Genomic DNA, 51,074 nt, shown 5'->3' with positions numbered 1-51,074 from the left:
ATAACACAGAAGATTTCTGTAAAATCAAACATGGTGGTTAGAGTCTTTGGTTTGTGTAGTAACTTTCTAAATGGCTCTAACCATCTTTTTTTCAAGCGGTTTTCTTATCCGTAATTCGGGTTAAATAGCCAAGTGTCGTCTGACTCCAGTCACAACACGAGTTTGCCATGCCGAATTACAAGCAGCGGTATAAAAAGCATATAATTTTAGGGATTTTTATTCTTGTGTACTCAAGTCAAGAGGCGTAGTTTCAGTCAGGCACGGCTATGCTGTTCCTTAAATTCACATTTATGCTCACAACCGAAACGGTCAATATGAGTATAAAATACCCCATAACGTCCGACATAATATTCTAAAGACTGGTCATATAAAGTCCAGTAAATCGACCATTCGCCCAAGTCCAGCTGACGAATCCGGGTTTGGGCTTTGGCAGGCAATTTTCTTAACACACCTTCTTGAACCACGATGGCCTGACTTAAGTTGCGTTCGGTCAGATGGCGTTCAAAAAATATCTGGCAGACATCATCAAACAGCTGTTGTTCATATTCTTCCACCTCATCTACCCGCGCTTGTGCTGTGGATAAGGGCTGTGCCGAGGTCGCATCGGGTTTGATTAAATCGGCGAGCTGCTTAATTCTAAATTGCTGTAAATGTTGATTGATCTGAATTTTTAAAAATATTTTCCAAAGGACAATCAGTCCAATGCAAACACATAGCCCCAAGAGTATTTTCACCATAGCGTCACTCTCATGAATAAATAATTATTATTTTTATATTATATAAACAATTTGAATAAAAATTATACGATTTTTAAAATTTTATGTTATAAAAAAGAATGCCAAGGAATTTTACTCATGTTCCCTATTTATTCATCTGCTCAATATACGCTTGTCACTTGCCTCGCTTGGGATCTTCAGGTCAACCAGGCCAGTTCACGACGTGTGGAGTTTTTACATGAGGTGCCTTGGAAACTGTACCCTGATGATGATTTAGAATAAATCACTAACCAAAAAATACCCCAAGGTCGCCTCAATAGCGGCCTTTTTTATTGCCTGAAAACAAGGAAAAAGCTGATGAATCATCCGATCAATAAAAATGGATTCCCCACACCACTGTCCAAACCGGTTGTAGCCCCTTTTAGCCCAAACTCACGCTTTGCTACAGCCGGTCAATTTATTACTGTTGTGCTGATTTGGTCACTCACTCCGCTTTCAGCCGTCTGGACAGTGCATGAAATTCATTGGGCGTGGGGTTTATTTATCCGATTTAGCTTGGCCATACCGATTGCACTAGCCTGTCAGGCCTACTTCAAGGTCAAAGTACCGATGCACCCGCAAGCTTTGCTCAGCTATGCCGCGGGTGCTCTCGGCCTGTTTGCCTCCATGGCCTTCTGCTATATAGGTGCATCCAGAGTACCTTCAACGGTGATTTCAATCATTTATGGTAGTGCTCCCTTTGTCTCGGGTTTAGTGGCCATTTATATTTTTCGCAGTGAAAAGTTTAGTGCCTATCAATGGCTGGGCTTGCTATTGGGTATGTTGGGCTTATATTTCGCACTGGGCTTAAACGAGCAAAACCTGTTATTAGATAGATTTGGCATTGGTTTGGAAATCGTGGCCATGCTTTTGTATGTACTTTCTGCATTTGCTGTGCGTGCGGTTGCTGCAAATATCCATCCGGTCAGTCAGATGACCGGTGCTACGATTGTGTCATGGCTGGGTTATTGTAGCTTGCTGCCCTTTTTCTCCTCCGACATGCCAGATGAGCTGCCGTCGTTAGATACCGCTATCGCAATTGTCTATAGCGCAGTATTTTCATCTGTACTGGCAATGATTTTTTATTATCAGCTGCTGAACAAAGTCAAGCCCACTACACTGATGATGATGAACATCATTTGCCCCGTACTGGCCACGCTGTGGAGCACATGGCTTAATCATGAACTGCTCAGCTCACATTTCATCCTGGGGCTGCTGTTACTGTGTATGGGTTTAGCCTGCTATGCGTTGCGCGTACCGGGCAAATAGCCGATAAAATAAAATAGAAAAATCCCGGGCTGGATGCCAACCCGGGATTTTCTTGGTTCTGGATACAGATAAAAATCTGTTATTCAATATGAATGATTTTGCCGTGTTCATCATGATGAACCACGCTGACCTTTTGCTGGCGTCCCTGTTCGATTTCTTCCACAGCCAAACCAAAATGCTGTCCATAATCGGCAATATTTTTGGCAGAGCTTGTCTTTACTGTTTTTGCAGGAACAAAATTTGCCCATAGCAGCAAGCCCACAGCACAGGCCAATAATGCACTCACGCCATGTTCAATGCCCAAACCAAAGGCAGAAAAAAGCTGATGCAACACATGCTGTTTTTGTAGGCTCACAATCCCCAGCACAATCAACAACGGTCGCCATAACAACAGCCATACCGCCCACATCATGGCGGTAGAGGTATGTGATGCATAACGTTTATGCCATGGCAAGCAATGATGTAAATCAATAATTAAAGGATTATTTTTCATGGATGACTTCTTCATTATTGAGTTTGGAATTACGCATCCCGCGGTCTGGACTGACCCAGCGTGCGCGCTGGCCATTGCCGCGTAACAATACTTTAGGAAATGCCACGATACTGGCCGTCAGAGTGATCAGCCAGAATACAAAGGGATACCAGATCATCCAGAAGTAATTTTTGCCTAGCGAAGGTTCATAACGGCTGTCCATCCATTTGCTGATCGCAAACTGCAGCAGGCAGGTCACGCCCAAGAGCATGCCGGTGCCATAGGGTAAAAATGGTGAACTAATGCCCGATATACCCAATGGAACCACAAAATGGATTAACCAGAGGACGGCCATAAACAGCATCAAATAAGACCATACCAAAGTCAGCACCAGCTCACACAGCAGCGGCCATAAAAAATTCAGTTTCGGTTGAAACAGCACATCTATATTTTTAATCAGCACCTGTGCCCCGCCCATGGCCCAGCGTAGCCGCTGTTTCCACAAACCCTTGAATGTTTCCGGCATTAAAATCCAGACCAGGGCATTCGGTTCGAAGTGAATATTCCAGCCTGCCCGTTGCAGCTTCCAGGTAATGTCGATATCTTCGGTCAGCATGTCAGGTGACCAGTAGCCGACCTCATGTACCGCACTTTTACGAAAGGCAGTAATCACACCAGAAACGGTAAACAGCCGACCAAAGCTGCGTTGTGCCCGTTTAATCATGCCAACAATGGAGGAAAATTCTCCCACCTGAATACGTCCAATCAAAGTCGAACGGGTACGAATTCGCGGATTACCGGTGACCGCAGCCACGGTTTCATCCTGCAGAAAATGCCGTAACATCCAGGTCGCTGCATGCGGATCAAGCAAGGCATCACCATCAATGCCCAGAAGATATTCAGCATCGGTGAGCAAGCTTCCCGCCTGCAGTGCCATGGCTTTGCCCTGATTCTGTGCCAAATGCACTACACGCAATTTTTCATACCGGTCTGCCAGACGGTTTAACACGGCTGCGGTGTTATCGGAACTGCCATCATTGATCGCAATGACCTCAAAATTTGGATAATCCAGCGCAAGTGCATGACCCAATGTTTCTTCGGCATTATCACCTTCGTTAAAACAAGGTACCAGTACAGCCACCTTAGGATAATCAGGTAATGCCTCAGGCTGCTGATACGGCGGATCCTGTCGTTCTTTCCAGTAGAAAATCAGTGCACCGATCATCCATAAATACGACATAAATAATGGATAATAAAAAACAAAGTGCAATGCAGAATGCCAAAAATGCTGCAGCGTTGACATATGGAATTCCTTTAAGGAATAAGTTTGCTGGATTTCATATCAAAGGCTTTGCGTAACACGCCTGTATCTGGATAGTCCTGAATCGGATCATCCGGATAATACGCTTCATGCATCACCCCTTGGGTATATAAAGACTCAATGGTTCTGGCTATTTCATCGGAAGGAACACGTTGATTGGTTCGCCAGTTCACTGACTGCAATTCAAACACCGTTTTCTTTATGCCATTGGGATATTGCTTCACGCGATTAACAATGTCCCGATAAAAAGCATCGCTATCTGCGGCCTGCTCCATATAGGGCATTGCCATGATTGCAGTGAAGTCATAACGGTTGATCGACTGTTCCAGAGACTGTGAATACCAGTTTTCAGCATAAGGCCGCAGGGCAACCTGAGCATATAAATTGCGTGCAGTCAGCAAGAATGGATGATACTGACGGACTTCTTGCGCCAGTTGCATGGCAAAGTCATCAATGTATCTGGTTTTAAAGCCGGTCCATTTTTCCAGCTCGGCATCGTTATTACGGATTTTGGCCAGATCGGTCGGTAAGCCTATCGCAGCATAGGCTTTTAAAGCATCAGGGCTGGCATCTTCATAGTCCGATAAAGTGGTGTCATCGTGGAATAAAATGCCGTTAAATGGCACTGATTTGGCCAGATCCTGATAAATACCGGCAATGGTTTTACGCGCATCGGCAGAAAAAGGGCTTAAACGATGATAGCCCATATTCAGATGGTTGGAATCATCAGCTTGCTGGGTCACTACCACATCTTTGGACACCGGGTTATCTTTTGGTAATTCCCAGGCCAGTAATGGCATCCAGGCATAGACCCGGCTGACTTGGGTACGGGTTTGAATTTGCCAGGCAGCACGGTTAAACAGGTCGGCACGCATGGGCAAATAATGGTTCGGGAAATACACCATATCCGCAGAACCATTGGCATCCGGATCAGAAAAGGCTTGTAAATACACGGTATTGACTTTCATCGCCACAATCCGGTCAAGCAAGTGATCCAGATTACGTTCCTGCTGAATAGGATCTTTGTCGTAAATGTAATCCAGATCGATATGCATGATTTTTTGCGGACGGTTATTGTCGCCTAAATGTTGCTGGCGATTTTGAATTTCCTGAGCCAAATCTGCCGTGGTCATATTGCCTTCAATCAGAATACGGTTGAGCTGCCCTAATGAATCTTTAGCCGAATCTGCACCATCGTCCAGACTAATGGCTACAGGCATACCTAACTGTTTGGCAATTTTTACGGTTTGCATATTATAGTGACCATAGGGCCAAACCATCACACGAGGTGATTTCAAACCATGTGCAGTCAATAACTGGTTATTCTGCTTTAAGTCACCTGTAATCCGTTGCTGATAATGACGTTCGGTTTCATAACTGGCAGATTTAGGATCGTATAACCGTGTCACTGCCGCCGGTTCCATATTGCCCTGCGGATTGCCCAAGATGCCGCGATGCAGGTTATAGCTATGACTGGCAATTTCGACCAGACCACTGTCCTGCATCTCTTTCAATTCAGCCCAGGATAACATTTGACTACGCTGAATTTTCTCACCTGAAAAGTCAACGCTTTGACCTGCTTTAGGCTCTAGCCATGAACCCACGACCGCCAGCACCACGGGAATTTTATTGGCTTTGGTCACCGGATAGGCACTTTTATAAAATGATGCATAGCCATCATCCACCGTTAATAAAACCGGTTTGCTCGGCAAGCGATATTTCCCTTCGTGCGCTTTAATCAGCTGATCGACATTAATAAAATGAAAACCGTTATTTTTAAGCCAGCTGATATGTTGCTGAAACTGCTGGGTCGTTACCGAATAGTCAGGAATCAGGGCCGATTGTCTATCGGTAATTTCATGGTAGCCAATCACCGTAAGGGTGGGATTGCTGGATGGTAGTGTTTTACTCCAGGCTAAATGAGGCATCTGACATAAAACGGCGGAAAGAGAAGCAGAAAGCAAGGTGGACAGCAAGCGAGTCTTCATTGAATGGTGCTCAAAAAACATTTTATGCTCTGAACACGTAGCATCATTGATCAATAGAAAACTACCCTTTTCACGATTTACGACGTTCAGAACTCTGAATCTGTCTTTTTATCCAATCAAGCTGAAATGAAGCTTAAAAAATAATAATTTTTTGAAAATTAAACGTTTAAAAATAGAGGAACTGTGATTAAGATCATCATACTTTAACTGGCATGCCTGCTTTTTATTTTAGTCAAAAGAGCTAAAAAAAAAGCTTAAATATCCACAAAATTTAAACTAAGTTCCAGAGGGCTGATATTGATCCCGTCCGGCATCCTTGGCTGCATAAAGCTGGATATCGGCAGCTTTCATCAGTTCATGAATATCGCTATAGGGATGATTTCGATCCATCCATGCCACACCCATACTTAAAGTCACATACTGTTTTTGATCAGGCCGGTTTAAATGTTCAAATTGAGCATCTCTGACTGCATTTAAAACCTGCTGCAACACATTCAAGACCACTTGACTCGGAATATTATGCAAAATAATGGCAAACTCTTCCCCACCGTAGCGGGCAACATAAGCAGATTCAGGCAAGGCCTGCTGGATCAGCTTGACCAAATCTTGCAAAATTACATCCCCCTTCAAATGCCCATAGTAATCATTATAGTTTTTAAAATAATCTACATCTAACATGGCAAATGCCAGACTATAATGGGTATGATTTTGTGTCAGGGTAAATAATCGCTGAATTTCAGCATTTAAAGCCCGCCGGTTAAAAGCCCCGGTTAATGCATCTATTTGAATTTGTCGCTCTAGCTTCTGGTTCAGTTGATGTAACTGTGAAGTGCGCTCCTGTACTTTATGATCCAGAGAACTATTCAGCTCAAGTAAGCTATTATTCAATTGCTCAATATGCGAGGTATGCTGTGCATAGTTTTTTGACTGCTGAAACATAATCAGCAAGGCATAGAAACTGGTTGAAATAAATGAAAGATTAAATGAATCGAGTAAATTTAAGGTCAACAAGAAATCATGAAAAAAGGTCACACATAATAAAATTATCGCCCATACATTGACGCTAGAATATTGCTCTTTTGATTTCAGGGTCAGATAAAAACCATAGCCAAAATTTACAATGACAATCGGGCTAATGACTGAACTATAAAAGGCAAACCGCTGAAAGATTTCAGGCACAGTAAACAAGGTCACCATCATACCCATGATCAGTATGCACATCGCCACACTGTAAACAATCGGATGCAGATAACGCCGACTGAGTAAAAACATATAACTGATAAAAAAAGTGACTGCCAGATAAGTAAACAGATATTCTAAACGCTCTCCCCATAACCAGCTGATATTGGTAAAGGTGGTATAGGCATAAGGGGCTGAAAATAAATTATGCAAGGCCAGAAACAGAATAAAAACACCAAACACAAAAACCCGGATACTGCTGCGATTAATCACTCCTTGGAATACTGAAAACATTAAGGTAAACATTCCAATACCCAAGACTGCTCCACACACCAGGCCAATACTCATCATCATCTGCTGGAACTGGCGACCAATGGTTGTACCTATGCCTATCCGCATCGGATTTTCAAGACCACCATGCTGAGGATCAAAATTGGATGCCTGAATGGTGATGGTGAAATACTCTTTTTCCACCACAAAAAAGGCAATTTTAGGTGCATTTTCCGTTTGATGATGGCTTGGGTCTTTTCCAACTTCTCCTAAACGCAGTATAAAATCACCATTCAAGAACATTTTATAAGCCCCATATTGATTGGGAATAAAAATGGCTATACGGCGCCCTACAAATTGCTTAGGTATTTTAAAATGGCCAATAAATGTGCCATAAGTCTGGTTAGTTCCAGTGATTTCTTTAAAAGAGACTGGCAAAGTTACGCTAGTCGATTTTAAAACTGAACTGGGTTGGGTGATGAATTGCTCAGGATAATACTGCCATGTCCCCTTAAGAGGCGTAGAGCTATCTTCAGTAAACTGAACATCATTCAAGAATTTTTGATGTAAATAATAAGATTCGGGTGCGGCTTCATAAAGTGCCCAGACCTGCTTCTGCCCCAGACCTATGCATAGACATATTGCTAGAAAAAGTTTTAAAAAATGAATTAATTTCTGAATTTTATACAAAAAGCGAATCATCCTTAAATACGCTTAGCTATTTCTTAATGTAGTGGTAAAAAAATAAAATTCAAACTATTTTTCACCTATCTGCAAGATTCATCCTTGTCTCTTGCAGAATATTTTTTAACCGATAATCAAGGCGCACTTAATCACGTGTTTTTACGTCAAATAGTTCAATTTCAAAAATAAGGTTTGAATTGGCAGGAATAATTTTACCCATTTTACGTTCACCATAAGCCAGGTGTGCCGGCACCATTAATTTACGTTTACCACCGACTTTCATGCCCATAATGCCCTGATCCCAGCCTTTAATCACACGACCGGTACCAATCACGGTTTCAAAGTAGTTGCCACGGTCAATGGATGAATCGAATTTGGTTCCATCTTCCAGCCAGCCGGTGTAATGGGTCGTAATCAGCGCACCTTTCACCGCTTCTTTACCTTCACCTACTTTTAAATCGATAATTTCTAATTCATTTATCATGATCATTTACCTAAACTGAGCAGCAATTTTTCAATGCCTAGTATAACCGGATTTGGCTGCATGCTTTAGAATTTAAGAGGTATCCGTTCTTAGCTGTATTTAAAAGCTGAGCTCATGGATATTTGAATCATTCAATAAATAAGCCGTCAATTTTTTATGATTTTCATCTTTAAAAATCACCCCTGCCCGGACAAATCCAGCCCGGTCAGAATATTGGCAGGAACTCAGATGACCATAATCATGGTTCGAAGGCCGGCCGATTTGCTACGATATTCTCGCTCTGCACCAATAATTACCCCAATACCGAGGGCAATCAGCAAACAATAGAGATCCGGATACATATATTTTCCCTTTATTCATTTTTATTGTTTTCAGGTATAGGCAATTTTGTGATCAGGATGCAAGCTTAAGCCTGCAACCTGTATCTATTTATTGTAATTGTTCCCACTCCACCACGACTTGAGCGTGATCCCCAATCAAGGTCCATTCACCATCCATAACATTTAGCTGTAACTGCATAGTACGCTCGCATAATTGTGGCAAGGCATCAGTAGTCGCAGTAGAGAGTTTCCACACTTCGACATTGCTTAAGGTTTTTAATTTGCTGTTGCGTTTGTACCATTCATCTACAGCTGAGCCATAAGTAACCACAGCCACCTGCTTACAACGCGCACTGGCCTTTTTCACCTTATCTTCATCCGGACAGCCCACTTCAATCCATTTAATCAGTTGGCCGGTCAGATCTTTTTGCCATAACGCCGGCTCATTAGTTTCAAACAAATCTTTGGTAAACTCCAGAGCATCATCAGCAAAACGCGCATAAGCCAAAATACGCACCATCAAACGTTCAATGGTTTCTGAAGGATGCAAAGCCATAGTGAGTTGATAATCACCATATTGATGGTCATCCATATTGGCAATATTCAAATCTGCCTTATAAATTGTTGCTTTTAGCGCCATAAAAGAGTCCTCAAATTTGGCGCCTAGCATATAAGATTTGGGCGTATTTTGCTGAAATGTTTTTTAATCCTGATCTGGATTAATCTGGCACTGAAACAGTTGCTGTTCAAATAACTGCCAGTCATGCGGATGCTGCACAATAATTTCAATACGGTTATCCACGCCTTCTTCTACAGACTGATAGTTAAACTGCTCGGGATTAAAATTGAAGGTTTTCCAGCCCTGGTTGGTATTAAAAATCCCTTTAATCCGCAGCCACTGTTGCTGTTCACACAGTAAATCCAGCAAGGCATAAAAGTCGAATTGCCAGCGCTTGGGCAATTTCCATCCCGCTACACTATAGCCTTGTGCAGTTTCAACATAGTGATAAGGCAACTGTTTAATTTCTGGTAGAGGCTGTCCAGCTGAAAATGTTTTTTGGATTTTCAATAAAGGCTGAATTTTACGTCTGGTTCCCACATAAGGCAGGTCAATTTGTTGCAGAGGAATTTTATCTTGCCCACTCATCAGCCAGGTTTGCTGATAAGCCTGATATTCACGCTTTAATGCCTGCAAAGCCTGATCATCTGCAAAACTCATAGTATCCGCATGGGACACCACAATGATTTGTGCTGCTTTTAACTGATCGGCATATAAATTCTGCTTGCTCCAATCACTATCATGCAAACGGGAACCATCGACTACAGTCACCAAGGCACGCATGGCAATACTCGGCTGCCAGTGCGGTTCGGTCAGCTGTTCCAGCAATTGTGCAGGATGTCCTAGCCCTGTGGGTTCGATAAACAACCGGTCCGGTTTGCTTTCTGACAATAATCGCGACAAGGCAATCTGCATCGGTAACTGGCTGCTACAGCAAAGACAACCGCCCAATAGCTCTTTCACTTCATAGCCTTGGGTTTGCGGTAACAACTGCTGATCGACCCCAATTTGCCCAAACTCGTTCATCAACACCGCCCAGACCTCATTTTCTGGCTTCTGACTGAGCAAATGTTGAAGCAAGGTGGTTTTTCCAGCCCCTAAAAAACCAGAAATAATATGAGTCGGTACAGCTTGAGTAGGAGAAATCAGTTTCAAAATCAACTCGCTTTCAGATAGATATAATCAGTTCATCAGTGAGCACAACTCACCCACCCATACGGATCATGATGATGCTCACTTTCATTTTTTCCGTACTGTATAGTAAAGCATCCAATTTATTTTGAATCCGTCATCATTCAATTTTTATTTTTTGACGTTTTTAAAATCTCACTGCAAATCATTCACTCCATGCTGTTGCATGCAAAGCAAGATTAAGTCAAAAAGCGGAATGAGGTAAACTCTTGCGCTTTTTATGTTTAGCAAATATTTATATATGATAGAAAAAAATGATCATTAAGCCCGAAAACCATATAGTAGACAATTTAAATAAATATTTATTTTCAATATCTTATATAATAATATGTATTTCCGCTGTTTTGTTTTCATTCAACATATCTACTATGGCATAGCTTGTTTAGACCCTCAAATTCACCGTTAATACGCTTAAATGTGAATTGATTGAATGGGCATTCGCTATGAGCAACAAAACAAATTACACCACTGAAGTGGCAATCTTGGGCGCAGGCCCTGTGGGTTTGACTATTGCGAACTATTTAAGTAAACAAGGCATTCAGGTCACTGTAATCGAACAACTGGACAGTTTGATTGATTACCCGCGTGCGATTGGTATTGATGATGAAGCATTGCGTACTATTCAGTCACTTGGCTTAGTGAATCAAGTTTTACCGCATACCACACCAAATCATGCCATGCGTTTCTTGACGCCTAAAGGTCGCTGTTTTGCTGACATTCAGCCACTCACCCGCGAATTCGGTTTCTCACGCCGTAATGCTTTTATTCAGCCTCAGGTCGATAATGTCTTGCTGCAAGGCTTAAAGCAATATGAAAACACTCAAGTACTGTTTTCACGTCAACTGGGCGAATTTAGCCAAGATGCCAACGGCGTAACGCTTAAAATTCAAGATAAAAACCAGAAAGAAGAAATTGTTCAGGCAAAATATTTAATTGCATGTGATGGCGGTAACTCAATTGTACGTCGTACTTTAAATATTGGTTTTGATGGTAAAACCGCACCAAACCAATGGATTGTAATTGACATTGAAAATGATCCTTTGGCAACACCGCATATTTATCTATGCTGCGACCCGGTACGTCCGTATGTATCTGCTGCCCTGCCTCATGGTATTCGCCGTTTCGAATTCATGGTGATGCCAGGTGAAACTCAAGAAGAGTTAAGCAAACCGGAAAATATTGCCAAATTGCTGTCTAAAGTATTGCCTAATGCTGAAAATATCGAAGTAATCCGTCAGCGTGTTTATACACATAATGCGCGTATTGCCGATAAATTCCGTGTTGACCGCATCCTACTTGCCGGTGATGCTGCACACATTATGCCAGTATGGCAAGGTCAGGGTTATAACAGCGGTATGCGCGATGCCTTTAACCTGGCCTGGAAAGTGGCATTGGTTGTTCAGGGCAAGGCGACTCCAGACCTGCTGGATTCTTACCAGATTGAACGTAAAGACCATGCTAAAGCTATGATCGATCTTTCAGTGATGGCCGGTCATGTACTTGCGCCACCGAAAAAATGGCAAGGTTTCGTGCGTGACGGTATTGCCTATGCATTGAATTACATCAAGCCAATTAAACAGTATTTGCTTGAAATGCGTTTTAAACCGATGCCGAAATATCATGACGGTGCTTTGCTGGCAGACGGCAAGAAAGAGTCTCCGGTCGGCAAGATGTTTATTCAACCGCAAGTGAAACTTGAGTCGGGTGAACAAGTTTTACTGGATGAAGTGATTGGCAACGACTTTGCGATCATTGCTTGGGGAGTCGATCCTCAATGGGGCATCTCGGATACCACCATGCAAGTCTGGAAAAAATTAGGCGTCAAATTTATTCAGGTCATTCCTGAAGTTCAGTTTGGCAATGAAAACCGCAAGAACATTGATGGCGTGATTACCATTGGCGATATCGGAACCGATATTCGCAGCTGGTTTGGTAAAACTTCAGAATCGGTGGTAATTCTACGTCCTGACCGTTTTGTGGCGGCCTTGGCGATTCCACAAACTCTGGATCACGTGAGCCAACAGCTGTTTAAAAAGCTGCATGTAAAATAATACAGATATAAAAACACATTGACTGAATCATATTCAGAGGCCTGACCACGCGAAAGCGTGGTCTTTTTTTATTTTTCACTCATATAAATCTTTAAATTTAAGGTCAATTATTAGACTTCTTCCATACATCATTTTAGAAACTAAAAATTGTTCGTAAAACCAAAATTAAAAAATAGATTTTAGTCAATATCAGATTCATGAGTGTGGCATGGATGCCCAACGTTTCCCATCCCTTACGCTACATTTTAAAGCAGTGCTTAAAACTGGCTCAGGATGTCGTGTATGGGAAATAAAAGGTTTTTCCTGCGGACTCACAATATATTTTGAGATCCTCATTTTGACCTTTCAAAAGTAGAGAGATTGCCTACGAGAAGGTAAAAAATTAAATCAATCAAATGAGGCAGTGCTGATTTAAAAAAATCGAATATTGAACATTTTTTGATTTATGCAAGAGATCTATTCAAGAGAGCTTCAAAATAAATCTATTCCTTTAACTCTTCAAAATCAGCTCAATCACTTTAATATCTTTAGCAATTTCAATTAAAAATTAACAGTAAAAATATTAAGCATTAATCTTCTGCAACCATGGCACACCTTTCATTGAATCACGCTGTGCCAGAAGCTGAATAAACGGCTTGAACTCATCCAGATAAGGCAATATTTTGAGAGAGATAGCAAAAATTACCCAATAACCCAGAAATAAATCTGCTGCTGAAATTTTATCACCCAGCAAATACGGATTTGCTTCTTGCATACCCTTTTTTAGCAATGCCAATACACTCTCTTCATGACCAAAGGTCAGGCTTCGTTTTCTTTGCTCAATTTGCTCGTCCGATACGCCTAGACCTTTTAAATCCATAAACTCAGTCAAAGGACCATGCGCAAAGAACATCCATTTCAGATATGCACCTCGCTTGGGGTCATCCAGGGCAGGCGCCAAACCTTTTTCCATATATTTATCTGCCAGATAAGTAAATATGGCCGCAACTTCAGAAATCACTACGCCCTGATCAACCAGACAGGGGACTTTTCCCATGGGATTAATAGTTAAATATTCAGCCTGATGCATATTTTCATATGGGCACGTTTATCTCTTCAATCTGGTCTTCTATACCCAGCTCTTTTTAATAAAAGCATCACGGTCATGCCACGCGACTGAGCATTGTTATACAGCTTCATCATTTTAATTCGACCTCTGTTGTTATTCTAATTTTTAAGTATAAAGCGCTTTGATTATTTGATGGTGATTATGTGATACATGCACTCTCCTTAACGATGCTTTTTATCGCCTTTAAAAGCATCGTGTGATATCAAACAATTATTTTAAAAGAAACCCATATAAAACTGTTCTTTCAAGATTTTTAAAATAAGTTCAATCAGCTCATTTTTTTGCCCTTTACGATAACTGGCATACAGGTTAATCATCGGTAAGGGCTCAATAGTATTTTTCACGATAATTTTATCGCCCAATAGCGGGATCACATAAGCCGGTACCAAACTCCAGCCGACCCCCATGCCGACTAAATTGACATTTAATAGAATATTGGTCGAGTGCTGGACGATGTTGACATCCAGTTTAGCCTGCTTAAAGAAATCGGTAATAATCTTGTGCAACTGCGGTGAAGCATCTTCATCACTAATAACAAAGTCCTGATGATTAAAACTTTTGATACTAATATGACGTTGCTCGGCAATAGGTGAATCCTTGGGCACGATTAAAGCCAGAGGCTCACTAAAAATCTGTACATGCTCCAGTTCATCCGATTCATCGACATAGCGGGTAAAGGCAATGTCAATATCACCTTTTTTTAAGGCTTTAAGTTGGTGGACATCGGTCAGGCTATGAAAGTTAATTTTGATGTCAGGGAAATGGGCCCGTATATTCGGCATGATATAGGGAAAAATTTTCATTTCTGCCACAGGGACAAAGCCAATATTCAACTGGTCTTTGCTCAAGTTGGCAATTTTCCGTGCAGCATCAATCGCTTTTTCTGCATGCTCCAAACTCAGCAGCGCTTCTTTCAGAAAGACTTTTCCTGCTTCAGTCAACTCAACTTTACGGTTGGATCGAACCAATAACTGAACACCCACCTCATGTTCCAGATCTTTAATCTGCTGGCTCAAAGATGGTTGCACCGTACACATGCGTTGTGCCGCCTTGGTAAAATTCAGTTCTTGTGCAACTGCAACAAAATAGCGTAAATGACGTAATTCCACGTGCCGGACCTCTCTTTATTTAGGTTGCTTCAGTGATGCCGAAACTGTGTATTTATAAACAAATAAAGTCAGCACAGTAATTACAGCACAGAATAAATAACTCAGTTGATAACCATAATAGGCAATCATCAATCCCAAAATGACTGAGCCGATTGCCATGCCCAAATCAAACAGGGTAAAGAATGTGGAAATTGCATGCCCCATACGCTGTTTTGGCACAGACTGAATAGCAATGGTTTGAAAACATGGAAACAGGGAGCCATAACCAATGCCAATAAATATAGCAGATAACCAGAGCAGCCATTGATTGGAGATAAAACTGACCACGACCAGGCCTATGGCAAAGAAAATAAAGGAAGGATAAATGACTGCACTGGCACCTTTACGGTCATAAATTTTGCCTACCCACGGCCGCACTACAATCATGGAAATGGCGAAGACAATAAAAAACAGGCTGGTATACGCGAGTAGAGCTTTAGATTCACTATAAGCGGTAATGAAACTCATAATGCTGGAATAGGCAAATGCAGTCAGCAAGGCAACAAAGCCAATCGGTATAGCACGTGTTTCAATAATATCATGCCAACCCAAACATTTTTTTTCTTGAGTCTCAGCCGTGAAGGCAACCTTATCCTGCTGTTGTACCGGAATGATTAAACAAAAAATAAAACCCAGACTGATCACAGCAGTTAATAGCGCAAATAGCATCTTAAAATCAGTAAACTGCAACACGGTCAAGGCAATTAAAGGCCCAAATACCACGGCAAGATTGGTCGACATGACAAAATAGCCCATGCCCTCGCCCTTACGCCGATCTGGAATAAAATCATTTGCTATGGGCACGGTGACCGTGGTTAATATGCTAAACCAGATGCCATGAATAAAACGGATCAACAATAAAGCCCACATACTGTCGGCAAATAAATAGCTAAAAGCAAACAGTACAAACAGCAATTCCGAGCCGCGGAAGGCTATTTTTTTGCCTAATTTTTCCACAATCAGTCCGGAAAATGGACGAACCGCAATTGAAGAAACCAGAAATAGGGTCAGTGCCAAACCTGCTTCCTTCACCGTCCCGCCTAGATCCTTCATGATATAAATCGGCAAGACAGTTAATAAGGCATAATAATAGGTAAATAAAAACAGGTTATTGCATAGACATAATATAAACGAGCGATTCCATAGACGCTCAGTGTTTGTTGCAGACATAATGACCAACTTAGCGGTAGCCTGGTGCTACTTTTGAACCAGAACAGGTTGCATCACCAAACGTACAAGATTGTGTATGTAAGTTTCATCTGGCATGCAATTAAAGAAAATAATCTGATAATGAATCGGCCCATACAGCGTATCCAGCATCAGTTCAAATGGATAATCGGCAATAATTTCATTACGCTCTATGGCAAGTTGAATCAACTTGCGTGTTTGCTCACGACGCGGTAATAAATACAGCCTGAAAAACTCACCGGCTGCTTCACGATGCTCGGCCATCACCACCAATAAAGCTCGCCCTAACGGATGATTTAGCGCGAGTGACAATTTTAACAGCTGCTGGTTCAGATTAACTTCCAGGCTCTGCTCGAAATCCAGATCAAAGACCGAAGCGGTGTGCTCTTTAAAGGCATCAAAGACCAGATCAGATTTATGCTTCCACCAGCGATAAATGGTCGACTTTCCTACCCCTGCCCGTGCAGCAATATCTTCAACAGTTAAATGACTGTAATCCTCATCTTCCAATGCAGCAGTCACTGCCTGCAAAATACATTGCTTACGACGCGAAGTTTTTTCTAGTTCAGTCATTCATCACCAAAAACGAAACGATACGTATCGTTTTATATTAGGCTAATTTTTGCCTGCTGTATAGTTCCAATCTTCCCGTTAAAATCAAAAAAGACCGCTTTAAAGCAGTCTTTTTAACATCAGCATTCAGTCTGTTTTAATACAGCATTAGCATTGCGAGGTTTTTTTATAAATACTGCATGAAGGATGATGGCTTTCTTGCAAGCGTGCCACTTTACGATGTTCAGCAGCCTCAAAACGGCAACGTTTCCAGTCATTGTCCAGCTTCAATGGCGGAATCTGTTTCGGTTGACCATTTTCATCTACAGCTACCATAGTGAAGTAACAACTATTGGTATGACGTACGGTACGTTTTTGAATGTTCTGCGCTTCTACGCGAATCCCGATTTCCATTGAGGTACGACCGACATGGTTGACACTGGCAAGAAAAGTAACGAGTTCACCCACATGAATCGGTTCTTTGAAATTTACTTTATCCACAGACAAAGTCACCACATAACTGCCTGAATAACGGCTAGCACATGCGTATGCGACCTGATCCAGTAATTTTAAAATTGTTCCGCCATGAACATTTCCTGAAAAGTTCGCCATATCAGGAGTCATTAAAACTGTCATGGTTAATTCAGACTGGTCATCTAATGCTGGAGCAATTTGATCTAATGGGGACATCGCGTTCTCTAGACTCTTTTACAGACAATAGTATAAGGAATGATTATATCGTTTTTCTATGAAATAAAATGTCGAAATTGCCAATAAACCCATCATTATTATTTATAGTGATTTTGGTATCATTCAAAAAAATATATATCAATTTTACCAACTCACTGAGATATAAACATTTTTCTTATAGCATGATTTTAATAGAATATTTGTTCTAAAAATTAAATTACAAAAAGATGACTATATATTTTAAAACATATCGTGTGATTATTACTTGAATACCTATGAATCAAACAAAATTTAAATCTATTTGGGCACAGGGCTAGTGTTTAACGTGTCATATCAGACCAGTTAAATCTCAGCTTAAACTAATATCAAGGTGTTACATTGCGCAGCATTTCTTTGGAAATATTGCCATAGCTCAATACATTTTGCTGGTCGAGCTGGGTCTCAACACTATAGGTACCATCAGTATTTTCTGAAATCACGGTAAATACCAGATTTTCCATACTCGCCATTTTAACTTTTTGACCTATGGCAAATTTTTCTATGTTCATACTACTGTTATGCATTTAACCATCCTTACAGAAATATGCTTTTATGACTTTAATAAACTCCAGTGTAGAGAATTTTTATTTACTGGTAAACTTAAATCATTGAACAAACACATATTATATAAAAATTGTATAATACAAAAGCTTTCATCACTTAGTTGATTTTATTGAATAATATCAATTGATTAGTTTATCTTTACAGTTAAATTCCATTCATCTTGATTGATTATCCCTCAAAACCTAAATAACGACAGACTAAAACCTAACAGCATTGCAATAATGAATCTGAGACTCTTAGGGATTCGGTTTCATCATTGCAATTGATTGAAGGACTTAATCCTGTGCGCTTAATTGCTGAATGCTATGACCAAATGGATAATGCTTCTGTTTCAATAAAGTGGTAATTTCATTTAACTGACTTTCTGTTGCATCTATTCCGGCTTGCATGGTCATTGCACGACCTTTTACATCAAATATATGCCCTTTTTCCCTTAAATCTGGCTGAATCACAATATCTGCATGCTTTAACTCTTCTTCAGCTAAACGGCTTTGCATGATATTAATATTTTGATTGAACATTCCCCAAACATTACTGGTTTCGGTATGCATTGGTTGCGCCAGAATATCCACAGCAATCACAATATCCGCCCCCAAATCACGTGCCACGCTTACAGGTACCGGGCTCACCAGACCGCCATCCACATATTCATCCGCACCAATTTTGGTCGGAATAAACATGCTGGGAATAGACACGGAAGCGCGTACCGCCTGTCCGGTATTACCATAATTAAAGACGACTTTTTTGCCTTGTTTTAATTCCGTTGCGACCACATACATCGGGATTTTTAATGCTTCTAAGGGCGTATTGTTGACTTGTTGATTGACATAATTTTCAACTTTTTGACCATCAAAAAAGCCTTTCATGTCCAGCTTTACATCACGCACATCATTGGCTTTCATACTTAAAGCAATATCACGCAGCTCTTCTGCTGTTTTACCACTGGCATAAATGGAACCCACAATACTGCCCGCACTGGTACCTACAATCAAATCCGGGTGTATCCCTTGCTGCTCTAGTACCTGAATGACCCCGATATGAGCATAGCCACGAGCGCCACCACTGCCCAGTACCAAGGCAACAATAGGACGGTTTTCCTGCTGTTTGAGTTTTTTAAAATTAATACGCTCTGCCCGAACTTGAGCATCTGCAGCAGGTGGCTCTGATAGTCCTGTCGAACCAACAGTAAGCTTAGGTTGGGCAACCGTTTGACAGGCTCCCAACCCCAATACTGCCAAAACAATAAAACTAAATTTGATATTGCTCATGAACCACCTAAAGATAAATAAAGCTGTTCGCAAAAAGGCGTATATTTTAAGAACGATCTATGTGTAACACTGTATTCTTTCGTAAAGTTATCCTTAAAAGCTCTCAGTTTTTAAAAGATCAGGGCTCATATATTTGCCACCTTCCTCTTAATATTATCTCATCTTTTGACCTTTTTTATAGCAGACGTTTACCCATAAAATCAGGGCTGATGATTCTCATACGAATGAGATCTTTTAGGTATTAACTGGAGATGAAAAATAATTTTTCAAATAAAAAAGAGGCGAACCAGTCGCCTCTTTTTTAAATTTCCACTTTTGAATTAGAAATTATATTTAGCCATTAAGCCTACACGGTTATCTTTATATGACTCGCCAGCAAATGTTTCACGCTTACCATTGATATATTCCACACCTAAATCAATTGGTGCAGCTGGTGAATAGATAATGTTCATCCAAGCTTGTTGCACTTTTTCATTTGCACCATCATTCAATCGTGCGTAATCATTACCATCATCCGCGAATACAGTGCCATAGGCTAAAGTCGAACGTAATTTTGGTGAAATCTTATAAGTTGCGCCGACTTGAACTGCATTAAACTCATTCTGCTCAATACTGTTATTTGCCGGATCTACAACATAAGCTGAATTGCTGCCATATAAATAGTTGCTGTTACCGACAACATGGGAAACATCGGCAGAAACTTTTAATGGTTCAGCAACTTGATAATTGACCCCTGCAGCTACACCCCAGCCAGTTTTGTCATCATCTGCTGTGGTTGATTTATAATTTTCAACCAAAGCGCGTGCAGATACAGAACCTTTACCATCTGCAAAACCTTGTACCAATTTAGCCGTTAAGTTAGGTACGCTATATTTAATGCCTGTTCCTGTACTATCTCCTTCTTCTGCAGACAAGAATAATTGGGTAGCAGGAGCCAGTTTAAGACCATAACGTACTTGTGGAACACGTGCTGTACCGCCACCTACGTTGGTATTCAAGTCGATCATTTCTGGTGCATGACTTGACAAGAAATTAGAAGTCGTTTGACCAAATAACCAGTCATTATAAGTCAAATAAGCATGACGAAGACGTAAGTTTTCTGACTTACTATTGTCATTACTTGCAAAGTCAACTTCAACTTTACCGCCAACTTTTGCATCGCCCACTGGCGCTGAGAAATCCAGCCCTAAACGACTCATTTTTCCGGTAGCACGTAATTTATCTTGTGTAGTGCCCGTACTAGTATGAGTATTATTGAAGTCGTTATCTGCACCCTCAATAATGTAGTTGGCATCACCACGAACAAAACCGTATAGGTTTACACTGGCGCCCGCTTTAGTTTTAAAGCCGGTTAATGCTGATTCAGACTTCGCTGCAGGTGCTGCTGCAAGTTGAACAGGCTGTGCCTTGACCTGCTCAATTTGAGTTTGCTGCTGTTGCTGCACTTGCTGTTGTTGTTGAATTAAAGATTTTAATGCTTCAACTTCTTGACGTAATTGTTGAATTTGTTTTTGTTCAGCTGTGCCGGCATGTGCTGTACTAACCATGACTGCTGTAACTGCCAATGCTAAACCTTTAGCAATAAATTTACCGTTACGTAATTGACTCATTCTTAAAATCTCCGATTTGTTAAATTTCGCATTCCATGCATTCAGTGATTTTTTAAAAACCCAATAAATCTATGAAAAAAATACCCTTCAAAAATTAATAAGCTTAAAAAACCATTGCATTTTCAGCTTCTGAGTACAGTAAAAAACTTAAAATATTATAATATTACAAATATGTGACATCCACATATCGTGCTAAATCTAGCAATTTTCAGACTTTATTAAAATCAGTTTTCCCGAACAGTGATTGAAAAATAATCTCATTTTCAGATCTAATAAAAAAATAATGTGGATATTCTTAGACTTAGAAAAATTCATCCTAAAGCCAAACAACCAGACATTCGACTAATGTATATAACTACCCAGCGCTAAAAAACTCATTTCAAAAGACATTTTTATAAATTTACAGCTCATTTCAGCATGTAAACGATGCCATAACTGCCCGCCATGCGGTACGGGCTTTTTGTATCAGACAGGTTGATCCATAAATCATTAAAACATTTTAACCGTGGCAAGCTGGGCACCCTTAAGAAAACCTTTGCCTAGTTATCCGGAAAAATGGATATTGCCGCGTTTATGGATAAATAAATAAATAAATAGCTTTAACTCAAACAGACCTTTAGCACGAATAAGTTTAAAGGTCTGTTTTGCTATGCAGATATTTAAATATTTAAACTTTTATCCTGCAATTGTCTGCTGAGCTGCAGAATTGCAAGCAAAGTCACAGCCACAAAGATCAACATCAGAATTCCCATATTGAGCAGTGAATTCCACATCAGAAAATTTAAAATCACGCCACCAAGCAAACCACAGGCAAACTGCATACTTCCCATAATCGCACTGGCTGTTCCCGCTTGCGCACCCTGTTCCGACATAGCCAAAGCCATCGCATTGGGACCCGTAAAACCAATTCCTGCCACTGCCCAGAACATGCCAATCAATACCAGCCATAGGGGACTATGACCGATTAAACCTGCACTGAATAAAATGCAGACCCCAAGCAACTGGATGATGCCGCCTATTTTCAGGCGACTCAGGACCGAAAATTGCTGGCCAAGTCTTTTATTGAGCGCAGATAACAGCATGATACCAAAGGCATTCAGCCCAAAAGCATAAGCAAATTGCTGTTGCGCTAATCCATAATGATCCATCAGCACAGCAGCAGATGAACTGATATAACAAAATAAAATGCCGCCAGAAAAACAACCAGCCAGCATTGGCCATTTAAAACTCGGGTCTTTAAAAATACTACCGTACAGCTGGATAATCTGGGCGACATTCAGCTTTAAACGGCGTTCAGGCGGCAAACTCTCTTTAAAGAAAAAGTGCACACAGAATAAACAGATCAGTCCGATCAAGGTTAAAAAGACAAAGACTGCATGCCAGCTAAAGAACGTCAATACCATTGCCCCGACACTCGGCGCGACAATCGGTGCAATCCCCATCACAATCATCATGCTGGCAAAGGCCTGTGCAGAAGCCTGCATATCCAGACGGTCACGAATGGCAGCCCGAGCAATCACCACCCCTACGCAGCCTCCAACAGCCTGTAAAATCCTTGCAGCAATTAAGCTCCATTCATTGCTGGCAAAAATACACAGCAGGCTTGCAACAACATACAGGGTTAATCCAAAATACAGTGGCGTTTTGCGCCCAATCCGGTCACTCAAAGGTCCATAGATCAGCTGCCCTAAAGCCAGTCCCAAAAAATAAGCCGGTAAAGTATTGGCTACCATTTGCGTACTGACGCCAAAATCCTGTGCCATTTGCGGCAAGGCTGGCAGGTACATATCAATAGAAAGTGGACCAAGTGAGGTCAATAAAGCCAGCAGCATGATCCATGCTGTGGAATACTGCCGTGTAGATTGCTGTACAGACATAACGATATTCAATTTTTAAATGGGGGCTTTAAAGACAAGCTTACACTGTACATAGTATTATTTTAAGGATTGAAAATGAAATTTCACATAATTTCATTCCTTGATGCATACATCCTTTAGTGATTAGGACATAACTTGAAATCTTGGCTGACGCGTCTTAAACAAGCGACTTATAACACCACCTTCATGTATAACCTGCGCATGATTATTGCATTTGCAGGTACCGCCTTTGTGCCCTATTTTATGGGACAACAGCTTTTTACCATTCCCTTGACCTTAGGGGTAGTGGCTGCCGGTTTAAGCGATATCGATGACCGCTTTTCAGTGCGGATCATGAACCTGATTTATACTTACATCGGTTTCTTTATTACCGCCGCCTCGATTTATTTTTTATTTCCTCATCCCGTTTTATTTGCCATAGGGCTGATTGTGTCCTGCATTGGCTGGATTCTGCTCGGCTCATTAGGACGGCGTTATGCGACCATTTCCTATGGCTGTCTGGTCATTTCAGTCTATTCAATGCTGGGGGTTGGACTGTTTGATCAATGGTATATGCAGGCCGGGCTGCTGGTTGCCGGTGCAATGTGGTATGGCCTGCTTTCTACCATCAGTTTTCTGCTATTTCCGGTTCGGCAGGTTCAGGACAAACTATCCCAGTGCTATTCATCACTGGGAGACTTTCTATTTGCTAAATCGAACCTGTTTGATGTTGACATGACGCCAGAAAGTTATCAGCAAAGCATGATTGAGCTGTCTTTGGAAAATGGCAAACTGGTCGGTATTTTCAATGAAATGAAAACTGCTCTGTTAACCCGATTAAAAGGTGACCGTGGACAAAAAGATACCCGTCGCAGCCTGCAATATTATTTTGTGGCTCAGGATATCCATGAACGTGCAGATTCAGCGCATATTGATTATCAAAAACTGGTCAAAGTTTTTGAACATAGTGACATTTTATTTCGCTTTCAACGCATTCTTTCTATTCAGGGTAAGGCCTGTAAAGACTTGGGTCACAGTATTTTAAATCGTGAAACCTATCAGCATAACAAGCGCTTTAAACATGCCTTTGCCAACTTAAAAATATCCCTGGAAAAACTCCGTGCCGAGCAGCAATACGATCAGGTTTGGGTCAATGCCTTATTTTCTCTTTATCAAAATTTAAAGTCGATTGATGCCCAGCTTCGCAACGTAGAAACAGAGCGGCATATTAAGTTAGATAAAAGCAAACATATTGAAAACCAGCTAAAAGATGATGATCTCAAAAGCTGGGATGATATTGTGATTCGGATCAAACAGCATTTAACACCAGAGTCGGTGCTGTTTAGACATGCAATTCGTGTCTCTATTGTCTTGTTTATTGGTTATATTTTTGTCCAGATTACCCAGATTCAATATGGCTACTGGATTCTATTAACGGCGCTTTTTGTCAGCCAACCCAATTTTAACGCCACCAAACGTCGCCTGCGTTTACGGATTGTTGGCACCTTGGTCGGCATTATTCTCGGCTATGCCATTTTGTATTTTATTCCTTCGATCGAAGGTCAATTATTACTGCTGATTTTAAGTGGTGTACTGTTCTTTGAATTACGCAGTAAGCAATATGCCCAGGCCACCGCCTTTATCACGATTTTGGCATTAATTAACTTTAACCTCGATGGATTGGGTTTCGCCGCAGCCCTCCCGCGCATGATTGATACCTTGATTGGCTGTGCCTTGGCTTGGTTTGGGGTAAGTTTTATCTTCCCCGACTGGAAATTCCGTCGTTTACCGCGCAATATCCGGCGTTCACTCAATGCTCAATGTGAATATTTGACCGAAGTGATTGAGCAGTACAAAAATGGCCGTAATAATGGTTTGAAATATCGTGTGGTACGTCGTGCTGCACATAATAACGATGCAGATGTGGCCTCACTGATTTCGACCCTAGCCACAGAACCTGATTTTGATCCGACACAAAAAAGCCAGGCTTTTGAATTTTTGTGCTTGAATCACACCCTGCTCAGCTATATTGCTGCACTGGGTGCACATCGTGAAAAAATTGCAGATCAGGAAGTCTTGCAGCTCCTCGATCAAGCGCTGGACGACATTCAAGGGGCATTGTTAAAAGATGAAGTGCCCGACCTGACGGCACAAAATATGCTGAATACCATACGCCAACGCTTAAGCCAAAATAATGAAGAGGATCAAAAATCTCTGATTGTGTTGCAGCAATTATCGTTGATGCTCAGTATTCTGAATCAGCTCAGTCGTTTAAAGCAAAGTCTAAGCCATGACCGTGATGAAAAAGCCACCGAATTAGCCTCATTATAAATAGGATGATTTTGGAACAATATACTCACTGAATTGGTATAAATAATGCTAAACTTTTTACAGTTCTAAATTTGTTATTTTCATTATGACCGCGAAAAATTTATACGCTTATACCTTACAGCCTGTGAACTATGAAATTTCCGAGGCTGAACAACGTCAAGCGCAACTTGCCATCTGGCGTAGCACCAATAAAATCGGCACCAAAGCCTGGATCATCATGGCAGCTGTTGCCCTACTTTCCATTGTCGGTATCATCTTGCTGAAAAACTATTCCACCATTTTCTGCTGGGTGGCTTTGGTCTGTGTGCTTGCATATTTCCTGATCCGTAAATTCGGCCTGGAATGGTATGTAAAACGCAAGATGAATGAATTTCCGGTACAGGAAATTAAAGGCATCCGTTTGGGTGTACAGCCTCACGGCATTATCATGCGTCAGCAAATGGGTGCACAGGAAGGTGTCGGTGCCATTGGCTGGAAAGATATTTATGAGTGGTATAATACCCCTGACTTTATGTTGATTAACTTCAAGGTTAAAGGTCAACAAGGTGCTTATATCTTGCCAAAGCGTATGGATTCAAAGAATTTTTCTTTCAAGACTATCCGCAAGCACTTGAATGAAACTGTGGGCGAAGCAAAACAGATTTAAACGCTACTGCAAGCTAGACATTAAAAAACCTCCAGACTGGGGGTTTTTTAATTCCGACAAAATTAAATGATAATGAGAATAAATATTACCTACAAAATCGATATCATTTTGGGAAAGTTCAGCTATAATTCAGGTTAATTCTGTTTCTCACCCTGTTTTTTCAGCTATGTTAAAAAAAATCTTTTTCCAGATTCACTGGTTTCTTGGTATTACTGCCGGGTTAATCCTCTCCATTATGGGGATAACTGGTGCCATTTATTCATATGAACAGCCTATCCAGAAATGGCTCAATCCGGCTAGCTATACCGTCCAGATTGAAAAACAAGATAAATTAACCCCTGCCGAACTGTATCAGCATTTTCAAAAAACTGATCCGGAAATGAAAATTAATAGCATCACCATAGCCAAAGACCCGACAGCATCTTCAAGCATTAATATTGTCAAAGAAGGTGCACGTAAAGGCTATACCATGATGATTAACCCTTACACAGCCGAAGTGTTACCTGAGATTAAAGGACGAGAATTTTTCAAGTTTATCGAGCAGTTGCATCGCAATTTAACCATTGGACCCGTCGGCAAGCAGATCACCGGGGCCTGTACCCTCATGCTGATCTTTTTTGTACTCAGTGGTCTATATCTGCGCTGGCCGAAAAAGCATTCTATTAAACAGTGGTTCATGCTTAAGCCACAACTGAAAGGTCGTAATTTCCTTTGGGACTTACATGCGGTTGTGGGTACCTGGGTGGTGATTTTCTTCCTGATTATCGCCTGTACCGGTTTAACCTGGTCTTATGGCTGGTGGCGTAGCGGCTTGTATACCGTGATGGGTGTTGAACAACCGCAAGCCAAGGGTGAAGCTGAAGCGCCAAAAGGTGGTGAAGCACGCGGTAACCGCGAGGGTTCGAGCGAAGCACTACCTAATACAGCTACAAGCAACCCTGAAAAAGCCGCTAAACCTCAGCGTGGTGAAAAACGCGAGAAAAAAGGCTTAAGCCCGGAACAGATCCATCTGGCTCTTAGTCAAAGCTGGAATGGCTTTAATGCTCAAGTGGACCGTGATTATTCAAGCATTACCCTGAATATCCCGAAAAAAGCCAATGGTGAACTTGAAATTAGCTTTGTCGATGCCATTCCGCAACACGAACGTGCACGCAACAAAGCCATATTTGATTATCAAGCATCTAGCATTAAAGAGATGGAACTTTACGAAAATAAAAAACTCAATGAAAAAATCATGAGTAGCATGCTGCCGGTGCACCGTGGTAGCTTCTTTGGTCCGGTTTACCAGTTCTTGGCTATGCTGGCTGCTCTGAGTATGCCATTGTTCTTTGTTACAGGCTGGATGCTCTACCTGAAACGTCGCAAACAGAAGAAACTGACCCAAGCTGCACGTCATGGCTTAACCGCGGTTAATATTGATGGTAATGTAAAACCCTGGCTGATTGTCTATGCGTCACAAACCGGTAAGGCAGAACAGCTGGCATGGCGTACAGCAACAAGCCTGCAACAGGCTCATCAGCCTGTGAGCGTAAAATCTGTACAACATTTAAGTCTGGATGATTTAAAAAATACCGAACAGGTTTTATTTGTAGCCAGTACTTACGGTATCGGTGAAGCACCTGATTTAGCATCGGGTTTTGCCAAAAAAATACTGCGCAAAAAAGCTGATTTAAGCCATCTGCACTATGCAGTATTGGCCTTGGGTTCTCACGAATATGCCGACACTTTCTGTCATTTTGGCCATGCAGTTGATAACTGGTTAAAACAGAACGGTGCGCAGCAGCTATTTAATATCATTGAAGTGGATAATGCCAATCAAGAGCAGATTCAGGCATGGAATAGCGCTTTAGCCAACGTGACTCAACATGAGTTACAAACCATGAATATCGAAAAAACCTTCGATCGCTGGACCTTAACCCAACGTGATCTGCTCAACCCGAACAGCCTCGGTGCCCCGGCCTTTAATATCGAGTTAAAGCCGGATCATGAAGTGAGCTGGCAAGCCGGTGATATCGCCGAGATTCAACCCGGTAACAGTGCTGAACGTATTGCCCAATTTATGCAAAAGCATCAAATTCAGCCGAACACTCAGGTCGATTCCTTAAATATAAATATTGAGCAGGCCTTATGGAACAAAGATTTGACCGGTGAAGTTGAACCTTTTGCCAATATGGATCATTTACTGGAGCAACTTCCGATGCTGCCTTCACGTGAATATTCCATTGCCAGTATTCCTTCACAGCAAGTTCTGCGTTTAGTGGTGCGCCAACAGTCCGATGCTCAAGGCCAATTGGGTCTGGGTTCAGGCTGGCTGACTCGGCATGCCCCGTTAAATAGCAAGATTGCGCTGCATATCCGTAACAATGAATCTTTCCACCTGATTGATGACAACCGTCCTATCATTTGTATTGGTAACGGTACCGGTCTTGCAGGATTAATGAGCTTGCTACATGCACGTATCCGTCAGAACTATACGCAAAACTGGCTGATCTTTGGTGAACGCCAGCGTGAACATGACTTCTTCTATCAGAGCACGATTGAAGCCTGGCAAACCACTGGCATGTTGCAACGCCTGGATTTGGCTTTCTCACGAGATCAGGCAGAAAAAGTCTATGTACATCATAAACTGCGTGAACAGGCACAGGAACTAAAAGCCTGGGTTAAGAATGGTGCGGTGATTTATGTGTGCGGTAGCATCAACGGTATGGCCAGCGATGTCGATCAGGCTTTAACCGACATTCTGGGTGAAGCTGTAGTTGACCAGCTACGCCAAGATGGACGTTATCGTCGTGATGTCTACTAATCATTGAAGTCAATAAAAAAACCGGGTCTCAGAACCCGGTTTTTTTATACTTAAAGTATCCAATTTGTTTAAACTAGCAACAACATTCACCCAGAGTAATTTTATGTCCAGCAGCTTCAAACGTCACCTGAGCTTGATTATCGGCAGTATATTGACTCTCGATGGCTTATGGTTACTGTCACTGGATAAAATTCATCTCGGCATTATTCTTCCGTTGATCATCGGTATTGGACTCATGCTCTATGCCCTGTTTTTTAACCGGATTCAAAGCTTTATTCAGCGCACGCAATTAAGACAGACTTTATGGCGCTGTGCATGGGCGGGATTTTTTCTCTGGCTCAGCACATTGGTGATATTTTTCAGTTATCTGCTATATAGCATTCAGCAGTCCAATACAGTTCAGCCCGCCTCTGCAGTCATTATACTGGGCAGTGGAATCGAAAAGGGTCATCCCTCTCCCACCTTAAAACAGCGATTAGATGTTGGTGCTGCCTATGCCAAACGTTACCCGGAAACCGTGCTGGTCGTGACTGGAGGTTTAGGATTTAAAGAACAAATTGCTGAAGCAACAGTGATGTCTGAATATCTGCAACAACAGCATCATATTGATCCATCACGTATTCTGTTAGAAGCTAAAAGTACCAGCACTGCAGAAAATCTGCGTAATGTGCAGCCTTTACTGGCACAGCAGCATATTTCCCTAAAGCAGCCAGTTGTCATTGTCACCAGTGACTTTCATATTTTACGTGCCAAAGCCATTGCTAAACATCAAGGTTATCAGCAGATATTTACCCTTAGCGCCCCAACACCGCTTTATATTCGCTATAACTCCTGGTTACGCGAATATTTTGCCTTTATCAGTGGCTGGCTGTTACAGGAATACTAAAATCAGTTCAAACGAATGCTACGGGGTAAAGGCAGTTTTTCATCTTTAAACAATTCAGGTTTTTGCAGGTAAATCTGATACAGATAATTTTTGATATCCAATAATAATTTTTCTGGTGCCACCAGCACATTTTGCCCTTCTGGTGTCAAATCCATCGATACACAGGTACTTTCCTGACGTAAAAAAGGAATGACTTTTTCAACAAAATCTTTAAGTGAAATATTCTCAACATGATAATTTGCCCAATTGTCTTTCACCAGCAATTTTGCCAGCCCTTTGCTTTGCCAAATAGCAAATGCACGCTGACCGGTAGGCGTTGCACATAATGCCCAACCATCATCATACAGGGCATGGACGTAACCTTGGCCTACAATCATTTCAACAAATTTTTTATAGATTTCTTGGGCATTATAAGTATTATTTTGGGTCTTAGACGCAGCCTTGCGTTGATATGGATTTCTCATGATTTTTCAATAGTTAAAATTATTATTAACTAAGGATTTTAGGAGAAAAATAGAATTTGATCAAGGAGAATATATGGTGGGCGCTGACGGGATCGAACCGCCGACATTCTGCTTGTAAGGCAGACGCTCTACCAACTGAGCTAAGCGCCCTGAAGAGTAAAAATAACATCGTTATTTTTTATGACGCAAGACAAGCGAAGTGCGTAGTCTTGGTATTGATATCTTAAACTCAGGGATTTAAGACATTTTAAAAATGGCGCAGCGGACGGGACTCGAACCCGCGACCCCCGGCGTGACAGGCCGGTATTCTAACCAACTGAACTACCGCTGCATCACGATACTTATTTCTAAGTAGTTATATCTAAAAAAGAAAATATCTTTAAAAGATATGGTGGGCGCTGACGGGATCGAACCGCCGACATTCTGCTTGTAAGGCAGACGCTCTACCAACTGAGCTAAGCGCCCTCAAAGGGTCTTGCATTTTCGATTCTAAGGATGGCGCAGCGGACGGGACTCGAACCCGCGACCCCCGGCGTGACAGGCCGGTATTCTAACCAACTGAACTACCGCTGCATCGCAAAAAATCTGGTGGGCGCTGACGGGATCGAACCGCCGACATTCTGCTTGTAAGGCAGACGCTCTACCAACTGAGCTAAGCGCCCTCAAAAGGTCTATCATGTAAATGGCGCAGCGGACGGGACTCGAACCCGCGACCCCCGGCGTGACAGGCCGGTATTCTAACCAACTGAACTACCGCTGCACTTACACAATGTCGCTATTGTGGCAAACGAATATTAAGAACTGAAGTGGCGCAGCGGACGGGACTCGAACCCGCGACCCCCGGCGTGACAGGCCGGTATTCTAACCAACTGAACTACCGCTGCACTAAAGTGTCTTAACGCTAAAGAGCTTGGTGGGCGCTGACGGGATCGAACCGCCGACATTCTGCTTGTAAGGCAGACGCTCTACCAACTGAGCTAAGCGCCCTTTAAACGTCTTCATCGTTTGATGAGGTGCATTATAGAGAATCCTGACAGACTGTCAAACGCTTTTCTGACTGTTTTTGGTTTTTTACGTTTGAGTGATTAAAAAATAGGTTGTTTGCTATAAAAACAAACAATTTCGATAACTTATTTACTATTTTCCGTAAAAACCCAAAAATCACCGAGTCATTTTTAAGCAAAATATTGCAATATTTTTTGAACTGCTGGCGAATACCGCCATTTTTTATCTGCTATATATTCAGCTGGGTATTAAGCTTTTAATACTTTATCACATTATTAATCGGCGATTGCCTGTGTACCATCCTTCAAATTCAAACGCTGTTCTGAAATAAACACCAAAGCATCCTCAGTGATCAGTTCGAATAATTCAATCACATCCTTATTACGCATCCGGATGCAGCCATGTGACAACGGAATCCCCATAGGCTCTGTATCGGGGGTGCCATGAATATAGATATAACGCTGAAAGGTATCACAGCCCTCACCCTGATTAAAATTTTCTTCCAGACCACTTAACCAAAGGATACGCGATAAAATCCAGTCACGTTCAGGATATTGTGCAGCCAATGCTGCATCATAGACTTCACCAGTTTGCTGCCGTGCTTTAAACACCGCATTTTTCGGAGCATTATGACCAAATTTAAGCGCCACTTTATGCCAGCCCCGAGGAGTCTTGCCGGAATTTTCCTGCTCGCCAATCCCGTTTTTGCCTGTAGAGATGACATAAGTCTTGTCATGTTTCGGTAAGATCAAACTTTGCTCAGCTAAGTCAATCCATATATCCGCCTGTTCTAAAGAATATGCCATAACAAAATCACTCACCATCTTTGATTGGTTCTGCTGAAGGTTCAGGACGTAGCCATAACCAGATGGCCACTGTCAGCATGGTCAGGTCAGTGAAGATTTTCACCAAAAGCGGTGCATTGGTAAATAACATGATGATTCCACTGATCATCATCATGATAGTGGCGAACCATTTTGCCTTGCGTGGTACGGTGCCATTTTCACGCCATGCCCTTAAGGTCGCCCCATATTTAGGATGATTCAGCAACCAGGCATCCATTTGCGGCCAGCCTTTCGAAGCCGACCAGGCAGCTAAAATCAGAAATACTGTTGTTGGCATACCCGGTAAAAGTGCCCCGATAAAGCCCAGGATGACAAAAATCATCACTAAACTTCGCCAAAACAACATTTTCATAGCACTACCCTATACAACTAATTGCGGTAGTATAAAGTGTTTTTGCATATTATCCGTTGTCATTCTGCACTTTTTAATTTATCGCCCGGGGTTGCTATGTTTGCTTTAAATCAAGTCTCTCATATTGAAGAACCCTGGCTGCAATTTAAAAATTTACTGGTTCGGCAACTGGCCTTTTGTGTATGCAGTCCAAATATTTTATCCCACATCCCGTCCGAAATGGTACTCAAGCATGCTTTTCAATTTCATGATGATGCCGTATGGCGTAGCCATTTTCAGAATTATCACTCCAGATTGCTTTATTTAGATCAGCATCCACAAGAATTAGAAAGCTTTTTACAGCAGCTGAAAAGTACACGTTTGGGTCTGCGTTTTGAAATGCTGGTCTGGTTCTGGTTGCTCGACCAAGACTATCATCCGTATCAGTTAATCGGTCATAGCATTCAGAAAATTGCAGGACCCAGAACTCTGGGTGAACTCGATTTTCTGTTATTGAATACCGAAACCCAAGCCATTGAACACTGGGAAGTGGCTTTAAAATATTATCTGGCAGAACGGGATTGTTCTTTGCCCTACTGGTATGGCTTAAACCGCAGCGATACTTTATTGCGAAAATTAAATCACTTTAGCCAAAAGCAGTTTCAGTTTGAGGATGCACTGGAACACAACATTGAGCAGCGTTTCGCAGTACTCAAAGGGCAACTTTATCTACCTATTGGAAGCACAACAAACAGCCTTCCCAACTGGGTCAATCGACAGCGACGTTTAGGCTGTTGGGGAAGCGATATTCCTCCGCAAAATGCTCAATTTTACCGCTTACAGCGACTCGAATGGATCTGTCCAGAGCAGCATATCAGTAGCGATACCGCACAGTGGTGGAGTAACGGCTTATATCTGCAAAAAGATCAAAATAATTTCTATATGTACCGCAATCCACCTTTACTCTCTCAAGCAATACATCGCCAATTTTATGAGAATTGTCTATTTTTATAACAAATGCTTACTTTTCTACCATCAAAAAACCCTATTGTTTAGACTGTGTATTAATTAACCTGAATTCACATCAAAATAATGAATGACTTGGAGATGATGATGAAAAAAATTCTTGCTGCTTCCCTCATTATTGCATTTGCTTTAACTGGCTGTAATACGTTTAAAGGTATGGGTAAAGATGTATCTAAAGCTGGAGAGGCTGTAACCGATACTGCAGAAAAAACTTCTGAGGAAATCCGCAAAAACTAGTTTGTCTTCAGCACACAGAACCCTATCCAAGATAGGGTTTTTTTATGCCAATTTTAGGGCAGTCATTCACATTCAAGGACATATTCGCCTATTATAGTGCAGACAAATTTATCGACTTATGAAAATCGCATGACCTCTTCCGCTACCCTTGATTTAAGCCTGCAACTGCTACGTCAGCCTTCTGTAACACCAATCGATCATAACTGCCAAAATATCATGGCGGAACGTCTGGAAAAAATCGGCTTCAATATTGAACCGATGCGTTTTGAAGACGTGGACAATCTGTGGGCACGTAAAGGTACTGAAGCACCTGTTTTATGTTTTGCAGGCCATACCGATGTGGTACCTACCGGGAGTTTAGATGCCTGGAATTCGGACCCTTTTGTACCGGAAATTCGCGATGGTAAACTGTATGGACGTGGCAGTGCCGACATGAAAACAGCACTGGCAGCGATGGTAGTGGCTTCAGAGCGTTTTGTGGCAAAACACCCAGACCATAAAGGTTCTATCGCATTTCTCATTACTTCCGATGAAGAAGGTCCATCCATTAACGGTACCGTGAAAGTTGTGGAAGCTTTAGAAGCCCGTAATGAAAAAATGACCTGGTGTTTGGTTGGTGAACCATCCAGTACCAAACAGTTGGGTGACGTGGTCAAAAATGGTCGTCGTGGTTCATTGAATGCTAAATTAACCGTGAAAGGTAAACAGGGACATGTGGCTTATCCTCACCTTGCCATCAACCCGATTCATACTGCCTCTAAAGCCCTGGCTGAACTGTGCGATACGGTGTGGGACAATGGCAATGAATATTTTCCTGCAACATCTTTCCAAATTTCCAATATCAATGCAGGTACCGGTACAACTAACGTGGTTCCGGGCAGTATGAATCTTTTATTTAACTTCCGTTATTCAACTGAAGTGACTGCTGAACATTTAAAAGAACGTACCTTAGAAATTCTAGACCGTCATAATCTTGATTATGATATTGAATGGACATTATCTGGCTTGCCATTCCTTACCCCAGTAGGCGAATTGGTCAATGCTGCTAAAAATGCCATTCGTAATGTCACCGGTATTGAAACTGAACTTTCTACCAGTGGCGGTACTTCCGACGGTCGTTTTATTGCCCCTACAGGTGCACAGGTGCTGGAACTCGGTGTATTAAATGCCAGCATCCATCAAATTGACGAACATGTAAATGTTGCTGACCTGGAACCGCTTGCTGAAATTTACGAACAAATTCTAGAAGGCTTATTAGCTCGCTAAAACAGTAACCACATAAAATAAAAAAGGAACTGAACAGTTCCTTTTTTATTACCCACCTTTTATAAATGCTTCAACATTACAATCCTAAAGAAGACTGAATGTGTTCGAGATTAGGCACATAAAACACCTGATCTCCCATCCGTACATACTGGAATACATCAGGGTCTGTTGCCGTGCGTTCTTCATCTACCACTTCAGAAATACGCAGACGAATCGTTTTTGGCATCTCATTACACATCAGGGCAAAACGCTGACTGACATCATCGCCTTCAATGACCAATGCTACACCCGTTTTGCGCTCCGGATCATTCACAGCATACACTGGCAGCTTCAATTCATGCCATTCCACAAAAGGCACCTGTGTAGCGCTATCCAGCGCAGACAAGACAATGTTTTGCGGAAGAATCATCGCTTCCTTACCATAACAATCGATAATATAGGTATCGATAAATCCGGTAGATACCGTAATAAGGTGGTGTAACTCCTGTTGTGAAATTCGGTCAACAGCAGAGTTTGAAACACTATTTTGGCTCATTGAGTTATCCCTGACTGATTTCTAACAAACTTTCCACATTTTCCAGCAATTCCGCTTCCTGGAACGGTTTACCCATATAGTGCGTTACCCCAAGACTGAATGCACGTTCACGGTGCTTCTCGCCTGTTCTTGACGTAATCATGATAATAGGCAAGTTTTGATGCACGTCATGGTGACGAACCAGATTCGTGACTTCAAAACCGTCCATGCGCGGCATTTCAATATCCAGCAACATCAAGTCTGGTTTGACATTTTCCAGCTGCTCCATGGCATCAATACCATCTTTGGCCGTCACCACATCAAAGCCTTGACGTTCAAGTAAACGTGAGGTCACCTTACGTACTGTCACCGAGTCATCCACAATCATGATCAGGCGGCGTGTATTACTGTAACGCGAATGCTCACGTTGATCAGACACATGTTTAAGACGTTGGGTGTTCTGAATTTGTCGGGCAATATTCTGACCATCCAGAATCAGACAGACTTGACCATCACCTAGAATAGTCGCTCCGGCAACAGCGCCAACACTTGAGAATTGCTGACCGATCGGTTTCACCACAATTTGTGCACGCGAACCAATCAGCTGATCCACAAGTAGTGCAATAGTTTGACCACTATTGCCTTTAATCAGCAATACAGGTAAAGAATGGGCAACATTACTTAAACGTGGTAAAGGCTGATTGGACACAAATTCGGATAAATAACGCAGTTTGTAACTGGTGTTATCAATTTTAAAGAAGTCGTCTTTACTGTTGAAATATTTTTCCAGTGCTGATGGTGCAATACGTACAATACGGTCAATTTGTGCCAGTGAAATCGCAAACTGCTGGTCGCCTGATTTAACCATCAAGGCGTCACTCACCGCCACCGTAGTTGGTACGCGAATGGTAAAGGTGGTCCCTTTACCCAATTCAGAATCGATGGAAATATGCCCGCCCAGCGCCTTAATTTCGCTTTGCACCACGTCCAGACCTACACCGCGTCCGGAAATTTGGGTCACTTCTTTGGCAGTAGTAAATCCAGGATGGAAAATTAATTGCAGGATTTCCTGCTTATCCATGGATTGATCGGCTTTAATTAAACCCAAGCTGAGTGCTTTTTCTTTAATTTTTGTTTCATCAATCCCTTTACCGTCATCACTGAATGACACCAGTACATCTGTACCTTGACGGCTAATATTGAGAACAATTTTCCCGACTTCAGGCTTTTGTAACTCATGTCGTACGTGAGTGTCTTCCAGACCATGGTCAATCGCATTACGCAGCATGTGCTCGAACGGTGTAACCAGACGCTCTAGAATGTTACGGTCCAATTCACCTTCGGTGTTTTGCACCACCAGCTCGGCCGGACGGTTCAGGGTCGATGAGGTTTGACGCACAATCCGTTGTAACCGTGGCAATAAACGATCAAATGGTACCAGACGGGTACGCATCAGGCTTTCTTGAATCTCGGCTTGAATACGGGATTGTTGTAACAGTAAACCTTCCGTATCACGAATCTTTTCTGACAGGGTCGTCTTGAAATCGACCAAGTCAGATGCAGATTCCGCCAGCGATTTTGACAACTGGTTTAATGATGAATATTGGTCCATCTCCAGGGGATCAAAATCGGCATAACGTGAATTATCACCATGTTTGGCAATAATTTGAGACTCGAGCTCACCTTCCATTCGACGTAACTGGTCAGCCAGACGCTTGATTGCCAGTTCCATTTCGTTCAGGGTATTACTAAACTGTCCCAAGTCCATTTCAATACGTGAACGGTTAATCGCATTTTCACCAGACAAGTCGATCATTTTCTCGACCAGATCGGCAGAAATACGGATCATTTCATTGCTGTTGTCCTGTTGATTACTTGTATCCCACTCACCCATCATTGCTGGAGGTTCGGTACCATCACCCTGAACAAATTCAAAGACTTTAGCCGTAGACAGCGTATCGGATTCGGCCACGCGCTTAGGTAACTGCGCAATGACATCAACAAATTCAATCGACTCTAAACTTAATTTGACGCTGTCAAAATTACTGTAATCATGCTCGAAAATGGCCTGCTTTAACCATGCCAAAGTCGTTTGCAATAACAGGTCATAAACATTGGAGTTGAACTGATGCACCGCAAAGCGTTCGAAGGTGGTTTCCAGCTGGTAAGCAATTGCCCCTACCGGTTCATTTTCCACCATACGTGCGCCACCTTTCAAACTGTGGGCTGCACGCTGTAATTGAAGCAGCAAGCTACGGTCACTACGCTGCTCAAACCACTGTTTCAACAGGCTATCTGTAGACTCCAGAATTTCTTCTGCTTCTTCCCAGAAGGTTTCTTCTGCAATTAAACGGATACTGTCATCTGGCTCTTCAACATGGTCTGGAGTTGCCAAGGCAACTTCAGCAGCTGCTTCAGCTTCGACTTTAGCTTCCACTTCAGTTTCAAGCTGAATCTCAGGTTCAATTTCTGTTTCTAATGTCGTTGCAGTTTCAAGTTCTTCAATTTCAGCTGCAACTTCAGGTTCAGCCTGAACTTCGACTTCCGCAACTGCGGTGCTTACAGCCACACTACCTTGAGCGATCGCCTGAATATTACGCAAAATTTCAATCGATTCAGCACCAGAATAATCAATCTGCTCATCGCGAATGACTTGAATACGGTCTGATACATCATCTTGTACTAAGCGAATAATACTGATGAGTTGTGGATTGACCTCAATTTGATGACGGATCACGCGTTCATAAATGCTTTCCAATTCATGCGCAATTAAGCCAATATGAGTCGCCTGAATCATATTGGCACCCCCTTTAAGGGTATGCAAATAACGCATTAAATTATTCAGTGCTGCAGTATCGGACGGATCTTTCGACCAGGTATTCAAGTCTTGATCGATCCCGCCCAGTAATTCTTCTGCTTCTTCCAGGAAGATATCCAACAAATCTTCATCAAAATCACGATTTGCATCAGCAGCATGCATGTGTTCGCGGTCTGAACCAATTTTTTGTGAAATCTGTGCCAGATCTACAATACCTGAAGCAGCAGCTGGTGAGGCTTCAGCTTGAGTTTCAGGATTCGGTTCCTGAACTTCGAACTGTTCAAGATCCTGCTGAACAAAGGCTGCCAGATCATTCAGAACTTTCTGGATATCTTCCGTTAAAATAACGCGCTGACCTGCCGCCAGTGTATCAAACAGATGAATGAACTCTTGATGTGCCTGCCCAAACAGATCATATGCATAGTCGATATTGAGCAGTTCCGGTTTTAATACCAGAGCTTCATAGCCAGACTTCAATTCATGGGTAAATTGATAGATGCCCATCGCAGCACGATTATCAGTATTGTCCAATAATTGCTGTGCCTGCTGGCTTAAGGCCTGAATGTATTCCGGATATTCTACTTTGGCACGTTTTTCAAATTCGAATTCGGCATCCAGAAGTAAATCAATATTCAATTCGACCAGTTTGGACACCAGACCTTGCGGATTAACGTCCTCATCCACTTCTGCAGAACTGAAACCATAGTCGTCCCATGCCGAATTAAAGGTGGCATATATCGCATCAAGTTTCTGAGTCTGACCCTGTCTTAAAGTATGTAAATAATCACGGACAAATTCAGCATATTGAATTAGCAACGCAGTCTGGCTGGAGGTAGAGACAATTTCTTCTTGTAAAAGTGTTTTAAATAAGTTTTCAACCTTGGTACTGGCTGCAAAAATCTGATCAATATGTGCCATAGAAGAGCTGCCACGCAAGGTATGCAAGGCACGGATCAGGCCATTATAATCCTGATATTGTTCCTGTTCATTTTTCAGGAACTGGTCAATCGTGAGCAGATGTTCTTCTGCTTCTTCAATAAAGATCGCGACCGTTTCTTCAATATCATTGTTGTCGTCTGCTGCGACTGACGCTGCTGTAGCAGTAGTTTCGATTGCCATTTCAGGCGCTGCTTCACTAAATGATTGATCCTGCAATTCCAGACCAGTAAGACTATTGACACTGGTCAGTGTGCTAGACAGTTCAAGCAATTCTTCTAGTGCAGGTTCTAAACTGACCTGCTGCTGAATTTGCTGCCCCAATAATACTAAAGGTCTTAAGTCGATATCAGCATTTTGAACAGTTTTAAAAATTGGGTATAACTTGTATTGATAAATATTAAATACAGTTTGGGCAAATCGTTGAACTGTGCTGTCCAAAGGTACTGTGCCGGAAATAACCCGATTTAAAGTATCTTCAACCGCCCATGCCAACTCACCCGCAGATTTTGCTCCAACCATACGGCCAGAACCTTTAAGGGTATGAAAATGACGGCGAATGGTCGTTAAAGTTTCTTGGTCATTCGGATTTTCCAACCAAGTTGTAAATAAAGTACTTAATTCAACGAAGATTTCTTCTATTTCTTCAACAAAAATTTCTAGAATTTCTGCATCTTGATCAAGATAACTATCTTCAGGAAGCGTAGTCGTTTCAACTAAATTTTTTAATATTTCTTTCATAGCTTAGGCTTCTTACGTTTATCTGCCACCAAGAAGGTTGCTCAAACTTAATTGTCACCATCACGCGAGACCTAACTTTGAAGTTAAGTTCATCTTGTCGATGCTTGATCTGTGTCTTATAGATATCCCCTGCCCAAAAGCAGGGAATATCACTGCAACGCTTTTTAATTAACTTAGTCAGGTAATTTAAAGTCGGTTACAGATTCACGTAATGATTCGGCCATATTTGCCAGTTCCGATACCGAACGTGCTGTATCGAAGGTTGCTGTTGTGGTTTGCGAGGTAATTTCTTGTACGACATTCATCGTTGTCGCAATGTGACCAGCAGAAGCAGACTGAAGTTTTGCAGCATCCGAAATGTTGGCAATCAATCGCGCCAGGTTGGTCGATACGTTTTGAATTTCATCCAGTGCCACACCGGCATCTTTGGTTAAGCTTGCACCACGAACAACCTCGGAAGTGGTTTGCTCCATCGAAATTACGGCTTCGTTGGTATCTGTCTGAATGGTTTTTACCAAGCCTTCAATCTGTTTGGTTGCAGAGGCTGAACGTTCCGCAAGACGCTGTACCTCATCGGCTACCACGGCGAAACCACGACCAGCCTCACCCGCCATAGATGCCTGAATTGCAGCGTTCAATGCCAGAATGTTGGTTTGGTCGGCAATATCGTTAATCAGGGCAACGATGTTACCAATTTCCTGAGAAGATTCACCCAGACGTTTAATACGTTTAGATGTTTCCTGGATCTGCTCACGGATGGTGTCCATACCTTCAATAGAACGGTTTACAACCTCTGCACCATTGGCAGCAATTTGTACCGAACGCTCCGCAACCACTGCAGATTCTTCCGCGTTTGCAGATACCTGGTCAATAGACATCGCCATTTCGTTAATCGCGGCAGATGCACCGGCAATCTCTTGTGCCTGGTGTTCAGATGCTTCAGCAAGCTGGTGGGTAATGCCTTGGGTATTCGCTGTATATTGCGCAACTTCTTGAGACGTTTCAGTAATACGTGATACCAGTTCACGTAACTGGTCAATCGCGAAGTTAATGGAGTCGGCAATTGCTCCGGTAAAATCTTCCGATACCGTTGCATATGAACGCAAGTCACCATCCGCCAAGTCGGCAATTTCATCCAGTAAACGTAAAATCGCATTCTGGTTACGGTCATATTCTTCTTGCAGGTTTGCCACGCGCTGTTTATCTGACTGGCCACGTAATGCAAGCAACTTGAATACAGAAAACAGGAAAGCAACCAGACACAGGATTAAAAGCAAGGCAGGAAGCGCAATAGCCAAGCTCGAACCACCAGATAGCTTATTCAGGTTGGCTAACAATTCATCCGACTGGGCAAAAATTGCAGCAGAAGCTTGACGTACTTTTACAATTTGCGCCGAGTTTGAAAGAATTGTTGCAGAAGCTGATTTTAGTACATCATCATATTCGCTTTTAATGCCTGTCAGTGATTCACGCAATGCCGGATCATCAATACGTTCTACACCCAGTTCTGCACTACCATTGAGCTGGGCATTGAGGTAAGAACCGAAAGTTTCAGTATCGGCACTGAAGTCATCCGCAGATTCACGCGAGTTATCGTTACCTGTGAGTACCGAACTGATCGAACGCAAAATACGTTCCGCAATGAATACCTGGTTTTTGGCAATAACCACCTGGTTAGACGGCATGTTTTGACGCGCCATTTGGTCAACCATCAGGTTATATTCTGCCTGAATTCCCGGAATCGACTCACCAATTGCAATATTGGTATCGTACAGCTTGTTAATCATTTTCTGTTGAGACGAAATTAAATCAATCCCTTCTGATAGCGATTTCCACTGCTTTTCCACCTCAACCAATGCAGCTGTATGTGGATGAATATCTTTAACCGTTTCCAGGTTTTCAGCAAATTCTTTTTGCGATTTAATTAATTTATCAATCGACTCTTTGGTTCCTGAAGCAGTTGCATCAGTTGCCTGACGTGAAATGGTTTGTGACAATAGACGCAAATCACCCACACTACGTGTCAATTCATTATTACGCGGTACACTATAGAATAAGTACAATAACAGGAAGAGTGCTACGACCAGAGAAAATGCTGCCCCCAAAATTAATGGTTTGGACTTTTCACTGTCACCAAATACACGTGATAATTGCTCTGTTTGTGATTGAATCTTTGTGACTAAAGCATTCCCGCCATTATGGCTGGTGCCTTCACCTGTATTTTTCTTTTTAAGTTTAAAGCCCATCCAGCTTCTCCCCGAGTTGCGCTATCATTCTTTAGCTTGCGACTATTAATTTATAAATTTTATAGAGGCATTCATGTATTTTGGGTTTTGCAATAAACGACTAAATAAGAAAACATGCCAGTGCTGATTATGCTGATAAAAATAACCCTGACAATATTCTTGTAAATTGCTATCTAATTCACTGTTTTTAGAAAAGAAACTCTTCTTATTAAAGTGTTGAATCCCCAAAACCTGATCTACCACCAAACCGACATAATGGTCATTATGACTAATACACAATACTTTTTGAGTCGGTGAAAACTGACTTCGATGTCCTGAAATATAATGCGCCAAATCAGCGACGGAAAGTAAACGTCCCCGAATATTGGCCAGTCCCATCACCCATGACTGAGTATTTGGAACCGGAGTATATTTTGGTGGATATATCACTTCAGATACTTCACCCAAAGGGGCAACAAAATATTGCCCCATCATCTCAAAAGCAATGCCTGACCATCGGTTTACTTCATTTTCAGTTGTAACGTAGTTTTTGTTACCACGTTTAGCAATCCGAAGTAATTCGATAAATCCATTTGCTGCCATAGAGCTTATCCTGCATTGAGGTGTTGTTTAATCACATCAATTAATTGGTTTTCGTCTACAGGCTTGGTCAAATAATCACTTGCCCCCTGACGTTTCCCCCAAACGCGGTCAGTGGCTTGGTCCTTGGTACTGACAATCACAATCGGAATGTGTTTAGTAGTAGCACCACGGGCAATCTGACGTGTTGCCTGAAAACCGTTTACACCAGGCATGACCACATCCATGAGCACTAGATCTGGCAATTCTGCTTGTGCCATTGTGACACCATCAGCACCATTTGCTGCTTCAATCACCTCAAAGCCATGCTTGGTTAAAATCTCTCTAAAACGAAATGTTTCCGTAGGTGAATCATCAACGATAAGGATACGTGACATGCTTTTCCCCAATAAAAATAAACTTATGCTGTTACGTGATTGCGGATTGCGTTTAACAATTCATCTTTACTAAAGGGTTTAGTTAAATACTCATCCGAACCAACAACACGACCTTTTGCCTGGTCAAATAAACCATCTTTACTTGACAGCATAATGACTGGAATATTTTGATAATTCTGCGAATTTTTAATTAATGCACAAGTTTGATAACCGTCTAAACGTGGCATCATAATATCTACAAAAACAATATCCGGATTTGCTTCAGCAATTTTTGCCAAAGCCTCAAACCCGTCTACTGCGGTCACGACTTCACAACCTTCACGTTGGAGTAATGTTTCTGCTGTACGACGAATGGTTTTTGAATCATCAATCACCATCACTTTTAGATTTTGGAATTTTTCGTCCATTTAATGATCCTTCCCATTTTTAGAATGTACAAACAATTTTAGTCAAAAATTTTATTACAAGTTACAAACATTTTTAACATATCTTTACTTGCCTTTTCAATGAACATTTTCCGCACGAAGACTCACTTTAGTCTATTTTCAATAACGACTTCACACTTTCCATCGACCAATGATTTTTTTTTGACAGACAGAGGTTTTTTATTACTTATTTTGAGTCTAATATAGCTCATTTATTACTTTTAAAATAAGTAATTTAGTCAACTTTTATTCGGGGGTTACAATGCAAAGTCAGTTTAAATACAAACTTGCTTTCATTGCACAAAAAAAAATGAACTTTAGATTCATTTTTCTTTCTTTTCTGGTTTTGCAATCGGCATTCGCATATGCTGAAAATCCGCCACCTAAAGCCACCTGGTATCGCTATTATGACAGTAAGGGTATAGCCAATATTAGCACCAATGTCACCCCCAATCATATTCGCTATGGCTACGAAGCTTTGGACCAGAACATGCAGGTCATCCGGCGTAATCGTGCCTATAATACTGAAGCCGATATTAAACAGGCACCGCAACGTGCAGCCCACGCCAGACAGCAGGCAGCGGACTTAAAACTAAAAAAGGCTTATGGTAATAGTCAAGTTGCATTCGCAAAACGTAATGACGCATTAACCGGCATCAAAAAGCAAATTGCCTTTCAGCAAGACCAGTTAAAGCAATTACAAACTGACCGTATTTATTTTAAGCGTCAACAGATTGAACATTTACGTAAAGCTGAAGACATTCCAGCCAGCTTGAAAAATACAATCGAGAATAATCAAAAGAATATTGAAGCAAAAAAAGCAACGATTCAATCATTACAAATTAACTATCGAAATACTCAAGCAAAATACGACAATATTATCGCTCGCTTAAAAGCGCTTGAATAAATTGTATTTAGGCTATGAAGCACTTAATTTAAGTCACAATAAATAAAAAGGATGAAGCTACATGCTATCTGGACAGCATATGAAAAAATCTAAATTAAGTGACCATAAGCAATATTTAACCGGCAGCGTTCTGTGTTTAATTTTATTTCTAACAGCTTGCAAAAAAAATGAAATAGAAAAACCTGTAGAAACCACAACAAAAATTGAATTAATTGAAAAAGATCTAGTTTCCGTGAAGAATGGCACTTCTGTCGCAAAAAGTGCTTTTACCGGCACGCTTCGTGCAGTCAATCAAAGTAGCATACAGGCTCAGGTCACTGCCACTGCAACCCAGGTCTATGTTCAGGTCGGACAGTCAGTCGCTAAGGGACAGATCTTGGTTCGCCTGAATAATCAAGATAATGCTGCACGTTTAGCGCAAGCTCAGGCCAATTTGTCAGCAGCACAAGCGCAGGCAAATCTGGCTAAAAATATGATGCAGCGCAAACAACGCTTATTGGATCAAGGTTTTATCTCCAAAGTTGAATATGAACAGGCTGCTGTTGACTATCAGGCGCAACTGGAAAATGTGCATGCGCAACAGGCCAGTGTCAATATTGCCCAAAAAGCCGAGCGTGAAGGGACTATTTATAGTCCCATTTCCGGAGTAATTACACAGCGCCAAGTCGATGCTGGTCAAACCGTTGCTGCTGGCCAGACCCTGTTTGAAATCGTGGATCCGAGTCAGCTAGAAATTCAGGCCAAATTGCCAAGTGACATGCAAGCCGCTTTAAAAGTGGGACAGCATATTGAATACACCATTCAAGGCAATCCAGCTCAACTGACTGCTGTTTTAACACGCATCTCCCCTATTGCCGATCCTGCCAGTCGCCAGATTGAATTCTTTGCCCGACCGAATGAAACCATTAACTCACTGAGTATTGGTTCTTTCGTGGAAGGCAACATTCTTGCTTCGACTCAAGTTTCAGGTCAGCTCATTCCGCTCGATGTGATCCAGAATATCAAAGATAAACCCTATGTCTGGGTGATCCGCCAGAACAAAATTGAAAAGGTCAATCTGGTCATTCTGGAACAGCGCTATCGGGACAATTTGGCTGTCGTGCAAGGACTGCAAAACGCCGACCAGATTAGCCGTATTAAATTTAATGACCAGGACATTCATCAAGCGGTCGTCATCAATAAATAATAAAAAATAAGTACAGGATTGTTCTTATGTGGTTTACCCGAATTAGCGTTAAATATCCTGTTTTCACCATCATGATGATGTTGTGTTTACTGGTACTGGGGCTGGCATCTTGGCAACGCATGGGCATAGAAGAATTTCCCGATGTCGATTTTCCATTTGTTGTGGTCTATACCTCCTATCCGGGTGCCTCCCCTGAAACCATTGAATCTGAAATTACCAAAAAAATGGAAGACCAGATCAATACCATTTCAGGTTTAAAACAGATTATTTCCCAGTCTAGTGAAGGGCTGTCGACCATTATTGTCGAATTTAATCTGGATATGTCTTCTGCAGTGGCCGCCCAGGATATTCGCGATAAGATTGCTCCAGTTACCGCCCAGTTTCGAGATGAAATTCAGGATCCTGTTGTTGAACGTTATGACCCTACTGCCAATGCGGTGATGTCGATTGTGTTTGAATCGGAGACCATGCCGTTACGCGACTTGAGTTCCTATTTAAGTCAGCAGATTGTCCCGCAACTTCGAACCATGCCGGGCGTGGGTACAGTCAATTTACTGGGCGATGCACAACGCCAGATTCGTATTGAAGTCGATCCGCAAAAACTGCAAAGCTTTGGTATTGGTGTAGATAAAGTCATCAATACCTTGAAAGGTGAAAATATTGAAGTTCCGGGAGGCACCTTAAAACAGCCGACGTCTGAACTGGTGGTGGAAATCAAATCCAAAGTGATTCACCCGCAATCGTTTGGTGACCTGATTATTGCCAATAAAAATGGTACTCCTATTTTTCTAAAACAGGTGGCAAGCATTGAAGATGGTCAAGCCAATCTGGAATCAAGTGCTTATTTAAATGGTAAAGCTGCGGTCGCGATTGATATTCTGCGCAATTCGGATTCCAATGTAATTGATGTGGTCAATGCCAGCTATAAAGCCCTAGCAAAAATCGAGCAACAGCTACCCGAGGGTACTGTGGCTAAAGTTGCCGTCGATGGTTCCAAAGGCATTCGTGGCAGTATTAAAGATGTGGCACGAACCATTATTGAAGGTGCGGTTCTCGCTGTTCTGATTGTTTTACTGTTCTTGGGGTCTTTTCGCTCTACCGCCATTACCGGGCTGACCTTACCTATTTCCCTGTTGGGGACATTAACCTTTATTTGGGCTTTCGGCTTCACTATTAACATGATGACCTTACTGGCATTATCTCTCAGTATTGGCCTGTTGATTGATGATGCAATTGTAGTGCGGGAAAATATTGTCCGTCATGCCGATATGGGCAAAGATGCTGTAACGGCAGCACTCGATGGCACTAAAGAAATTGGGCTGGCGGTTTTAGCCACGACACTGACCATTGTTGCGGTATTTTTACCAGTTGCATTTATGGGCGGCATTATCGGTAAATTCTTCTATCAATTTGGAGTAACGGTCAGCGCTGCCGTGCTGATTTCAATGTTTGTCAGTTTTACCCTCGATCCCATGCTTTCTGCACACTGGGCTAAAAAACATAATCCAAACAAGAAACCCAGCAGAATAAAGCGCTTCTTTAACTGGATATCCAATAGGCTTGATCATTTAAGCCATTACTATGAAAAACTGTTAAAACTGGCACTACACTTCCGTATTTTAACCCTGATAGTGGCCGCAGCTTCACTTTTTGGTGCATTGGGTTTATCTAAATTGATTGGTACGGAATTTGTTCCTGTTCCAGATAAAAACGAAATTCGAATTAAATTTGAAACGCCTGTAGATGCCTCACTCGAATATTCACAAGCCAAGTTGTTGCAAGTGGAGAATATTATGCGCCAGTATCCAGATGTACGTAATACCTACAGCATTATCAATGGGGTAACGGATCGTGGTAAAAACCATGTCAGCATACGCGTCAAGGTCACGCCTCGTCTGGAGCGTGATAAGACCCTGACCCAACTGAATAATGAGTTTCGCCAGCGCTTGCAAAGTGTAGCGGGTATTACCATTACCTCGGTGGCTTCGGCAGATGAAACGGTTTCGGGAGGGCAAAAACCGATCATGATTTCCATTAAAGGTACCGACCTGAACGAACTGCAAAAAATCTCCGATCGCTTTCTGGCAGAAATTTCCAAAGTCGAAGGTATCGTCGATCTGGAAAGTTCACTTAAAGAACCTAAGCCCACCTTGGCGGTTCATATCAATCGTGTCCTTGCCAGTGATTTAGGTCTTTCTGTCAATCAAATCGCCAGTGTCATTCGTCCCTTAATTGCAGGCGACAACGTTACCACTTGGCAAGATGAAAAAGGCGAAATCTATGATGTTAATCTTCGCCTGACTGAAAACAGACGCACCTTACCGAGCGATATTGAAAATCTTTATCTGAATTCACAAAAAACCGATGCTTCTGGCCAGCCTATTTTAGTGCCTCTAGCCAGTGTGGCAAACTTCGAAGAAAGTTTGGGGGCATCGCAAATTACCCGCCGTGATTTGGCCCGCGAAGTCCTGATAGAAGCCAATACAGCAGGCCGCCCTGCAGGGGATATCGGTCAAGACATTAAAAAAATTCAAGATAACTTTGATTTACCACCCGGTTATAGCTTTGCCACGCAAGGTGCAAATAAAGACATGGCCGAATCGGCAGGTTATGCCTTAACCGCCATTACCCTTTCCATTGTGTTCATCTATATTGTACTGGGTTCACAATTTAACAGCTTCATTCATCCTGCTGCGATTATGGCTTCCCTTCCCCTCTCGCTGATTGGGGTGTTTCTGGCTTTATTCCTGTTTAATTCCACCATGAACCTGTTTTCCATTATTGGCATTATCATGCTGATGGGATTAGTGACCAAAAATGCCATCCTGTTAATTGACTTCATCAAAAAAGCCATGGATCGTGGGGTTGATCGTTATGATGCCATTATAGAAGCGGGTAAAACCCGTCTACGCCCTATTTTAATGACCACCAGTGCCATGGTGATGGGGATGATTCCTCTTGCATTGGGTCTGGGTGAAGGTGGCGAACAAAGTGCACCCATGGCCCATGCCGTGATTGGGGGCGTAATCACCTCCACCCTATTGACTCTGGTTGTGGTTCCTGTGATCTTCACCTACCTGGATGACTTGAAGAATTTTATGACGCGCCAAATCCGAAAAATCATGGCATAATAAACCCACTTGACATGAGGTGACATTCTGAAATGTTCACCTCATTTTTTATCGTATAATCTTATGCTTTAACGCTTAATTATTAGGACAGTTTCCATGCGCGCGAGTCGCTTTTTATTTGCTACGTTAAGAGAAACCCCAAATGATGCTGAAGTGATTTCACATCAGCTCATGTTACGTGCGGGGATGATTCGTAAATTGGCTTCGGGTTTATACACTTGGTTGCCGATGGGCGTACGTGTGCTAAATAAAGTTGAAGCGATTGTCCGTGAAGAAATGAACCGTGCAGGAGCGCTGGAAGTATTCATGCCAGTAACCCAGCCTTCAAGCCTTTGGGAAGAATCCGGCCGCTTTGTGCAATATGGTCCAGAGTTATTACGTTTTAAAGACCGTCATAATAACGATTTTGTGCTTGGTCCTACACACGAAGAAGTGATCACCGATCTTGCACGAAATGAATTGAAAAGCTACAAACAGCTGCCAATCAATTTCTATCAGGTACAAACCAAATTCCGTGATGAAGTCCGTCCACGTTTTGGTGTGATGCGTTCACGTGAATTTATCATGAAAGATGCTTATTCTTTCCATATCGATCAAACTTCACTACAAGAAACCTATGACGTGATGTATGACACGTACTGCCGTATCTTTAGCCGTTTGGGCTTAGACTTCCGTCCAGTACAGGCCGATACTGGCTCAATTGGCGGTTCAGGTTCACATGAATTCCACGTTTTGGCATCAAGTGGCGAAGATGATATCGCCTTCTCTACCGAATCTGATTATGCTGCCAACGTTGAAATGGCTGAAGCAATTCTTGTCGGTGAGCGTGCGGCCGCAACTCAGGAATTAAAACTGGTCGATACACCAGCTCAAAAAACCATTGCCGATGTATCTGCTTTCTTAGGTACTGATGCTGCACAATCTGTAAAAGCATTGCTCGTACAAGGTGTTGCAACTGAAGAAGGTAAAGAAGCACCTGTTGTTGCTTTATTCCTTCGTGGTGACCATGAACTGAATGAAATTAAGGCTGAAAAGCATCCGTTAATTGCCGCACCTTTAACATTCGCAACTGAAGCTCAAATTCAAGCCCTTGGTTTAACCACTGGCTTCATTGGGCCACAAGGTCTAGTTGAAAAAGGCATTACTGTGATTGTTGACCGTGCAGCATCTGTACTTTCTGATTTTGTTGCCGGTGCCAATGAAGCCGAAAAACATGCAACAGGTGTCAACTGGGAACGTGATGCAACATTTACTGAGGTTTATGACTTACGTAATGTGGTTGAAGGTGACCCATCTCCAGATGGTAAAGGGACACTGCAAATTAAGCGTGGTATTGAAGTCGGTCACATCTTCCAGCTGGGCCAAAAATACTCTGAAGCTTTAGGCTGCAAAGTGCTTGGTAAAGACGGCAAACCGACGATTGTAACCATGGGTTGCTACGGTATTGGTGTAACGCGTGTGGTAGCCTCTGCCATTGAACAGAACTTCGATGACAAAGGGATTATCTGGCCTTCTGCAATTGCACCGTTTGAAGTTGCGATTGTTCCAATGAATGCACATAAATCACCACGTACTTTGGAAGCTGCTGAAGCACTTTATGCAGAACTGCAAGCTGCGGGTTATGATGTGATTTTGGATGACCGTGACGAGCGTCCAGGGGTGAAATTCTCTGACCTTGAAATTACCGGGATTCCACACCGTATTGTAATTGGGGAGAAAGGTTTGGATGCAGGGACTTTTGAATATAAAGGTCGCCGTGATGCTGAATCTGTCAATATTTCAAAAGAAGAATTACTCGCTAAAATTGCAAAGTAGTTGTTCTTAAAATAAAAAATCCCGCTAAGTGAACTGCACCCCGAAAGTTGGACACTTTTAGTCTAATTTGGAGGGTGCTTTTCTATGGCTAAATATTCTCAAGAGTTTAAACTTAAAGTTGTTCGTTATTCTTTCGATACTAATAGTGGTAGCAGAAAGACTGGTGCATATTTCAATATTCATGAAAGTCTTGTTAGGCAATGGGTTGCCCAATTTAAAAATCATGGAGAAGAATCGTTAAAACCAAGAAAAACTTCACCAGAAAAATCTTATAATTTAAAAAAACAAGTGGTTGATAGTATTTTGATTGATGGTCTATCCGCTCGTGAAGCTATGATTAAATTTAAACTACGGTCGCATTATGAAGTTATAAAATGGGTTCGGCTATATCAAGAAAATGGTATAGATGGTTTAAAACCTAAACCGAGAGGACGACCTAAACCCATGATGAAACCGAAAATACCTAAAGTCAAACAGCTCCAAGAAGATCGTGATAAAACGCATGAACAATTGCTTGAAGAACTAGCATATCTCCGTGCTGAGGTCGCCTATCTAAAAAAGCGGAGAGCCTTGATTCAGAGGCAGAAAGAACAGGAAAAAGCAGAACAGCAACAACTGCAAGATTCATATCTGAATTAAGGCAAAGGTATAAATTAACATACTTATTACGTGCATCTAAATTAGCTCGAAGCACGTACTTTTATCATGAACAGCAAGCGAAGCTTGGTGATAAATATAGTGATGTTAAGCAGCAAATAAAGACGATATATCATAAACATAAAGGCAGATATGGGTATCGTAGGATTACACTTGTATTGAAAAAATCGGGCTTATCAATTAATCATAAATGCGTACAACGATTAATGTGTCAACGGCATTCTAAAATTGACCCCTTTTACCTTACAAATGGCAAAGTAAAATTGACCCCTTTGATCTCGTATTAAGTTTCAACCTGAGGCTGAATCCCTATTCTTTTTTTATCCTTCAAACGAT

Annotated in this window: 39 protein-coding genes, 8 tRNA genes and 3 pseudogenes; 15 read left to right on the top strand and 35 right to left on the bottom strand. The window is 41.9% G+C overall.

Annotation, left to right across the window (positions count from 1 at the left end):
• Positions 1 to 254: 254 nt before the first annotated feature.
• Positions 255 to 737 (bottom strand): hypothetical protein, encoded by a 483-nt coding sequence (locus FTT87_RS10165; protein WP_180174819.1) that lies wholly within the window; start codon positions 735 to 737, stop codon positions 255 to 257.
• A 117-nt stretch (positions 738 to 854) separates the two neighbouring features.
• Between FTT87_RS10165 and FTT87_RS10160 the strand changes: the two genes are divergently transcribed.
• Together FTT87_RS10160 and FTT87_RS10155 are read left to right on the top strand one after the other, a co-directional pair.
• Positions 855 to 998 (top strand): hypothetical protein, encoded by a 144-nt coding sequence (locus tag FTT87_RS10160; protein WP_180082835.1) that lies wholly within the window; start codon positions 855 to 857, stop codon positions 996 to 998.
• A 75-nt stretch (positions 999 to 1,073) separates the two neighbouring features.
• Entirely contained in the window at positions 1,074 to 2,024 is a 951-nt protein-coding gene (locus FTT87_RS10155) for a DMT family transporter (protein ID WP_180082836.1), read from the top strand.
• 79 nt (positions 2,025 to 2,103) lie between these two features.
• Here FTT87_RS10155 and pgaD read toward each other — a convergent pair whose 3' ends face one another.
• The 8 genes and pseudogenes from pgaD to FTT87_RS10115 all read right to left on the bottom strand — a co-directional run bounded on the left by pgaD (position 2,104) and on the right by FTT87_RS10115 (position 10,456).
• Positions 2,104 to 2,517, bottom strand: coding sequence for a poly-beta-1,6-N-acetyl-D-glucosamine biosynthesis protein PgaD (gene pgaD, locus FTT87_RS10150; RefSeq protein WP_180174818.1), 414 nt, complete (start codon positions 2,515 to 2,517; stop codon positions 2,104 to 2,106).
• A complete protein-coding gene (pgaC, locus tag FTT87_RS10145) occupies positions 2,507 to 3,799 on the bottom strand; it encodes a poly-beta-1,6-N-acetyl-D-glucosamine synthase (RefSeq protein WP_180082361.1) in 1,293 nt (430 codons plus the stop codon). The genes pgaD and pgaC overlap by 11 nt, the downstream gene beginning before the upstream one ends.
• Before the next feature lie 11 nt (positions 3,800 to 3,810).
• Positions 3,811 to 5,745: a poly-beta-1,6-N-acetyl-D-glucosamine N-deacetylase PgaB gene (pgaB, locus tag FTT87_RS10140; protein WP_373423516.1), complete on the bottom strand. Its 1,935-nt coding sequence runs from the start codon at positions 5,743 to 5,745 to the stop codon at positions 3,811 to 3,813.
• Between the two features lie 336 nt (positions 5,746 to 6,081).
• Complete coding sequence (locus FTT87_RS10135; protein WP_180082364.1) at positions 6,082 to 7,956, bottom strand: diguanylate cyclase; 1,875 nt, start codon at positions 7,954 to 7,956, stop codon at positions 6,082 to 6,084.
• 127 nt (positions 7,957 to 8,083) lie between these two features.
• Positions 8,084 to 8,422 (bottom strand): FKBP-type peptidyl-prolyl cis-trans isomerase, encoded by a 339-nt coding sequence (locus FTT87_RS10130; protein WP_086176864.1) that lies wholly within the window; start codon positions 8,420 to 8,422, stop codon positions 8,084 to 8,086.
• A gap of 159 nt (positions 8,423 to 8,581) precedes the next feature.
• Positions 8,582 to 8,763: pseudogene (locus FTT87_RS16245) on the bottom strand (MgtC/SapB family protein); the annotation flags it as partial.
• An 88-nt stretch (positions 8,764 to 8,851) separates the two neighbouring features.
• Entirely contained in the window at positions 8,852 to 9,382 is a 531-nt protein-coding gene (locus FTT87_RS10120; protein ID WP_180082366.1) for a YaeQ family protein, read from the bottom strand.
• A 63-nt stretch (positions 9,383 to 9,445) separates the two neighbouring features.
• Entirely contained in the window at positions 9,446 to 10,456 is a 1,011-nt protein-coding gene (locus FTT87_RS10115; RefSeq protein WP_180082367.1) for a GTP-binding protein, read from the bottom strand.
• A gap of 479 nt (positions 10,457 to 10,935) precedes the next feature.
• Between FTT87_RS10115 and FTT87_RS10110 the strand changes: the two genes are divergently transcribed.
• Positions 10,936 to 12,543: a bifunctional 3-(3-hydroxy-phenyl)propionate/3-hydroxycinnamic acid hydroxylase gene (locus FTT87_RS10110; protein ID WP_180174817.1), complete on the top strand. Its 1,608-nt coding sequence runs from the start codon at positions 10,936 to 10,938 to the stop codon at positions 12,541 to 12,543.
• Between the two features lie 562 nt (positions 12,544 to 13,105).
• On the opposite strand, the pseudogene FTT87_RS10105 reads toward FTT87_RS10110, so the two are convergent.
• From FTT87_RS10105 to FTT87_RS10065, 9 genes and pseudogenes are all read right to left on the bottom strand, one after another.
• A pseudogene (locus FTT87_RS10105) lies at positions 13,106 to 13,722 on the bottom strand (glutathione S-transferase family protein).
• A gap of 144 nt (positions 13,723 to 13,866) precedes the next feature.
• Entirely contained in the window at positions 13,867 to 14,760 is an 894-nt protein-coding gene (gene hcaR, locus FTT87_RS10100; RefSeq protein ID WP_180174816.1) for a DNA-binding transcriptional regulator HcaR, read from the bottom strand.
• 15 nt (positions 14,761 to 14,775) lie between these two features.
• Positions 14,776 to 15,969, bottom strand: a complete 1,194-nt coding sequence (locus FTT87_RS10095) for an MFS transporter (RefSeq protein WP_180174815.1) — start codon at positions 15,967 to 15,969, stop codon at positions 14,776 to 14,778.
• Positions 15,970 to 15,996: 27 nt separating this feature from the next.
• Positions 15,997 to 16,560 carry a TetR/AcrR family transcriptional regulator gene (locus FTT87_RS10090; RefSeq protein WP_086195969.1) on the bottom strand — a complete coding sequence of 188 codons (564 nt, stop codon included), beginning with the start codon at positions 16,558 to 16,560 and terminating at the stop codon, positions 15,997 to 15,999.
• 147 nt (positions 16,561 to 16,707) lie between these two features.
• Positions 16,708 to 17,229, bottom strand: a complete 522-nt coding sequence (locus tag FTT87_RS10085; RefSeq protein WP_086174788.1) for an acyl-CoA thioesterase — start codon at positions 17,227 to 17,229, stop codon at positions 16,708 to 16,710.
• Positions 17,230 to 17,594: 365 nt separating this feature from the next.
• Positions 17,595 to 17,792, bottom strand: coding sequence for a hypothetical protein (locus FTT87_RS10080; protein ID WP_171263187.1), 198 nt, complete (start codon positions 17,790 to 17,792; stop codon positions 17,595 to 17,597).
• A gap of 315 nt (positions 17,793 to 18,107) precedes the next feature.
• Positions 18,108 to 19,100: a patatin-like phospholipase family protein gene (locus FTT87_RS10075; protein ID WP_180174814.1), complete on the bottom strand. Its 993-nt coding sequence runs from the start codon at positions 19,098 to 19,100 to the stop codon at positions 18,108 to 18,110.
• Positions 19,101 to 19,420: 320 nt separating this feature from the next.
• Positions 19,421 to 20,710, bottom strand: a complete 1,290-nt coding sequence (locus FTT87_RS10070) for a DcaP family trimeric outer membrane transporter (RefSeq protein ID WP_180174813.1) — start codon at positions 20,708 to 20,710, stop codon at positions 19,421 to 19,423.
• Between the two features lie 659 nt (positions 20,711 to 21,369).
• Positions 21,370 to 22,587, bottom strand: coding sequence for a multidrug effflux MFS transporter (locus FTT87_RS10065; RefSeq protein WP_180174812.1), 1,218 nt, complete (start codon positions 22,585 to 22,587; stop codon positions 21,370 to 21,372).
• A 135-nt stretch (positions 22,588 to 22,722) separates the two neighbouring features.
• On the opposite strand from FTT87_RS10065, the gene yccS reads away from it, so the two are divergent.
• The 4 genes from yccS (at position 22,723) to FTT87_RS10045 (ending at position 29,232) form a co-directional block, all read left to right on the top strand.
• A complete protein-coding gene (yccS, locus tag FTT87_RS10060) occupies positions 22,723 to 24,897 on the top strand; it encodes a YccS family putative transporter (RefSeq protein ID WP_180174811.1) in 2,175 nt (724 codons plus the stop codon).
• An 85-nt stretch (positions 24,898 to 24,982) separates the two neighbouring features.
• On the top strand, positions 24,983 to 25,543 hold the full coding sequence (locus FTT87_RS10055) for a YcxB family protein (protein WP_086195974.1): 561 nt from the start codon (positions 24,983 to 24,985) through the stop codon (positions 25,541 to 25,543).
• Between the two features lie 166 nt (positions 25,544 to 25,709).
• Positions 25,710 to 28,346 carry a sulfite reductase flavoprotein subunit alpha gene (locus FTT87_RS10050; RefSeq protein ID WP_180174810.1) on the top strand — a complete coding sequence of 879 codons (2,637 nt, stop codon included), beginning with the start codon at positions 25,710 to 25,712 and terminating at the stop codon, positions 28,344 to 28,346.
• Positions 28,347 to 28,449: 103 nt separating this feature from the next.
• Entirely contained in the window at positions 28,450 to 29,232 is a 783-nt protein-coding gene (locus FTT87_RS10045) for a YdcF family protein (RefSeq protein ID WP_086195976.1), read from the top strand.
• Positions 29,233 to 29,234: 2 nt separating this feature from the next.
• Here FTT87_RS10045 and FTT87_RS10040 read toward each other — a convergent pair whose 3' ends face one another.
• The 11 genes from FTT87_RS10040 to FTT87_RS09990 all read right to left on the bottom strand — a co-directional run bounded on the left by FTT87_RS10040 (position 29,235) and on the right by FTT87_RS09990 (position 31,898).
• On the bottom strand, positions 29,235 to 29,696 hold the full coding sequence (locus FTT87_RS10040) for a DUF2750 domain-containing protein (RefSeq protein WP_086195977.1): 462 nt from the start codon (positions 29,694 to 29,696) through the stop codon (positions 29,235 to 29,237).
• 74 nt (positions 29,697 to 29,770) lie between these two features.
• Positions 29,771 to 29,846, bottom strand: a tRNA-Val gene (locus FTT87_RS10035).
• 104 nt (positions 29,847 to 29,950) lie between these two features.
• Positions 29,951 to 30,027: transfer RNA gene (locus tag FTT87_RS10030), tRNA-Asp, on the bottom strand.
• 58 nt (positions 30,028 to 30,085) lie between these two features.
• Positions 30,086 to 30,161 (bottom strand) — tRNA-Val (locus FTT87_RS10025).
• Positions 30,162 to 30,192: 31 nt separating this feature from the next.
• A tRNA-Asp gene (locus FTT87_RS10020) sits at positions 30,193 to 30,269 on the bottom strand.
• A gap of 13 nt (positions 30,270 to 30,282) precedes the next feature.
• Positions 30,283 to 30,358 (bottom strand) — tRNA-Val (locus FTT87_RS10015).
• Positions 30,359 to 30,379: 21 nt separating this feature from the next.
• Positions 30,380 to 30,456, bottom strand: a tRNA-Asp gene (locus tag FTT87_RS10010).
• A gap of 47 nt (positions 30,457 to 30,503) precedes the next feature.
• A tRNA-Asp gene (locus tag FTT87_RS10005) sits at positions 30,504 to 30,580 on the bottom strand.
• 27 nt (positions 30,581 to 30,607) lie between these two features.
• Positions 30,608 to 30,683 (bottom strand) — tRNA-Val (locus FTT87_RS10000).
• Between the two features lie 293 nt (positions 30,684 to 30,976).
• Positions 30,977 to 31,507 (bottom strand): cell wall-recycling L,D-carboxypeptidase ElsL, encoded by a 531-nt coding sequence (gene elsL / locus FTT87_RS09995; protein ID WP_086196101.1) that lies wholly within the window; start codon positions 31,505 to 31,507, stop codon positions 30,977 to 30,979.
• A gap of 7 nt (positions 31,508 to 31,514) precedes the next feature.
• Positions 31,515 to 31,898: a YbaN family protein gene (locus FTT87_RS09990; protein WP_086195978.1), complete on the bottom strand. Its 384-nt coding sequence runs from the start codon at positions 31,896 to 31,898 to the stop codon at positions 31,515 to 31,517.
• A 96-nt stretch (positions 31,899 to 31,994) separates the two neighbouring features.
• Here FTT87_RS09990 and FTT87_RS09985 point away from each other — a divergent pair, with 96 nt between their 5' ends.
• The 3 genes from FTT87_RS09985 to dapE all read left to right on the top strand — a co-directional run bounded on the left by FTT87_RS09985 (position 31,995) and on the right by dapE (position 34,406).
• The gene (locus tag FTT87_RS09985) at positions 31,995 to 32,891 is read left to right on the top strand and encodes a DUF1853 family protein (protein WP_086195979.1); all 897 of its coding nucleotides are present in this window, start codon (positions 31,995 to 31,997) and stop codon (positions 32,889 to 32,891) included.
• A gap of 99 nt (positions 32,892 to 32,990) precedes the next feature.
• Positions 32,991 to 33,140 (top strand): entericidin A/B family lipoprotein, encoded by a 150-nt coding sequence (locus FTT87_RS09980; RefSeq protein ID WP_086195980.1) that lies wholly within the window; start codon positions 32,991 to 32,993, stop codon positions 33,138 to 33,140.
• 129 nt (positions 33,141 to 33,269) lie between these two features.
• On the top strand, positions 33,270 to 34,406 hold the full coding sequence (gene dapE / locus FTT87_RS09975) for a succinyl-diaminopimelate desuccinylase (protein ID WP_180174809.1): 1,137 nt from the start codon (positions 33,270 to 33,272) through the stop codon (positions 34,404 to 34,406).
• Positions 34,407 to 34,482: 76 nt separating this feature from the next.
• Here dapE and FTT87_RS09970 read toward each other — a convergent pair whose 3' ends face one another.
• From FTT87_RS09970 to pilG, 6 genes are all read right to left on the bottom strand, one after another.
• Complete coding sequence (locus tag FTT87_RS09970) at positions 34,483 to 34,941, bottom strand: hypothetical protein (protein WP_086195982.1); 459 nt, start codon at positions 34,939 to 34,941, stop codon at positions 34,483 to 34,485.
• Positions 34,942 to 34,945: 4 nt separating this feature from the next.
• Entirely contained in the window at positions 34,946 to 39,415 is a 4,470-nt protein-coding gene (locus FTT87_RS09965; RefSeq protein ID WP_180042432.1) for an Hpt domain-containing protein, read from the bottom strand.
• 173 nt (positions 39,416 to 39,588) lie between these two features.
• A complete protein-coding gene (locus FTT87_RS09960) occupies positions 39,589 to 41,661 on the bottom strand; it encodes a methyl-accepting chemotaxis protein (RefSeq protein ID WP_180174808.1) in 2,073 nt (690 codons plus the stop codon).
• A gap of 45 nt (positions 41,662 to 41,706) precedes the next feature.
• Entirely contained in the window at positions 41,707 to 42,243 is a 537-nt protein-coding gene (locus tag FTT87_RS09955) for a chemotaxis protein CheW (protein WP_086195985.1), read from the bottom strand.
• Between the two features lie 5 nt (positions 42,244 to 42,248).
• A complete protein-coding gene (locus tag FTT87_RS09950) occupies positions 42,249 to 42,617 on the bottom strand; it encodes a response regulator (RefSeq protein ID WP_086195986.1) in 369 nt (122 codons plus the stop codon).
• A gap of 23 nt (positions 42,618 to 42,640) precedes the next feature.
• The gene (gene pilG, locus FTT87_RS09945; RefSeq protein ID WP_086195987.1) at positions 42,641 to 43,024 is read right to left on the bottom strand and encodes a twitching motility response regulator PilG; all 384 of its coding nucleotides are present in this window, start codon (positions 43,022 to 43,024) and stop codon (positions 42,641 to 42,643) included.
• A 280-nt stretch (positions 43,025 to 43,304) separates the two neighbouring features.
• Here pilG and FTT87_RS09940 point away from each other — a divergent pair, with 280 nt between their 5' ends.
• The 5 genes and pseudogenes from FTT87_RS09940 to FTT87_RS09920 all read left to right on the top strand — a co-directional run.
• The gene (locus FTT87_RS09940; RefSeq protein ID WP_180082160.1) at positions 43,305 to 43,949 is read left to right on the top strand and encodes a hypothetical protein; all 645 of its coding nucleotides are present in this window, start codon (positions 43,305 to 43,307) and stop codon (positions 43,947 to 43,949) included.
• Between the two features lie 79 nt (positions 43,950 to 44,028).
• Positions 44,029 to 45,135 carry an efflux RND transporter periplasmic adaptor subunit gene (locus tag FTT87_RS09935; protein WP_227609453.1) on the top strand — a complete coding sequence of 369 codons (1,107 nt, stop codon included), beginning with the start codon at positions 44,029 to 44,031 and terminating at the stop codon, positions 45,133 to 45,135.
• A gap of 26 nt (positions 45,136 to 45,161) precedes the next feature.
• Positions 45,162 to 48,266: an efflux RND transporter permease subunit gene (locus tag FTT87_RS09930; RefSeq protein ID WP_180174806.1), complete on the top strand. Its 3,105-nt coding sequence runs from the start codon at positions 45,162 to 45,164 to the stop codon at positions 48,264 to 48,266.
• Positions 48,267 to 48,362: 96 nt separating this feature from the next.
• Positions 48,363 to 50,081, top strand: a complete 1,719-nt coding sequence (locus tag FTT87_RS09925; RefSeq protein ID WP_180174805.1) for a proline--tRNA ligase — start codon at positions 48,363 to 48,365, stop codon at positions 50,079 to 50,081.
• 84 nt (positions 50,082 to 50,165) lie between these two features.
• Positions 50,166 to 50,947 (top strand): annotated as a pseudogene (locus FTT87_RS09920) (helix-turn-helix domain-containing protein); the annotation flags it as partial.
• Between the last annotated feature and the right edge of the window lie 127 nt (positions 50,948 to 51,074).

This window comes from Acinetobacter sp. YH01022 (genome assembly GCF_013420235.1).
Classification (GTDB): domain Bacteria; phylum Pseudomonadota; class Gammaproteobacteria; order Pseudomonadales; family Moraxellaceae; genus Acinetobacter.
The sequence above is the reverse complement of the archived record's forward strand: the minus strand, read 5'-3'. Positions and strand labels throughout refer to the sequence as shown.

Excerpts from the sequence above, each read along its gene's own strand:
- FTT87_RS09960 (WP_180174808.1), bottom strand. The coding sequence starts at position 41,661 with ATGGGCTTTAAACTTAAAAAGAAAAATACAGGTGAAGGCACCAGCCAT.
- FTT87_RS09970 (WP_086195982.1), bottom strand. The coding sequence starts at position 34,941 with ATGAGCCAAAATAGTGTTTCAAACTCTGCTGTTGACCGAATTTCACAA.
- FTT87_RS09990 (WP_086195978.1), bottom strand. The coding sequence starts at position 31,898 with ATGAAAATGTTGTTTTGGCGAAGTTTAGTGATGATTTTTGTCATCCTG.
- FTT87_RS10080 (WP_171263187.1), bottom strand. The coding sequence starts at position 17,792 with ATGCATAACAGTAGTATGAACATAGAAAAATTTGCCATAGGTCAAAAA.
- FTT87_RS09980 (WP_086195980.1), top strand. The coding sequence starts at position 32,991 with ATGAAAAAAATTCTTGCTGCTTCCCTCATTATTGCATTTGCTTTAACT.
- FTT87_RS10065 (WP_180174812.1), bottom strand. The coding sequence starts at position 22,587 with ATGTCTGTACAGCAATCTACACGGCAGTATTCCACAGCATGGATCATG.
- pgaD (WP_180174818.1), bottom strand. The coding sequence starts at position 2,517 with ATGAAAAATAATCCTTTAATTATTGATTTACATCATTGCTTGCCATGG.
- FTT87_RS10155 (WP_180082836.1), top strand. The coding sequence starts at position 1,074 with ATGAATCATCCGATCAATAAAAATGGATTCCCCACACCACTGTCCAAA.
- FTT87_RS09985 (WP_086195979.1), top strand. The coding sequence starts at position 31,995 with ATGTTTGCTTTAAATCAAGTCTCTCATATTGAAGAACCCTGGCTGCAA.
- FTT87_RS10130 (WP_086176864.1), bottom strand. The coding sequence starts at position 8,422 with ATGATAAATGAATTAGAAATTATCGATTTAAAAGTAGGTGAAGGTAAA.
- FTT87_RS10110 (WP_180174817.1), top strand. The coding sequence starts at position 10,936 with ATGAGCAACAAAACAAATTACACCACTGAAGTGGCAATCTTGGGCGCA.
- FTT87_RS09950 (WP_086195986.1), bottom strand. The coding sequence starts at position 42,617 with ATGTCACGTATCCTTATCGTTGATGATTCACCTACGGAAACATTTCGT.
- FTT87_RS09965 (WP_180042432.1), bottom strand. The coding sequence starts at position 39,415 with ATGAAAGAAATATTAAAAAATTTAGTTGAAACGACTACGCTTCCTGAA.
- pilG (WP_086195987.1), bottom strand. The coding sequence starts at position 43,024 with ATGGACGAAAAATTCCAAAATCTAAAAGTGATGGTGATTGATGATTCA.
- FTT87_RS10095 (WP_180174815.1), bottom strand. The coding sequence starts at position 15,969 with ATGTCTGCAACAAACACTGAGCGTCTATGGAATCGCTCGTTTATATTA.
- FTT87_RS09925 (WP_180174805.1), top strand. The coding sequence starts at position 48,363 with ATGCGCGCGAGTCGCTTTTTATTTGCTACGTTAAGAGAAACCCCAAAT.
- FTT87_RS10085 (WP_086174788.1), bottom strand. The coding sequence starts at position 17,229 with ATGTCCCCATTAGATCAAATTGCTCCAGCATTAGATGACCAGTCTGAA.
- FTT87_RS10070 (WP_180174813.1), bottom strand. The coding sequence starts at position 20,710 with ATGAGTCAATTACGTAACGGTAAATTTATTGCTAAAGGTTTAGCATTG.
- FTT87_RS10045 (WP_086195976.1), top strand. The coding sequence starts at position 28,450 with ATGTCCAGCAGCTTCAAACGTCACCTGAGCTTGATTATCGGCAGTATA.
- FTT87_RS10090 (WP_086195969.1), bottom strand. The coding sequence starts at position 16,560 with ATGACTGAACTAGAAAAAACTTCGCGTCGTAAGCAATGTATTTTGCAG.
- FTT87_RS10075 (WP_180174814.1), bottom strand. The coding sequence starts at position 19,100 with ATGAGCAATATCAAATTTAGTTTTATTGTTTTGGCAGTATTGGGGTTG.
- FTT87_RS10165 (WP_180174819.1), bottom strand. The coding sequence starts at position 737 with ATGGTGAAAATACTCTTGGGGCTATGTGTTTGCATTGGACTGATTGTC.
- FTT87_RS09955 (WP_086195985.1), bottom strand. The coding sequence starts at position 42,243 with ATGGCAGCAAATGGATTTATCGAATTACTTCGGATTGCTAAACGTGGT.
- pgaC (WP_180082361.1), bottom strand. The coding sequence starts at position 3,799 with ATGTCAACGCTGCAGCATTTTTGGCATTCTGCATTGCACTTTGTTTTT.
- FTT87_RS10040 (WP_086195977.1), bottom strand. The coding sequence starts at position 29,696 with ATGAGAAATCCATATCAACGCAAGGCTGCGTCTAAGACCCAAAATAAT.
- FTT87_RS09940 (WP_180082160.1), top strand. The coding sequence starts at position 43,305 with ATGCAAAGTCAGTTTAAATACAAACTTGCTTTCATTGCACAAAAAAAA.
- FTT87_RS10160 (WP_180082835.1), top strand. The coding sequence starts at position 855 with ATGTTCCCTATTTATTCATCTGCTCAATATACGCTTGTCACTTGCCTC.
- FTT87_RS09935 (WP_227609453.1), top strand. The coding sequence starts at position 44,029 with ATGAAAAAATCTAAATTAAGTGACCATAAGCAATATTTAACCGGCAGC.
- FTT87_RS10055 (WP_086195974.1), top strand. The coding sequence starts at position 24,983 with ATGACCGCGAAAAATTTATACGCTTATACCTTACAGCCTGTGAACTAT.
- dapE (WP_180174809.1), top strand. The coding sequence starts at position 33,270 with ATGACCTCTTCCGCTACCCTTGATTTAAGCCTGCAACTGCTACGTCAG.
- FTT87_RS09930 (WP_180174806.1), top strand. The coding sequence starts at position 45,162 with ATGTGGTTTACCCGAATTAGCGTTAAATATCCTGTTTTCACCATCATG.
- elsL (WP_086196101.1), bottom strand. The coding sequence starts at position 31,507 with ATGGCATATTCTTTAGAACAGGCGGATATATGGATTGACTTAGCTGAG.
- FTT87_RS10120 (WP_180082366.1), bottom strand. The coding sequence starts at position 9,382 with ATGGCGCTAAAAGCAACAATTTATAAGGCAGATTTGAATATTGCCAAT.
- FTT87_RS10050 (WP_180174810.1), top strand. The coding sequence starts at position 25,710 with ATGTTAAAAAAAATCTTTTTCCAGATTCACTGGTTTCTTGGTATTACT.
- pgaB (WP_373423516.1), bottom strand. The coding sequence starts at position 5,745 with ATGCCTCATTTAGCCTGGAGTAAAACACTACCATCCAGCAATCCCACC.
- FTT87_RS10135 (WP_180082364.1), bottom strand. The coding sequence starts at position 7,956 with ATGATTCGCTTTTTGTATAAAATTCAGAAATTAATTCATTTTTTAAAA.